48 protein-coding genes and 1 pseudogene (1 of these 49 running past the window's edge) are annotated in these 57,671 nt (G+C 39.6%); 19 read left to right on the top strand and 30 right to left on the bottom strand.

The window, feature by feature from the left end; all coding sequences use genetic code 11:
* The 3 genes in view from secA to D0T84_RS05285 are tightly spaced (at most 49 nt apart) and all read right to left on the bottom strand, a layout consistent with a single transcriptional unit that may run on beyond the window.
* Positions 1-1,792 carry the 5' portion of a preprotein translocase subunit SecA gene (gene secA / locus D0T84_RS05295; protein WP_163306729.1) on the bottom strand. The gene continues 1,526 nt to the left of window position 1, outside the view, so 1,792 of the gene's 3,318 nt are visible here — the first part of the coding sequence; the start codon lies at positions 1,790-1,792; its stop codon lies off the left edge, out of view.
* A 49-nt stretch (positions 1,793-1,841) separates the two neighbouring features.
* A complete protein-coding gene (locus tag D0T84_RS05290; RefSeq protein ID WP_163306727.1) occupies positions 1,842-3,437 on the bottom strand; it encodes an alkaline phosphatase family protein in 1,596 nt (531 codons plus the stop codon).
* Positions 3,434-4,675: a DUF4105 domain-containing protein gene (locus D0T84_RS05285; RefSeq protein ID WP_163306726.1), complete on the bottom strand. Its 1,242-nt coding sequence runs from the start codon at positions 4,673-4,675 to the stop codon at positions 3,434-3,436. The genes D0T84_RS05290 and D0T84_RS05285 overlap by 4 nt, the downstream gene beginning before the upstream one ends.
* Before the next feature lie 205 nt (positions 4,676-4,880).
* On the opposite strand from D0T84_RS05285, the gene D0T84_RS05280 reads away from it, so the two are divergent.
* Positions 4,881-5,483, top strand: a complete 603-nt coding sequence (locus D0T84_RS05280) for a SagB/ThcOx family dehydrogenase (RefSeq protein WP_163306724.1) — start codon at positions 4,881-4,883, stop codon at positions 5,481-5,483.
* A gap of 53 nt (positions 5,484-5,536) precedes the next feature.
* Here D0T84_RS05280 and mfd read toward each other — a convergent pair whose 3' ends face one another.
* The gene (gene mfd / locus D0T84_RS05275; RefSeq protein ID WP_163306722.1) at positions 5,537-8,869 is read right to left on the bottom strand and encodes a transcription-repair coupling factor; all 3,333 of its coding nucleotides are present in this window, start codon (positions 8,867-8,869) and stop codon (positions 5,537-5,539) included.
* 710 nt (positions 8,870-9,579) lie between these two features.
* On the opposite strand from mfd, the gene D0T84_RS05270 reads away from it, so the two are divergent.
* From D0T84_RS05270 to D0T84_RS05230, 9 genes are all read left to right on the top strand, one after another.
* Positions 9,580-10,545, top strand: a complete 966-nt coding sequence (locus tag D0T84_RS05270; RefSeq protein ID WP_163306720.1) for a WGR domain-containing protein — start codon at positions 9,580-9,582, stop codon at positions 10,543-10,545.
* A 184-nt stretch (positions 10,546-10,729) separates the two neighbouring features.
* Positions 10,730-12,517: a translation elongation factor 4 gene (gene lepA, locus D0T84_RS05265; RefSeq protein ID WP_163306718.1), complete on the top strand. Its 1,788-nt coding sequence runs from the start codon at positions 10,730-10,732 to the stop codon at positions 12,515-12,517.
* Between the two features lie 21 nt (positions 12,518-12,538).
* The gene (locus D0T84_RS05260) at positions 12,539-13,009 is read left to right on the top strand and encodes a hypothetical protein (RefSeq protein ID WP_163306716.1); all 471 of its coding nucleotides are present in this window, start codon (positions 12,539-12,541) and stop codon (positions 13,007-13,009) included.
* A gap of 11 nt (positions 13,010-13,020) precedes the next feature.
* Positions 13,021-13,527, top strand: a complete 507-nt coding sequence (locus D0T84_RS05255; protein WP_163306714.1) for a flavin reductase family protein — start codon at positions 13,021-13,023, stop codon at positions 13,525-13,527.
* Between the two features lie 2 nt (positions 13,528-13,529).
* Positions 13,530-14,003, top strand: a complete 474-nt coding sequence (locus tag D0T84_RS05250; protein ID WP_163306712.1) for a GyrI-like domain-containing protein — start codon at positions 13,530-13,532, stop codon at positions 14,001-14,003.
* 83 nt (positions 14,004-14,086) lie between these two features.
* On the top strand, positions 14,087-15,979 hold the full coding sequence (gene speA / locus D0T84_RS05245) for a biosynthetic arginine decarboxylase (protein WP_163306710.1): 1,893 nt from the start codon (positions 14,087-14,089) through the stop codon (positions 15,977-15,979).
* Positions 15,980-16,322: 343 nt separating this feature from the next.
* Entirely contained in the window at positions 16,323-16,760 is a 438-nt protein-coding gene (locus D0T84_RS05240; RefSeq protein WP_163306708.1) for a hypothetical protein, read from the top strand.
* A 159-nt stretch (positions 16,761-16,919) separates the two neighbouring features.
* On the top strand, positions 16,920-17,648 hold the full coding sequence (locus D0T84_RS05235) for a hypothetical protein (protein WP_163306706.1): 729 nt from the start codon (positions 16,920-16,922) through the stop codon (positions 17,646-17,648).
* A gap of 117 nt (positions 17,649-17,765) precedes the next feature.
* The gene (locus tag D0T84_RS05230) at positions 17,766-19,538 is read left to right on the top strand and encodes a L,D-transpeptidase family protein (protein ID WP_163306704.1); all 1,773 of its coding nucleotides are present in this window, start codon (positions 17,766-17,768) and stop codon (positions 19,536-19,538) included.
* A gap of 231 nt (positions 19,539-19,769) precedes the next feature.
* On the opposite strand, the gene D0T84_RS05225 is transcribed toward D0T84_RS05230, so the two are convergent.
* The 6 genes from D0T84_RS05225 to D0T84_RS05200 all read right to left on the bottom strand — a co-directional run bounded on the left by D0T84_RS05225 (position 19,770) and on the right by D0T84_RS05200 (position 26,137).
* The gene (locus tag D0T84_RS05225; RefSeq protein WP_163306702.1) at positions 19,770-21,062 is read right to left on the bottom strand and encodes a folylpolyglutamate synthase/dihydrofolate synthase family protein; all 1,293 of its coding nucleotides are present in this window, start codon (positions 21,060-21,062) and stop codon (positions 19,770-19,772) included.
* Between the two features lie 18 nt (positions 21,063-21,080).
* Positions 21,081-21,767, bottom strand: coding sequence for an HAD family hydrolase (locus D0T84_RS05220; RefSeq protein WP_163306700.1), 687 nt, complete (start codon positions 21,765-21,767; stop codon positions 21,081-21,083).
* A gap of 1 nt (position 21,768) precedes the next feature.
* Complete coding sequence (locus tag D0T84_RS05215; protein ID WP_163306698.1) at positions 21,769-22,392, bottom strand: chloramphenicol acetyltransferase; 624 nt, start codon at positions 22,390-22,392, stop codon at positions 21,769-21,771.
* Between the two features lie 5 nt (positions 22,393-22,397).
* A complete protein-coding gene (radA, locus tag D0T84_RS05210) occupies positions 22,398-23,762 on the bottom strand; it encodes a DNA repair protein RadA (protein WP_163306696.1) in 1,365 nt (454 codons plus the stop codon).
* Positions 23,763-24,002: 240 nt separating this feature from the next.
* Positions 24,003-25,619, bottom strand: a complete 1,617-nt coding sequence (locus tag D0T84_RS05205; RefSeq protein ID WP_163306694.1) for a serine protease — start codon at positions 25,617-25,619, stop codon at positions 24,003-24,005.
* Entirely contained in the window at positions 25,616-26,137 is a 522-nt protein-coding gene (locus D0T84_RS05200; RefSeq protein ID WP_163306692.1) for a shikimate kinase, read from the bottom strand. Before D0T84_RS05200 ends, D0T84_RS05205 begins: the two co-directional genes overlap by 4 nt.
* 154 nt (positions 26,138-26,291) lie before the next feature.
* On the opposite strand from D0T84_RS05200, the gene D0T84_RS05195 reads away from it, so the two are divergent.
* A complete protein-coding gene (locus tag D0T84_RS05195) occupies positions 26,292-26,930 on the top strand; it encodes an HAD family phosphatase (protein WP_163306690.1) in 639 nt (212 codons plus the stop codon).
* 45 nt (positions 26,931-26,975) lie between these two features.
* On the opposite strand, the gene D0T84_RS05190 is transcribed toward D0T84_RS05195, so the two are convergent.
* The 6 genes from D0T84_RS05190 to D0T84_RS05165 all read right to left on the bottom strand — a co-directional run bounded on the left by D0T84_RS05190 (position 26,976) and on the right by D0T84_RS05165 (position 32,691).
* On the bottom strand, positions 26,976-27,686 hold the full coding sequence (locus D0T84_RS05190; RefSeq protein WP_163306688.1) for a hypothetical protein: 711 nt from the start codon (positions 27,684-27,686) through the stop codon (positions 26,976-26,978).
* 51 nt (positions 27,687-27,737) lie between these two features.
* The gene (locus D0T84_RS05185; protein WP_163306686.1) at positions 27,738-28,247 is read right to left on the bottom strand and encodes an NUDIX domain-containing protein; all 510 of its coding nucleotides are present in this window, start codon (positions 28,245-28,247) and stop codon (positions 27,738-27,740) included.
* A gap of 109 nt (positions 28,248-28,356) precedes the next feature.
* Entirely contained in the window at positions 28,357-29,412 is a 1,056-nt protein-coding gene (locus tag D0T84_RS05180; RefSeq protein WP_163306685.1) for a rhodanese-related sulfurtransferase, read from the bottom strand.
* Positions 29,413-30,016: 604 nt separating this feature from the next.
* On the bottom strand, positions 30,017-30,973 hold the full coding sequence (locus tag D0T84_RS05175; RefSeq protein WP_163306683.1) for a hypothetical protein: 957 nt from the start codon (positions 30,971-30,973) through the stop codon (positions 30,017-30,019).
* A 36-nt stretch (positions 30,974-31,009) separates the two neighbouring features.
* A complete protein-coding gene (locus D0T84_RS05170; protein ID WP_163306681.1) occupies positions 31,010-31,921 on the bottom strand; it encodes a dihydroorotate dehydrogenase in 912 nt (303 codons plus the stop codon).
* Positions 31,909-32,691 (bottom strand): dihydroorotate dehydrogenase electron transfer subunit, encoded by a 783-nt coding sequence (locus D0T84_RS05165; protein WP_370525429.1) that lies wholly within the window; start codon positions 32,689-32,691, stop codon positions 31,909-31,911. The genes D0T84_RS05170 and D0T84_RS05165 overlap by 13 nt, the downstream gene beginning before the upstream one ends.
* Positions 32,692-33,037: 346 nt before the next feature.
* On the opposite strand from D0T84_RS05165, the gene D0T84_RS05160 reads away from it, so the two are divergent.
* Positions 33,038-34,414 (top strand): tryptophanase, encoded by a 1,377-nt coding sequence (locus D0T84_RS05160; RefSeq protein WP_163306679.1) that lies wholly within the window; start codon positions 33,038-33,040, stop codon positions 34,412-34,414.
* Between the two features lie 184 nt (positions 34,415-34,598).
* On the opposite strand, the gene D0T84_RS05155 is transcribed toward D0T84_RS05160, so the two are convergent.
* Complete coding sequence (locus D0T84_RS05155; protein ID WP_163306677.1) at positions 34,599-35,093, bottom strand: helix-turn-helix domain-containing protein; 495 nt, start codon at positions 35,091-35,093, stop codon at positions 34,599-34,601.
* Between the two features lie 600 nt (positions 35,094-35,693).
* On the opposite strand from D0T84_RS05155, the gene D0T84_RS05150 reads away from it, so the two are divergent.
* From D0T84_RS05150 to D0T84_RS05140, 3 genes are all read left to right on the top strand, one after another.
* Entirely contained in the window at positions 35,694-37,328 is a 1,635-nt protein-coding gene (locus D0T84_RS05150; RefSeq protein WP_163306675.1) for a C69 family dipeptidase, read from the top strand.
* 68 nt (positions 37,329-37,396) lie between these two features.
* Entirely contained in the window at positions 37,397-38,428 is a 1,032-nt protein-coding gene (locus D0T84_RS05145) for an iron ABC transporter permease (protein ID WP_163306673.1), read from the top strand.
* A gap of 8 nt (positions 38,429-38,436) precedes the next feature.
* Positions 38,437-39,456 carry an ABC transporter ATP-binding protein gene (locus D0T84_RS05140; RefSeq protein ID WP_163306671.1) on the top strand — a complete coding sequence of 340 codons (1,020 nt, stop codon included), beginning with the start codon at positions 38,437-38,439 and terminating at the stop codon, positions 39,454-39,456.
* Between the two features lie 5 nt (positions 39,457-39,461).
* On the opposite strand, the gene rodA is transcribed toward D0T84_RS05140, so the two are convergent.
* From rodA to rho, 8 genes are all read right to left on the bottom strand, one after another.
* The gene (gene rodA, locus D0T84_RS05135; RefSeq protein WP_163306669.1) at positions 39,462-40,919 is read right to left on the bottom strand and encodes a rod shape-determining protein RodA; all 1,458 of its coding nucleotides are present in this window, start codon (positions 40,917-40,919) and stop codon (positions 39,462-39,464) included.
* Positions 40,920-40,927: 8 nt separating this feature from the next.
* Complete coding sequence (locus D0T84_RS05130; RefSeq protein ID WP_163306667.1) at positions 40,928-42,901, bottom strand: penicillin-binding transpeptidase domain-containing protein; 1,974 nt, start codon at positions 42,899-42,901, stop codon at positions 40,928-40,930.
* Entirely contained in the window at positions 42,883-43,410 is a 528-nt protein-coding gene (gene mreD / locus D0T84_RS05125; RefSeq protein WP_163306665.1) for a rod shape-determining protein MreD, read from the bottom strand. The genes D0T84_RS05130 and mreD overlap by 19 nt, the downstream gene beginning before the upstream one ends.
* Complete coding sequence (mreC, locus tag D0T84_RS05120; RefSeq protein ID WP_163306663.1) at positions 43,397-44,251, bottom strand: rod shape-determining protein MreC; 855 nt, start codon at positions 44,249-44,251, stop codon at positions 43,397-43,399. The genes mreD and mreC overlap by 14 nt, the downstream gene beginning before the upstream one ends.
* Positions 44,252-44,524: 273 nt before the next feature.
* Entirely contained in the window at positions 44,525-45,550 is a 1,026-nt protein-coding gene (locus D0T84_RS05115; protein ID WP_163306661.1) for a rod shape-determining protein, read from the bottom strand.
* A 33-nt stretch (positions 45,551-45,583) separates the two neighbouring features.
* Positions 45,584-47,107, bottom strand: coding sequence for a bifunctional phosphoribosylaminoimidazolecarboxamide formyltransferase/IMP cyclohydrolase (gene purH, locus D0T84_RS05110; RefSeq protein ID WP_163306659.1), 1,524 nt, complete (start codon positions 47,105-47,107; stop codon positions 45,584-45,586).
* Between the two features lie 176 nt (positions 47,108-47,283).
* A complete protein-coding gene (locus D0T84_RS05105; RefSeq protein WP_255495215.1) occupies positions 47,284-48,237 on the bottom strand; it encodes a cation diffusion facilitator family transporter in 954 nt (317 codons plus the stop codon).
* 280 nt (positions 48,238-48,517) lie between these two features.
* The gene (gene rho / locus D0T84_RS05100) at positions 48,518-50,362 is read right to left on the bottom strand and encodes a transcription termination factor Rho (RefSeq protein WP_163306657.1); all 1,845 of its coding nucleotides are present in this window, start codon (positions 50,360-50,362) and stop codon (positions 48,518-48,520) included.
* Between the two features lie 540 nt (positions 50,363-50,902).
* Here rho and D0T84_RS22820 point away from each other — a divergent pair.
* The gene (locus D0T84_RS22820) at positions 50,903-51,031 is read left to right on the top strand and encodes a hypothetical protein (RefSeq protein ID WP_255495214.1); all 129 of its coding nucleotides are present in this window, start codon (positions 50,903-50,905) and stop codon (positions 51,029-51,031) included.
* A 763-nt stretch (positions 51,032-51,794) separates the two neighbouring features.
* Positions 51,795-53,462, top strand: a complete 1,668-nt coding sequence (locus D0T84_RS05095; protein WP_163306655.1) for a formate--tetrahydrofolate ligase — start codon at positions 51,795-51,797, stop codon at positions 53,460-53,462.
* Positions 53,463-53,719: 257 nt separating this feature from the next.
* Here the strand turns inward: D0T84_RS05095 and D0T84_RS05090 are convergent, their stop codons facing one another.
* From D0T84_RS05090 to D0T84_RS05080, 3 genes are all read right to left on the bottom strand, one after another.
* Complete coding sequence (locus tag D0T84_RS05090) at positions 53,720-54,466, bottom strand: DUF2695 domain-containing protein (protein WP_163306653.1); 747 nt, start codon at positions 54,464-54,466, stop codon at positions 53,720-53,722.
* A gap of 154 nt (positions 54,467-54,620) precedes the next feature.
* A complete protein-coding gene (locus tag D0T84_RS05085; protein WP_163306652.1) occupies positions 54,621-55,145 on the bottom strand; it encodes a hypothetical protein in 525 nt (174 codons plus the stop codon).
* A 102-nt stretch (positions 55,146-55,247) separates the two neighbouring features.
* Positions 55,248-55,484, bottom strand: a complete 237-nt coding sequence (locus D0T84_RS05080; RefSeq protein WP_255495213.1) for a hypothetical protein — start codon at positions 55,482-55,484, stop codon at positions 55,248-55,250.
* A 173-nt stretch (positions 55,485-55,657) separates the two neighbouring features.
* Here D0T84_RS05080 and tnpA point away from each other — a divergent pair, with 173 nt between their 5' ends.
* A complete protein-coding gene (gene tnpA, locus D0T84_RS05075; protein ID WP_163306650.1) occupies positions 55,658-56,089 on the top strand; it encodes an IS200/IS605 family transposase in 432 nt (143 codons plus the stop codon).
* 51 nt (positions 56,090-56,140) lie between these two features.
* Here the strand turns inward: tnpA and D0T84_RS05070 are convergent, their stop codons facing one another.
* Positions 56,141-56,461 (bottom strand): hypothetical protein, encoded by a 321-nt coding sequence (locus D0T84_RS05070; protein ID WP_255495211.1) that lies wholly within the window; start codon positions 56,459-56,461, stop codon positions 56,141-56,143.
* 151 nt (positions 56,462-56,612) lie between these two features.
* Complete coding sequence (locus tag D0T84_RS05065) at positions 56,613-57,206, bottom strand: hypothetical protein (RefSeq protein WP_163306648.1); 594 nt, start codon at positions 57,204-57,206, stop codon at positions 56,613-56,615.
* Positions 57,207-57,286: 80 nt separating this feature from the next.
* Here D0T84_RS05065 and D0T84_RS05060 point away from each other — a divergent pair.
* Positions 57,287-57,435, top strand: a pseudogene (locus D0T84_RS05060) (transposase); the annotation flags it as partial.
* Between the last annotated feature and the right edge of the window lie 236 nt (positions 57,436-57,671).

Below are 57,671 nucleotides of genomic sequence, written 5' to 3'. Positions count from 1 at the left end.
TATTTGTAGGGATAACAACTACATCTAGTTTGTAGATGTTCCACAACTCGCCTGCTTCTGTTTCTGCCGTACCTGTCATACCCGAAAGTTTGTGGTACATACGGAAATAGTTCTGTAAGGTAATCGTTGCGAATGTTTGCGTAGCTGCTTCTACTTTTACTCGCTCTTTCGCTTCAATAGCCTGATGCAATCCGTCTGAATAACGGCGGCCATCCATAATACGCCCTGTTTGCTCATCTACAATCATTACTTTATTATCAATAACGACATATTCATCGTCTTTTTCAAATAAAGCATAAGCCTTGAGCAACTGGTTTACGGTATGTACACGTTCCGATTTTATTGAATAATTCTGCATCAGCTCATCTTTCTTCTCAGCCTTTTGGCTATCTGTCAACGACTGATTTTCCAGATCGGAAAGCAGGGCGCCTATATCCGGCAATACAAAGAATAGCGGGTCGTCAGAATTACCTGTAAGCAAGTCTATACCCTTGTCTGTAAGCTCTATACTGTTGTTTTTTTCATCTATAGTGAAATATAGTTCGTCGGTTACAATATGCATGTTACGCATCTGTTCCGACATATAGTGCTCTTCGGTTTTCAACATCGAGGCTTTAATTCCCGGTTCGCTCAAGAACTTAATGAGCGGTTTATTCTTTGGTAATCCTTTGAATGAGCGGTATAATAACAGTGAACCTTCTTCCTGTTCCTTCTTATCGCCGGAAGCCATTTTTGCTTTGGCTTCTGCTAACAATTTAGTACAAAGGTCGCGCTGCGCTTTTACGATAATCTCTACACGCGGGCGGAACTCTTCGAATAATTGTTGTTCGCCCCTAGGTATAGGCCCCGATATAATCAATGGCGTACGGGCATCATCAATCAATACGGAGTCGACCTCGTCGACAATAGCATAATTATGCTTGCGTTGTACAAGATCGGACGGATTGATTGCCATATTGTCACGAAGGTAGTCGAAACCGAACTCATTGTTTGTACCAAAGGTAATATCTGCCTGATATGCTTTGCGGCGACCTTCCGAGTTTGGCTGATGCTTGTCGATACAGTCAACAGATAACCCGTTGAACATATAAATAGGCCCCATCCATTCCGAGTCACGTTTTGCCAGATAATCATTTACGGTAACCACATGTACGCCGTTACCTGTCAGTGCATTCAGGAATACAGGCAATGTACCAACCAATGTCTTACCTTCACCTGTCGCCATTTCAGCTATTTTTCCTTTATGGAGTACCACACCGCCGAATAGCTGCACATCATAATGAACCATATTCCATTGTATCTCTGTACCTCCGGCAACCCAATGATTCTTATAATAGGCTTTGTCTCCATCGATGTAGACAAAATCGTGTGTTTCAGCCAGCTCTTTATCAAATTCTGTAGCTGTAACCTCTATTTCTTCATTTTCGGTTAAACGACGTGCTGTTTCCTTTACAATAGAAAACGCCACAGGAAGGACTTCTTCCAATACCGTTTCGTATTTTTCGGTTATTTCTTTTTCCAGTTTATCTACTTCAGCCCATATTTCTTCACGCTGATCTATATCTAAAGTCTCCACACTGGCTTTCAGTTCAGCTATCTTTGCCTTTTCTGTAGCAACATAGTCCTGAACCTGTTGTCTGATTTCTACGGTCTTAGCCCGCAATTCGTCATGAGTCAGGCGTTCGATAGAAGGATATGCGGCCTTAATGCGCTCTACATACGGATTTATTTCTTTCAAGTCTCTCTGAGACTTATTTCCGAATAATGATGTTAAAATATCTGCGAATCCCATATATTAATTTTTTTTATTTCAAGATTTGATGTTTCAAAATTTCAAGATTTTACAATAATTCAGGCAATGGTTCATCTTTAGCTGCATTGGGCGACCTTATACGCATTATATATGCGACCGTAGGCGCTATTTCCGTAGCTTTTATAGTCCTTTTTATCCGGGCTGGCTTAATGTTATTGCCAAAGAATATTGCGGGGCTAACAACTGCGTTATTCCTTACCTGTTTTTCTTTAAAAGAAGCATCCTGTTCGTTTACAGCTTTATATCCGGGCTGCAATTCGACAAAAAGATCGCCTGATGTTTCCTTTGTGTACCCGTTTTTGTAATATTCCATTACAGGATTCCACTGCCCATGCTGCAACTGGAATGAAGTATATACTTCCTGAACTCCGGTAAACTCTGAAACAAACTCAGCAGCCTTATCCTGTATTTCCTGTAAAGAAATATTTTTACTCTTAATCAGTTCCCTGTTTAAATAAACCTGTCCGTTATAAAACTTATCTACCCACTGTACGTCCCTGCCATATATAGCCATCAGGTACATATTCAGAAGAGCTTCACAGCGGTTAATATAGAATTTGTTTTCGGGAATATTCGAATTTGACTGAGTGTCAGGTGCTGTCAGTTCAGACGATTTATAGTATCCGGTAGATGTGACAAAGATAAGCACATTTTTAAGCCCGACTGATCTATCCACTTCATCCAGAAGTTTCTCAATCTCTCTGTCGAGGCAGGCATACACATCCTGTATCTCGTAAGAATAATCGGATACACCGGGAAAATTGCCGGCATAAAATGTTAGGGATAAAAAATCAGGATTGGAGCGTTTGCCTAACTCTGCCTTTGATAGCAGTGTCATGGCGGAAGCCCTCACATTCTCATTTACGGCAGGAATCTGCTTGGCTAAGATATAAGTCTGCTTATCCCCTCCCAAAAAATGCTGGAAAGGAGTGCCGCTCTGTTCGTACGGAAAGGCTTTATAAGAACTTACATCCAAAGACGGACGCCAGTACATACTCCATACCTTAGTAGCGAAATCTGCACCGCTACGGTTATCCTGATCTACAGACCAATAGAAGTCTTTATAATATGTGGTTGAAGCCCATTTGCCTGTATAGTCATCTACCCAGAAGGCAGAATTCCCCCTTTTGCCCGCGGATATCAAGGCCTGCGCTATCTGAGGCGCAAAGGAATACACATCGGCGTTTCCCCGCGATGCGATTTTAAGTTCATCCGTTATTGTAGAGGATTTTAACGCTAATGGAGAAACTTTATCCTGAGTATAATTCCCCAGAAATGAAGGATCGGAAAATGCTGATACTTCCTGTTTCTGCGCGGCGATATATTTTTTATTACCTATAATGCCATGATAAAAAGGCGGTGCGCCTGTATATATAGTGGCTATGGCCGAAGCATCGTCCAGATTAGGAAAATCAAACTTTATATTCTGATAAACCAGGCCTTCATTCAGCAGCCGCTTGAAGCCTCTCTCGGTAAATGATCCCTGAAACAGTTCAAGATAATCCCCTCTCAGCTGGTCTATGGTAATGCCTATAACCAATTTCGGCGTCTCACGCACAGATGTCTGCGTCTGAACGGAAGAAATTGTTAATACAGCAACTAAAGAGGTTAATATTCTTATCATTTTGGCCTTGGTAAGCTGTAATCAGCTCTTTTATTTAACTTTTTAAGTTGTAAAATGTTCATTCCCGATCTTATGCATATAGATAAGATGTATGGGATGAATGCTATTTCTAATTGCTGTGGTATCAAACTCCATGCCAAAAGAAATCCCAAAAGCGCCACAAAGTTAATAAAATGATAACAATTTATGAATTTTGATAATGATTTTACAAAGAATAATAGAGCCAGAATAAGTTGAAGCGGGTTTAGCCATACTATATTCCAGTTTGGATTGACACATGGGTGGATAGAAAAGAACATCAGGAAGAAGATAACACATCCTCCCGCCCCTGCTACAATAAATAGCAATGTGTCGTACACTTTGCCTAAGGCAAACCATCTTTTTTTATAGACAACCAAAGACAATAGCAGGGTAAAGGCTAAAAGGATACAACCGGTGTATAATGGCATTTGGGGCATCGGAAGAGATAGCGCCTTATCTGGTATAAGTAGCTGGTTTTCGCTTAATATAAGATTGCGGCTAGTCTCGTCTGAGCCTTTGAGTGTACTGCCTCTGTAAGCTTCCATCAGATATGCAGGCAGGAAATCTTTTTGCCTGTCGGTTATTACCTTGTCGGCATCAGCGCCGATGATTATATCTATACCGAATTGAGCCCAGGGTTGTACACCAACACATTCGTGCACTAAATCCCTGTATGTTTGCACTTTATTTGTTGGTGTATATTCTATCTTACCATCCACATATTTCCCGATAATATCCCGGGGGCGTGTTGCGCAATTGTCGTAAAAGAAGTTATAGAGATACACACGGTTTTCAGGCAAAGAATTAACTGTTAGTGCGTCTAGTATATCCTGCTTTTCTTTCAGGTTCAAGTTGAATACCTGCTCTGTTACCCCTACTCCACGTTCTTTATATTCCTCAATATAATACTTATACTGTACGGCTCCTACCATATAGAAGGTTTCTCCTTTTACAAAACGGAATATAAAATTAGGGCTGTTAAAATCGAACAAGCCGTAATTGAATACAATATCCAAATGCTGCGTAGTATCGCAAACACGGATAGCTGTATGCCCGAACAAGGCGTATATCTCCTTATTCCAGGCCGAACTGGTCAAAAGGCTGACTTGTGCCGTATCAGTAAGTAATATCGATTCTTTAGCAATATCAGTACGTGAACTCAATCCCTGCGAAAAGGATATAGCTAGCAAGAAAAAGATTGAGAGTAAATTCCGCATCGTAGAATAGGTAGATTTTCTTTATAAATACAAATATAGGATAATAAGCAATAGAATTTATTTATAAGTTGATATATTTTCAATGAGTTGTGAATTTTTATTAAATAACAGTTAGCCTGTTAAAACTTAATACAACGTGCAGATGTTAATAACAGATATAATTGCATATTTTTGCTTTTGTTAAATCTCAAAACAAGTTTTAATTATGAAAAAAGGACTATTAGCTATTGCTTTATTTTGCTTAATTGGTTGTGTTTCGGCACAAGATATACAATTGGTGCCTCCTACGAAAACCGGAGGGAAACCATTAATGGAAGCTTTGAGTGAACGCCAGTCGCACCGCTCATTCGAACAGAAAGATTTACCTGCTCAGACATTATCCGATCTGCTCTGGGCTGCTTACGGATTCAACAGGGAAGGTCTGCGTACCGTGGCTTCGTCTCAAAACAAACAGGAGATCGATCTTTATGTAGTACTCAGCAACGGAGTCTATCTTTATGATGCCAAAGACAATGTGCTGAAACTGATGATAGAAGGGGATCAGAGAGCGGCATTAGGACAGCCTAATATATCGGAAAATGCGGCGCTATCATTGGTATATGTTGCCAATATAGATAAGGCTTCGAACCGTGAAGCGGGCTTTATAGATAGCGGGCTCATCGCTCAAAATGTATATCTCTACTGTGCTTCGGCCGGATTGGGAACTGTAGCACGGGGATCATTCAAGAGACCAGACCTGCACACTGCATTGAAACTGACCGACCAGCAAGAGATTACGTTTGTGCAGCCTGTAGGGTATATAAAGTAGTAAATATCAATACTGTACGATTAAAGGTAATAAGTGTTTGCTTATTACCTTTTTCATTTTAGCTTTATATTTTTTATTTTATCCAGAATCATATATGCTGTCTCAATATCCAGCACATCCTTGATACTCACCGACCGCTTCCCGTTCCTGTCTTTCAATTCGCAGTTTCGTGGATTTTTCTGTATATAGCTCAACAACTTATCGAAGGCTGCAGACTGGTAATAGGGCGAGTTGGTATTTGATACTAGATACAGGCTCATTCTCTCCCTTTTAAGTATAACCTTTTCTATCCCCAGCGTTTTAGCCAGAGTGCGCAACCGTACAACCTGAATCAGTTCCCTACCCTCCTTCGGTACTCTACCAAAGCGGTCTTCGAGCCGTTCTACGAAACTGGCTATATCCGACTCTTTTTCCATGTTATCCAGTTCACGGTAGAGTGTAATACGCTCCGAGTCGTTCGGTATGTAATATGCCGGGAAAAATAATTCCAGATCGCTCTCTATCTGTACATCATCAACAAAGTTGTCGCCGGAAATCTTCTCATCCCCCTCAGACTCGTGATAAAGGTCTGCAAATTCATTATTCTTCAGTTCATTTACCGCTTCCGACAGTATTTTCTGATAGACTTCGTATCCCAGGTCGGCAATAAATCCGCTTTGTTCGGCTCCCAATAAATTTCCGGCACCACGGATATCCAGGTCCTGCATGGCAATATGGAATCCATGCCCAAGTTCGGAAAAGTTCTCGATTGCCTGCAACCGCCTCCGGGCCTCAGGGGTCAATGTATGCAACGGTGGGCTCAACAGGTACGCGAAGGCTTTTTTATTACTACGCCCTACGCGCCCTCTCAACTGATGTAAGTCGCTCAGCCCGAAGTTTTGCGCGTTATTGATTATAATGGTATTGGCATTGGGGATATCTATACCCGATTCTATAATAGAAGTAGCCACAAGGACATCGTACTCATGGTTTACAAAATCAATGATAATAGATTCCAGTTCTCTAGGATCCATTTTTCCATGTCCTACGGCCACGCGCGCATCGGGAATCTCTCTTTTTATCAACTCTTCTAACTCGTATATGTTTTTAATCCGGTTATTAATAAAGAAAACCTGCCCGTTGCGGCTCATTTCAAACTCGATGGCTTCCCTTATTATCAGCGGGTCGAATGAATGAACCTCGGTCTGTATCGGGTAACGGTTTGGCGGAGGTGTTGTTATTGTAGATAAGTCGCGTGCACCCATCAGCGAGAATTGAAGCGTACGGGGGATTGGCGTAGCCGTCATTGTCAGCGTATCCACATTCGTTCTCATCTGTTTCAGCTTCTCTTTTACCGCCACCCCGAATTTCTGTTCTTCATCTATTATTAACAATCCCAGGTCCTTAAACTTCACATCTTTACCTACAATGCGGTGCGTGCCTATCAATATATCGACTTTTCCTTCCCTTAAATCTGCCAAAGTACTCCTTATCTGCGTGATTGTGCGCGCCCTGCTGATGTATTCCACACGGCAGGGGAAATCTTTTAACCGCTCCTTAAATGTCTGGTAATGCTGATAAGCCAAAACTGTAGTGGGCACTAAAACCGCTACTTGCTTATTATCCGTTACAGCCTTAAAGGCCGCACGTATAGATACTTCGGTCTTCCCAAAGCCCACATCTCCGCATATAAGCCTGTCCATAGGCTTGATGTTTTCCATATCGTGCTTTACATCCGTAGTAGCTTTTATCTGGTCGGGTGTATCCTCATATATAAAAGAAGCCTCTAACTCGTGTTGCAGGAATGAATCGGGCGAAAACCTATATCCTTCTTCTTCCCTGCGTTTGGCATACAACTGGATAAGGTCGCGGGCTATATCTTTTACCTTACTCTTGGTTTTCTCCTTTATCTTATTCCATGCTCCCGTACCCAGCTTGTTTATACGTGGCGGTTCGCCTTCTTTGCCCCTGTATTTCGATATTTTGTGCAGGGAATGGATCGAAACGAAGATGACATCATTATTCAGGTAAATGAGCTTGATCAGTTCCTGAATATTCCCGTTCATGTCAGACCGTACCAGTCCGCCAAACTGGCCCACCCCGTGGTCGATATGTACAATATAGTCGCCGATTTGGAATTGTTGCAACTCCTTCAGTGATAACGCGAATTTACCGGATCGTACCCTGTCCGATTTTAAATTATATTTATGGTAACGGTCAAATATCTGATGGTCTGTAAAGCAGCAAATCTTTAATGTCTCATCAAGGAATCCTTCCGACAACGTCCGTTCCACAGGTATGAATTCAATATGGTCTTTCCTGTCCTCAAATATAGATTTCAAGCGGTTGTGTTGCTTTTCGCTATCGCTCAGTATATAAATCTTATAATCCTTATCTATATACTTGTGAAAAGTCTCACTTATCAGGTCAAAGTTCTTATGGAATGAAGGTTGCACATCTATATTGAACTCAATGACCACATCTGCATCTACTTTATTTCTAAAATGGAGATGCTTAAAACCATCTATCAGGCTTTGATACTCATCCCTTGTAGTCAGTTTCCGCTGTAAATCTTTTTCATATTCGGGGTTATCCAATATGGCGGAATCGTTGTATATACCGTCCACTTTGTCTCCCGCCCACGCATAATCCTTAAATGCGACAATAGAGTCATTGGGTATCAATTTTAGCAATGATTCCCTGTCCAGATCAGATTTTTGCATATCCGGAATAATCTGTATCTGGGTAAGTTTTTCCTTCGATAGCTGGGTTTCTATGTCGAATGTCCTGATAGTGCTTACTTCATTGCCAAAGAAATCGATACGGTATGGATATTCGCTGGAGAATGAGAAAACGTCCAGGATACTTCCCCTGACAGCAAACTGTCCCGGCTCATAGACGTAATCAACATATTCGAAGCCAAACGAATCAAGCATATCCGAAACAAAGTTTCTGTCAGTGTCTTGATTCACCGACAACTGAATAGTATTCTTTTTCAGAATATCTTTTGCTACCGCCTTTTCTGCCAGGGCTTCCGGGTATGTAACTATTATCAGGTGCTTGGCGCCGACCTGCAATTGTCCCATTACCTCTGTCCTGAGAATCTCATTTGCGGCATCTATCTGGCCGTATTTTATAGCCCGCTTATATGCTGACGGGAAAAAGAAGACCTTTTCCGAATCCAGTATCTGGTTCAGGTCGTGGTAAAAATAACCGGCACTTTCCATGTCATTTAGTACAAACAGGCAACAACGATCTGTCTTATGAAACAGAGCTGCTGCAAGCATTGCCGAAGAAGATCCTTGCAAGCCTTTGATATAAAAACTCTTATGTTTGGGCAGGATATTTATTAATGCCGGTATATTCTTATGAGATTCAAAAATCTCCTGAAGTACTGATAATTTCAATTTCGTTGACTATTTATTAGGGATGCAAAATTAATAAAATTATTGTAGCCTTGTATCCCACATTTTATTTGAATTTAATACAAAAACTGAACCAATATATGCGAATCAAGGGTTAAATGTGCTATTTTTTGTCCCTTTAGGGACTGAATGTTGGTAGAAAGAAGCTTTAACCGGTTAATTGCGTGCCGTCAGGTACGCAATATCTACAGAACAATTCACATTTTGTACCTGACGGCACAAAAAACGAATTTCATTCATGTTTCTACCAATATGATGTGCCTAACGGCACATTTAACCCTTGATTCGTATAATATATTTTATCATAAAAAGTAACACATATTTAAATTCATAAATTAGTTATTATCAATCATATATATTCAAAAAGTGACAAAGGTAACACCTTTTTATTATTTTTATCTGTTACTTTCTTTTTCTTTTTCGAATTAAGGCAATGATCTATATATAAGATAATTTTGAAAACAAATCATACACCAAGGCTTGAATTAGCGAAGCGTATGTAAAAAGCGGGCTCTGCTGCCCGATAGACAGGACAAAAGTGTAAGAAACTGCTTAGTAACTGCTTAAATTTTATTCGTTCAAATTTTTAGAGATGTTTATTTCTCCCTCGAAACGATAAACCCGTGTCTGTTTTTTTTATAAATTGCACTTTATAAAATTCAGAAAAATTCACAAACTAAAAATAACAAACAATGAAACGTACATTCCTCTATAAAGATGAAAAATCCAACAAATTTTGGAGTATTGAAATTTCAGGCAACAGTTTTGATGTCAACTTTGGCAAAACAGGCACAAACGGACAAATGCAAACAAAAGAATTTCCGGATGAAACTACCTGCCTGAAAGAAGCAAACAAACTGATAGCAGAAAAAATAAAGAAAGGGTATATCGAAGAAGGGAGCATGCCCGTCAGTACCGCAGAATCATTGAAGACACATGAAATAGTTGTTGACTTATCTTCGGTTGATGATATAAGGCGTGTTTTAGAAACACTCTTGTGTGACATCAACCAGACAGGAAAAATAGTAAGTCAAAATAAAGGCCTTATCTATGGCAGGATTTCTGATGGTAAGTTCGAAGCCTACGGCAATGCTATAGAAAGCGAAGAACTTTTCTTCGAAAACGCCGTCATGCATCGGGAATTAATACCTCTGGTAGAAAAATATATAAAAACAGTTGACCCCAACCAGTTCTTCAACGATGAAGTACACATGGGGATGGCCGCAGCATATAAACTTGCTCTAAGCAATGATAATTATGTTCCGCTGTTTACTGAATACCACCGCAAAATACGTCCCGGAGGAGGGATGGCGCAATTAGATCAGGTATTGAGTGTAATAAGTGCTACTGACAATGGGTTGCGCCTGCTTGCAGCTTGTTGTGTCTATGCCATAGACTGCCCCGATCTGGAATATAACCTGGAAGAATCGATAGCTGAACATTTGGCCGACAACGACGACCAGAAAGAAATCCTGTTCAGATATATATTGGAAGAGGTATCTAAAATGAAAGACAAAGAATTTGCTACAGATTATGTTACCGAAGCTTTGGAAGTTATGGGTGTTGAATACGATCCTGACATTGTGGAGGAAACTATTGAGAAGCTAAGCCCAAGAACAAGGAAATACCCTACTTTAGAAGACCTGATAGAAGAATAATGGAACGGCATGCGCATATTAGTTAATTCACAGAAAAGCAAATAAAACCTTTCTCTGTAATTATATACAATTCTTATCAGTTCAGGCATTAAGCTTTTTATATCTTTTTTGTATATTTGCACCCTAATTTGGGGTAGTGTGTTCACTCCAAATTTACAGATTAAAACACAAGAGATTATAGCGAATGAATAAGATACGGAATTTTTGCATTATTGCGCATATCGACCACGGTAAAAGTACACTGGCAGACAGGCTTTTAGAGTATACAAAAACTGTAGAAGGCAAAGACTTGCAGGCTCAGGTACTTGACAATATGGATCTGGAACGCGAACGTGGCATCACTATCAAAAGCCATGCTATCCAGATGGAATACGCATATAAAGGCGAAAAATATATACTCAACCTTATCGACACTCCGGGACACGTAGACTTCTCTTACGAAGTATCACGTTCGATAGCTGCCTGCGAAGGCGCCTTGCTGATTGTGGATGCAGCGCAGGGAATACAGGCTCAGACTATCTCCAACCTGTATATGGCTATAGACAACGATCTGGAAATTATACCTATTCTGAACAAAATAGACCTTCCCAGCGCTAATCCGGACGAGGTAGAAGATCAGATAATCGAGCTTCTCGGTGTAAAAAGAGAGGAAATAATCCGTGCCAGCGGTAAAACAGGACAAGGGGTCTATGATATTCTGGACGCCATTATAGAACGTGTACCTGCACCGAAAGGCGATCCGGAAGCACCCCTGCAAGCTCTGATATTCGATTCTGTATTCAATTCATTCAGAGGCATAATCGCATACTTTAAAGTAGTAAACGGTACGATAAGAAAGGGCGACCTCGTTAAATTCTTTGCTACAGGTAAGGAATATGACGCAGACGAAGTCGGCGTGCTCAAACTGGATATGTCGCCACGGCAGGAAGTCACCTGCGGCGATGTAGGCTATATCATATCAGGAATCAAAACCTCTAAGGAGGTAAAGGTAGGTGATACTATCACGCATGTGAAAAACCCTTGCGATAAGGCTATTGAGGGCTTCGAAGAAGTGAAGCCGATGGTATTTGCCGGAGTTTACCCGATAGATAGCGAAGACTTTGAAGACCTGCGTTCATCCTTGGAAAAGTTACAGTTGAATGACGCGTCGCTCACATTCCAGCCCGAATCGTCCGTGGCCTTAGGATTCGGCTTCCGTTGCGGATTCTTAGGGCTTCTGCACATGGAGATCATTCAGGAACGTCTCGACCGTGAGTTCAATATGGATGTGATTACCACAGTGCCAAACGTATCCTATATAGTACACGATAAAAAAGGAAACACAAAAGAGGTGCATAATCCCGCGGGGCTTCCCGACCCTACCCTGATAGATTATATCGAAGAACCGTATATACGGGCATCGGTTATTACAAATACGACCTATATAGGGCCTATTATGACCCTGTGTCTTGGCAAACGTGGAATACTTATCAAACAAGAGTATATCTCAGGCGACCGTGTGGAAATTATCTATGACATTCCTTTAGGTGAAATAGTGATAGACTTTTATGACAAGTTGAAAAGTATCTCGAAAGGTTATGCTTCTTTCGATTACCACATGCACGATTATCGCGAGTCGAAGCTTGTTAAACTGGACATTCTGCTGAACGGTGAATCTGTGGATGCCCTTTCTACACTGACTCATGTGGACAATGCCGTTACATTCGGACGCCGTATGTGCGAGAAGCTAAGGGAACTGATACCTCGCCAGCAATTCGATATAGCCATACAGGCAGCTATCGGGGCAAAAATTATCGCCCGTGAGACAATCAAGGCTGTACGTAAAGATGTGACGGCCAAATGTTATGGCGGTGATATTTCGCGTAAACGTAAACTATTGGAAAAACAGAAAGAAGGTAAGAAGCGCATGAAACAGGTAGGCAATGTGGAAGTGCCTCAGAAAGCGTTTTTAGCTGTATTGAAGTTGGATTAATAATAGCAATAATAATAGAGAATGAAAAAACTATTCGTCATTATCGCTTTTATTATTTCAGGCATCAGCCTCAGTGCGCAAAATGCGGGGGTTGCTGCCGATATAGGATATACATTCAATAAAAGAAGTATGGGGTATTTCGGTGTATCCGGCTCATTTTACAATTCAAGACCTTATAATAGTTCCAACGACTTACTCCTGAACATCGGACTGGGAGCCGGAGCCTATGTAGGCCGCTTTGGAGGGGAGACGAAAGCTATCCCTGCCGGAAGTTTCAATGTTGGGATAGGAGGCGCTTTGGATGCTAAAGTAGTCGCTTCGCAGCATTTTATAAATCCATCGCTAGGCTTAAACTTGCTAAATGCTGTAAAACTTCATCTGGGTTATAGCATTCCCGGAAAATCTATTAGCGGCATACGGATGAAAGGTTTTACTGTAGGCATTACCCTTTCGTTCGGAACCAGAGGCTATTATCTCGATGTGTCTAATTAATTATACTAGCAATGTCTCATTTTAAAGAAGTAAACATAAAAGATTTTACACCCGATTCATTCGGGCTGAAAAACAAATGGATGCTGATAACCGCGGCAAAGGCTGACGGTACGGTAAATACAATGACTGCAAGCTGGGGCGGCTTCGGCGTAATGTGGAACAAAGAAGTAGCTTTTGTTGTTATACGTCCTCAAAGGTACACGAGGGAATTTGTAGAAAATGCCGAATCGTTTTCCCTTACTTTCTTCGATAAGGAATACCTCAAAGAACTGGGTTATCTGGGTAAAGTCTCGGGGCGTGATGAAGATAAGATTGCTAAAGCAGGATTCACAACAGCTTTAGAGAATGGAATCCCCTACTTTGAGGAAGCAGAAACTGCGATGTTCGTCAAAAAGCTTTTCGTACAGCGGATTGAAGAAGAAGCGTTTCTGGACAAAGATATTATAGGTAAATGGTACCCCGAAAAGGATTTCCATTACCTGTATATTGCAGAAGTAACAAACATATTGCAGAAATAAGAATGAATCACGAAGAAGTCATCCTTGATAAATTCACGGTTGTTGGCATTTCGGTGCGTACAACAAACCAAAATCACCAGTCGCAGGCAGATATAACCAAACTGTGGGAAGTATTCTTCCGCAATGCTTATATCCAGCAACTGATGCCTAACAAAGTTTCTACTGATATATATTGTATATATACTGATTATGAAAGTGACTATACAGGAGACTATACTACTGTACTGGGATATAAGGTTTCTACAACAGACGGGATACCTACAAATCTGGGATTAGCTTTTAAAGAAATACCGGAATCAAAATATTATAAGTATATTTCGGAAGGAGAACTGCCTTATGCCATAGGCAAAACATGGGCACATATTTGGCAATCAGACATAGACAGACGTTATTTAGCCGATTTTGATATTTACGGAGAAGAGTCGAAAGATCCTAAGAACGCTAAGATAACAACATTTTTATCAGTGAATAATTGATAGTTGACAGCTAATTATCTCCTGTCGACTTTCCATTGTCAACTCATAACTAATTATTAAAATTTTATCACTTTACACAAAGAATGAGAAAATGGCGCATCGAAGACTCGGCCGAGTTGTATAACATTGCAGGCTGGGGAATTAATTACTTTTCTGTGAACGAGAAAGGTAACGTTGTTGTAACTCCGCGAAAAAACGGGGTGGCTGTTGATTTAAAAGAACTGATGGACGAATTGCAACTTCGCGATGTGTCAGCTCCCGTACTGATACGTTTTCCGGATATTCTGGACAACCGTATCGAGAAGATATCGACGTGCTTTAAGCAGGCAGCGGAGGAATATGAATATAAAGGGCAAAACCATATCATATATCCCATCAAGGTAAACCAGATGCGACCTGTAGTAGAAGAGCTTATCAGTCATGGCAAGAAATTTAATATCGGGCTCGAAGCCGGTTCCAAACCTGAACTGCACGCAGTAATTGCCATCAATACAGATTCCGATTCGCTTATTATTTGCAACGGATACAAAGACGAAAGCTATATAGAATTGGCTCTGCTTGCGCAAAAAATGGGTAAGCATATATTCATCGTTGTAGAGAAACTGAATGAGATTCCCCTTATCGCAAAAATAGCCAAGAGGCTGAAAATAACCCCGAACATCGGTATCCGTATCAAACTGGCTAGTTCCGGCAGCGGAAAATGGGAAGAGTCGGGAGGTGACGGCAGCAAGTTCGGGCTCAATTCCAGTGAGTTGCTCGAAGCGTTGTCTTATCTCGAAAAAGCCAATATGCAGGAGTCATTACGTTTGATCCATTTTCATATCGGTAGCCAGATTACGAAGATACGCCGGATAAAAACAGCATTGCGCGAAGCCGCACAATTCTATGTGCAACTGCATGCGATGGGCTTCAAAGTAGAGTTTGTCGACATAGGCGGAGGTCTGGGAGTCGATTATGACGGCACCCGTTCTTCGTATAACGAAAGCAGCGTTAACTATTCGATACAGGAGTATGTAAACGACTCTATAGCTACAATGGTAGACGCAGCCGACAAAAATGACATTCCCCACCCTAACATTATTACAGAGTCGGGGCGTTCGCTGACTGCACACCATTCTATACTCGTATTTGAAGTGTTGGAAACAGCTACATTACCCGAATGGGACGAAAGTCTGGACATTTCGGAAGATGACCACGAGTTGGTAAAAGAACTTTACGAAATATGGGATAACCTGAGCCAGTCGCGCATGCTCGAAGCATGGCACGATGCGCAGCAGATACGAGAAGAAGGACTGGATTTGTTCAGTCTGGGGATGCTAAGCCTGAAAACGAGAGCCCAGGTAGAACGCTTATACTTCTCCATAGCACGCGAAATCTACCAGATCGCGGGCAGGGCAAAGCATGCTCCGGAAGAATTGAAACAGTTATCGAAACTTCTTCCTGATAAATATTTTTGTAACTTTTCATTGTTCCAGTCGTTACCTGACTCATGGGCTATCGACCAGATTTTCCCTATTATCCCTATCCACAGGCTAGACGAAAAACCGGACAGGACAGCTACATTGCAGGATGTTACCTGTGATTCGGACGGAAAGATTGATAATTTCATATCCAATGGAAACCAATCGGCATACCTGCCGGTACACAGTATGAAGAAAAACGAGTCATATTATCTCGGTGTATTCCTTGTAGGAGCCTATCAGGAGATATTGGGTGACCTGCACAACCTGTTCGGAGATACAAATGCTGTACATATTTCCGTTGATAAGGACGGTTATAAGATAGAACAGATGATTGACGGGGAAACTGTAGCCGAAGTATTAGACTATGCCCAATACAACGCTAAAAAGCTGGTTCGCACTGTAGAGACATGGGTAACATCGAGTGTGAAGCAAGGAACGATAACGGTAGAAGAAGGAAAAGAATTCCTTTCCAACTACCGTTCGGGGCTTTACGGATATACGTACCTGGAGTAAAATATAATAAAGAAACCTAAGTAACTGTTAGTAAATTTCACGAATTCTTTTTCATAAGAGAAAGGTTAAGAGTTCTTCGTTCATTTTTAGCTTGTTTTCGGCTAATTTTCTCTTTCACTCAGCTCAAGTAGCCCGCTACTATCGCTTCGTGGAAATAAAAATTATCTCAAAAACAATTCTAAAAATCAGAACGAGAAATTTCCTAACGGTTACCAAGAGGTAGATAATAATTTCTATTTCTTAGGTTTTTTATTTATAGCCTGACACAAGACCATTTCTCCATGCAAAAACTACTATTTATGAAAATCAGTTTCCGTCAACTTATTCAATAAGATTTGAGCCTATGCACTATCTTTCGATAAAAGGTTTTGTTGTAGATGGTAATAATAATCCAATTCCCTATACAATAGTTGGATATGAAACACATATACAAGGGAAAATCCAGTATTATGAATATGAAACCGATAAAACCGGACAATTTATTTTGTCTGTCATGGAAGGAGATAAACTTACTTTTGCAGGGGAAAACTACATTGAATCTTTAATTAAAATACAGAAATTCAATAAAAACAACTATAAAGACCCAAGAGAACCATATAATATAACCATAAGAGTAGACGGTAAAGAAGAAATCTACAGCCTTTATCTGGATGAAAAGGATGCAGGCAAGAATCGGGATTTAATTATCAGGCTTGCTCCATATATCGAAAAAGAAAAAGTTATTAACAACAAAAGCATTCATCCTACAGCAGATGATATGAGGGAAAAAATAAACCTCTAAATTTATAATCTGAAACATATAAAATTATCTTATATAAAAAGGCATGATGTAAAAAAAGATGAAGGAAAAGTAACAACGGAAAACAGAATAAAAGGTGTCACTTTTGTCACTTTTTGTCTTTAATAGATAGAATATCAAACGAATACAAAATACACATAAATGAGAATAATTTATAGTCTATTACTTACAGTACTCCTGCTTTCCAGCTGCTCGATTTACGAAGAAGTGTATTTTAACGAAGACATGTCTGTAAAATATCGCATGAAATATGATGCCAGCGAAATGATGAGCATGGTTTCAGCATCCAGCCTGTCAGATTATGGAAAGCTATTTCCGTCTGATTCTGTTTTTTCCTTTGCAGACATCATAGCAGAATACAGGGATTCAACTAAAACATTATCAGCGGAAGACCAACAGATGATGGAAGACCTTAAATCCTTCACTTGCCAGCTAAGCAATGATACTGTAGCTAAAACCTTCTTTGTCTTGGTATCCGGAAACTTTGATGACACTGCTACCCTAAACAGGATATTAAAAACGATATCGGAGCAAAAAAGCAAAACAGCGGAAGAATCAGGCAGAAGTATATCAGACCGGTTCGACAATATTTCAGAATATTTTTGGGATGGGAAAAATATGAAACGGATAATACAGCCTAAAGATCACATTGAGCAACAATTGGAAGAAGGCTCAATAGATAAAAATATGATGGATTTATTTTCGGCGGGGAAAATGGTCGTAAAATATCATTTTCCGAGGAGGGTGGTCAATGTAAGTAACCCGGACGCGTTGTTCTCCCAAGACGGAAAAACGGTAGTTGTTGAATATCCGGCTACAGACTTTATCGACTCGGCAGATAAAATTAATATAGAAATAACAACAGAATAGCCTGTGATGGAAGGCTGAAAAATATAAAATATTAACATTTTTTTGAGTTTTCACGGCTTTTAACTATTTTTGTCTTTCACTTAATAAGCTAAATAAAGTTATACAATATTACACAATATGAAAAATCTTTTGCTGGTTTCTTTACTGATTGTCTTGTTTTCTAACTTTACATATTGCAAACAAAAAGAAACAACAAAACTAAGCGAGTCGAGTAAAAAAGAAGTAGCCAAGTCTAAATTTGCCAAACTTTATCCTGATTATAACCCTCAGCACCTGAAGGATGTAATCCGTGACCTTATTCAAAATGATTCACAAATGCTTCCTCTTTATACAGAGAATGAGTATAACCCGGTTTGGGCGCATGACACATTGGATACAGAAAGGATAAAATCGTTCCTGTCTATCCTGAGCGACAGTAAAAGTCATGGGATACCGGAAAAATACTTTTCTACAGAGCAAATCGGATCCTTAACCGATTCCATTGATTCCGGTAAATATAATCTGGATGAGTTATATAAGAAAATGGCGGAACTGGATCTTATCTCCACTAAAACAGCCGTGAAATATATAACAGGGATGAGTTATGGATTTTTAAATCCTCAAAAACTCTATCAAAAGAATTATAATATATCCGTATCGTCTCCCGATTCTGTTTTTTATATCAACTTATATAAAGGGCTCAAGGATAACCCAATAACCGTTATATCCGAATCTCATCCGGCAGATCCGATATATCAGAAACTCATAGATGAATATAAAAGCTTAGAACAAAAGAAAGAGATGGAATTCAAGCCGATAACGAGTACGGCTACATATAAACTGGGCGATAAGAACAAACATATATCCGAAATAGCTAAAAGGCTGATGCTTACCGGCGAATATGTCCCTCAGTGTGATTCTATATATAACGACAGCCTGCATCTGGTCTTAGACAAAGGCTTAATGGAAGCAATCAATACTTTCCGCAGAAAGAATTCATATCCGGAAGAAGACGAGGTAGGCAAGTTAACTATCGATGCGTTGAACAGGCCGCTGGATTATTACCAGACCAAACTACGTGCCAATATGGAGCGTTACCGTTGGAGAAGAACGAAAGCAAAGCACAATAAACACATTGAAGTCAATGTAGCTTCTGCATCGCTTGTCGCCAGCCAGCCGGAGAGCCAGCCGCTCATAATGAGGGTATGCGTTGGTACGGTATATAACAAAACCCCTCTACTTCAAAGCGACATCAACTATCTGAACCTGAATCCTGTATGGAATGTTCCTACCAGTATTGCCCAGAAAGAGGTGGCCGTACTACAGAAAAAGGATCCGACATATATTAAGCGTCACAACATGAAGTTGTATAAAGGAGGTAAAGAGGTAGATGCATCAACTATAGACTGGGACGACGTAACGCCATCTAAGTTCTCATATACTATCCGCCAGAGCCCCGGTGGCGGCAATTCTCTCGGATTGGTCAAGTTCATGTTCGATAATGCGTTTTCGGTCTATCTGCATGATACACCGTCTAAAGCCGCCTTCGGAAGAAAGAACAGGTCTGTAAGTCATGGATGCGTAAGGGTTCAGAAACCATTCGAACTGGCTTTCTTCTGTTTGTCCGTCACATCGGACGATGTATATAAAGACAGGTTATATTATAGTATAAACAAACCGCCTGTATCTGAAGCCGGGAAGAAGCTGGCTAAGGAAAATAAATTGAAGAAACTTCCTGATATTCTGAATCCGGAAGAGAAGATTTCCTTATTTATCGATTATTATACAGCTTATACATATCCAAATGATGAAATGATATACTATGCTGATGACAACTACGGATACGATAACACAATACTGAACGCGTTAAACCCACAGGCTCAGAAATCAGATAAAAGCGGAACAAAATAAGGCGCAGGAATCTCAGTACATGACAAAAAATAGAAAATTAAGGTTCAACCCCTCGCTCTGTGGGCACTCCCGACCCCACCCCGGCTCTCCCCAAAAAGAGAGGGGGGAAGCGAAGACAGATGTCGTTTGATCCGTCAGGCACTCTTCCCTTTTGATAAAGGGAAGTACCCGAAGGGGGAAGGGTTAGAATGATAGCATGTATTTTTTGTCATGTACTTAGCGCAGGAATATTTATTTATATCCGAACTCAATCAGCGCATCGGCTACAACAAAGTTGCTACCTCCGATAAAAATAAAATCGGCGGATGTAGCCCAGTCTTTAGCGGCTTGTACAGCCTCTTTTACAGTTGGGTATGAATATCCGGTAAGCCCCTTATTCTTAGCCAGTTCCTGTAGCTTTCGTTCGTTCATCGAACGGGGTATAGCCGCTTTTGTAAAATAGTATATAGCTTTTTTAGGTAATAAGGCCAGAACGGACGATATATCCTTGTCATTTACCATTCCTAAGATGATATGAAGCGTATCGTAGCGTTCACTCTGCAATTGTTCGGAGATATATTTTATGCCGGCTTCATTATGCCCTGTATCGCATACTATTTTAGGATTGTTATCCTGTAATATCTGCCAGCGCCCCATCAGTCCGGTATATTCATTTACATAGGCAAAACTATTATATACTGCCTTCGATGGGATGGTATATCCCTGTTTTTGCAGTTCGCGGATGGCGCATAATACCGTTGCCGTGTTCTTTACCTGTGCATATCCTGACAGTTCCCCTTTCAGTTGCAGGTAGTATTTCGTGTCGTATAACCATCCGCTAGCGGTTTTCAAACTGGAGTATATCAGCTTTTCATCCTCTGCGAAGATTACAGGCGCGCCAACTCTGCTTGCCGTATCTTCGAATACTTTACGAACTCCCCCCTCTGCTTCGCCGATAATAACAGGGATATCCTTTTTTATTATTCCGGCCTTTTCGGCAGCGATCTTCTCCAGGGTATTTCCCAGAAACTGCATATGATCAAAGCTGATATTGGTAACAATACTTAAGACAGGGGTTATAATATTAGTACTGTCCAGCCTTCCTCCCAGCCCGACTTCTATCACGGCAATATCTACTTCTGCATCTGCAAAATACCGGAAAGCCATCGTCATCGTTAATTCGAAGAAAGAGGGCTGTATTGGCTCAAAGGCTTCACGATGTTTAGCTACAAAGTCGACAACATATTGCTCCGGTATCTTTTCTCCGTTTACACGGATGCGCTCCCTGAAATCGATCAGGTGTGGCGAAGTATATAATCCCACCTTGTATCCTGACTGCTGCAATATTGCCGCCAGAAGATGGGACGTAGAGCCTTTCCCGTTTGTTCCGGCTATATGTATCGTCTTATATTTTGTATGAGGATGGGAGAAGTATTTATCTAATGCCAAACTATTATCTAATCCTTCTTTATAAGCGCTCCCCCCTACCTTCTGATAGACAGGCAACTGGTTGTATAAATATTCTATTGTCTCCTGATAGGTCATTATTCTATATATTATCCATTATAAAAGATTGACTAACTGGCTGAAAGTCTCAACCTTAAAAAAACGCTCATTCTTTACATTTTCATCAGCCAGCTCATGCTTCCACATTGTATGATATGGTACATAAGCGACATACATGCCTACAGCCAGTGCCGGATAAATATCCGACTTTAGCGAATTTCCCGCCATTAGCACATTCTCTGGTAAAACATTCAGGGATGAAATAAGTTTCTGATATTCCTTTTCTGTCTTATCCGCCATTATTTCTACATGGTCGAAATAAGAACCCAGGCCGGAACGATCCAGTTTTCGTTGTTGGTCTAACAAGTCTCCTTTAGTAGCTACTACTAGCTTATAATTTCTATTCAATTGTTCCAACGTTTTTTCTACTCCATCCAACAATTGAATAGGCATATCCAGAAGAGATTTGCCCATGAGGATTATCCGTTCTATTTTTTCTGGAGATATTTTATGCCGGCTGACTTTTATAGCCGTTTCTATCAATGATAAGGTAAAAGCCTTAGCTCCATACCCGTAGCATTCCATATTTTGCATTTCCACATCAAACAGTGCGGAAGAAATCTCTGCCGTATCCCCATAATCGGCAAGTATATTACAAAATTCTTTCTCTACTTCCTTGAATAAAGGTTCATTATCCCATAATGTATCATCAGCATCAAATGCTATTATTTCTATGCCTTTCATATTATCTCAGATCATTAAGATTATCTAAAAAACGGGATACATGAAAGCCATCCATAACTGCATGATTAGCCGTGATAGACATCGGGAGCATCAACCGCCCGTTTTCTTCAAATAATTTTCCTGTAGATATTTTAGGGATTGAAAAACGACCGCCTAGTTTCGCAGGATGCTTCAAATCCGTAAAGCGTACCCAGGGCAAAGGGGAATAATGAATCACATTTATATTATCAGTCTGCTCTAAAAGAGTTATTCCGCTTAATTGCTTTATATGATTCATTACCTGAAGGGCGTTTTCAATAAATAGACTCCTGTCCTCAAAATACTCCATAAAAGAAAAGCCGAATGTACCATCTTCCCTGCCAATGGTAGAGGTTGCGTGGATGGTGTCATAACACACAACATCGTCGCCTTCTATCCTGTACCTGAATTCTTCCGTCCTGTTTACAGCCTGCATAATACGATGAAGGGAAGTAAGGAAAAAAGAGTTTCCCGATTCTTTTGCTGAATTATAAGTGGTCGTAAAATCGACATTTACAGTTACTCCGAAAAGAGGATCGTCAAAATCTTTGAAAAAATCGAAATGCTCTTTTCTATTCCACGTACTTTGGTCTATTATTCTTTTCATTATAATTATCCGAACAATTGTCTGAAAGCTTCTTCCACTTTCCTTACCTGAACTATTTCAATATTTACTTTTGATGTGAATCCTTTCAGATTATTCTGAGGTACCAGGATTTTGGTAAATCCCAGCTTTTCAGCTTCCAATACGCGCTGTTCTATACGGTTTACAGGGCGTATTTCACCCGACAAGCCTACCTCCCCGGTCATACATATATGCTTTTCGATAGATATATCCAGACTGGAAGACAGAACTGCACTGATGACCGATAAGTCCATTGCAGGATCATTGACCCGCAGGCCTCCGGCAATATTAAGGAACACATCTTTTTGTATTAACTTAAATCCGGCTCTTTTTTCCAACACTGCCAACAACATATTCATCCGGCGCAGGTCGAATCCCGTAGCCGAACGTTGCGGCGTACCATAAGCGGCCGTGCTTACCAATGCCTGCGTTTCTATCAGGAAAGGGCGTATACCTTCGATAGCCGCGGCAATGGATACTCCACTCAGGCCTTCGTGATTCTGTGTCAGTAATAGTTCCGAAGGATTACTCACTTCGCGCAGCCCGTTTTGGCGCATTTCATATATGCCCAGTTCGGCGGTACTCCCGAAACGGTTTTTTATGCTTCGCAAAATACGGTACATATAATGCTGGTCTCCTTCAAACTGGAGTACTGTATCTACAATATGTTCCAGTACTTTCGGGCCGGCAATGCTTCCTTCCTTATTTATATGTCCGATTAAAACAACAGGAGTACCCGTCTCTTTCGCGAATTTCAATATCGCCGCAGAGCATTCCCTTACCTGTGACACACTACCCGGAGACGATTCTACATTTTCAGTAAAAATGGTCTGGATAGAATCGATAATAACGAAATCTGGTTTTAGATTCTGTATATGAACAAATATATGTTCCAGATTCGTCTCGCATACGATAAAACAATTTTCACTGTTGGAGTTAATGCGGTCGGCTCGCAGTTTAAGCTGACGGGCACTTTCTTCGCCCGAAACATATAAGGTTTTTATATTATTCAAGCCCAATACAGTTTGCAGAATAAGGGTCGATTTCCCGATACCCGGCTCTCCACCTATCAACACAAGTGAACCGGGAACAAGCCCGCCGCCTAAAACGCGGTTGAATTCCCCATCCTGCAAATCTATACGCGGTTCTTCCCCTGTCTCCACATCTTTCAGCAGCAAGGGCTTTGCTTTTGACATTTCAAATATATGAAGATTGTTTTTAGAGGAATTATCCTTACTTACAACTTCTTCTACATAGGTATTCCACTCTCCACATACAGGGCATTTTCCCAGCCATTTAGGAGAATCATTGCCACAATTGTTACAGACATATACTGATTTAGTTTTAGCCATTCTCTATCTTTAGGTCTCAGACCTATTTATTATTTTTGAAAGCAAACAGTCGAGTAATGTAATACTAAATATTTATTGCCATATTTGATTCCGTAGATTTTTCAATTCTGGAATGTAGGGGCGAACCTATGTGTTCGCCAGCTTTTCGGGCAGACAAGTAAGTCTGCCCCTACATTATCTCTTCAAAATATGTCATTCATTATTATCATGTACTAAAATACCTGTATTACTCTCAGTTTCTTATTTCAAAACTTTTACAGATTTGGTTGATCTGCCTGTTATATCAACAGAAAGGATATAAACGCCTCCACGCCATGATGAAACCGGAATATCGAGCACAGAAGAATTAATGTCGGATGTTGCCGAATAAATAATTCGCCCGAAGAGGTCGGCAACTCTAACCTTTTTCAATATATCCTTAGCATACACGTGCAAAACATCGCTTTCTATATATGCTACAAGTTCCGGCTGCGTACCCGGTTCCGGTTCTTCTGTTTTTACCGCATTCAATCCTTTTAACCGGGTAACGCCGGTATTATTCGGATCCAGGTATTTCGACATGTGCAAATCTTCATCCGGATATTGATCCCAATGGTACCAGAACTTTCCATAATAATCCGTACCTGTCGGATTCGAACATTTATTGTCTCCTCCGGTCAATGTACCAACAATATATCCGTCTTGATTGAACAGCGGCGCACCTGAAGATCCTCCTTCTGTTGCACCCTTGAGATAGTCTATAATCCAATGGGTTCCATTGGGTGCTTCATCTTCCCATTTTCCGGATGTCAGAGGCTTATTGTACAAACTTATTTTCTTCACATCACCCAGTGGATGATGAATCACAGCCCCGCCGGTTACACTTGCGCCATCATTTGTCCTGTCCCATCCGTTGTAATAAACATCCCAGTCATCGGGAATAGGCTCGGAAAGTTTTATCAATGCTCCATCCGACCCATCGTCAACCGGATTCAAAACGAGTGGAATAGCTCCCTTATGGTATTTATAATTCGGCCTTACCGTATCCATCTCACATTCGGGTGTCTCATATTCAAAAAAGAACTCTGAACCTGAAATCGCTGTTTCTGACATATATTCGAAACAATGATAGGCCGTTAATATATATGGGGTTTTGTCTTCACTGGTGTTATTGACAAGTGTACCGGAACAAAGGTATGCGTTTGCACCCGGATTCCTTTTTACCCGGAAATGAACCACCCCTTTCTTTTGATTTTTCCAAAAATTATTTTCCGGACAATTTACATTGATCATACATGAATTAGCCGCAGAATTAAATCCTGAAATAGGGTTCCCCTGCTCATCCAGGTATTTATATCCCAAATCGGAAATGTGTAACTTTGGCTTTTCAACTCCTTCGGGAGCGACATATTCCAGCACTACATTATCTCCTTTCAGATTCTCGATCGAATATGGCCCACCTTTAGGGTTATCATCATGTTTGTAAACTATAGCACTTTTCAAATTGCTTTTCTCATACACATACAAGCAGGAACCTTCCGGGAGGTAAAATTGATCGAACCCGATAAAGAACCCCTTTGCATCGGGTATATTGAAAGAAAGTTTCCATACATTTTCTTTTGTAGGCAATACCGACCATACTCCTACGGTATCGGCTTCAATACCCAGTGTGTAGAGCTTTGCTTCACGTAGCGGGAGACCTCTCCCTTTAGTATTCACGGTGTTGACTACCAGCATTTTTGTGTTTTCCTTTTCTACGATAAGCGATAACTGGGACTTATCCTGATTGAAATTGTATTGTTTTTCCTGTGCAGAAAATGAAATAGTACAAGCGGCCAGAATAAGACCTGTAAGAATACGATATAAGCTCAAATTCATAATACTTTAATTAATTGCTGAACATAGTCTTTTACATCTTCGCGTGTAACTAAGACCTCCGTCTCAAATATAATTTTTGCTTTTGAATAAAAAGGCTCCCTTTTTTCCAGACTTTCCACAACAAACAAGAACAATTCTTCTTCGTTTTTATCCTTTATCAGCGGACGTTTCTCTTTGCATAAGTTAAGCCTTGAAGACAGGGCTTCGGGCGATGCTTTCAAATAAACTGTAGTACCGGTCTGGTTCATATAATCCATGTTGTCAAAAAAGCATGGCGTTCCACCACCTGTAGATATTACTATATTCTCAAACTCTCCTACTTCTTTCAAAATATTCATTTCAATATTGCGAAATTCACTTTCTCCTACATCCGCGAATATCTGACCCACCGACTTCTGATAACGGGCTTGTATGAAATGATCCAAATCAACGAATTCAAGCCCTAATTCTTTTGCTAATTCACGCCCCGCCGTTGTTTTTCCGGCTCCCATATATCCAATAAGGAAAATCCTTTTCATTTCTTAATTAATCAAATATACAAAAATAGAAATAAAATAAAGAAAGTAGGGGTTTTTACCAAACGATTTAAGAAAGGAATAATAACTCGTTTCGGGGCTTCATTGCCTATCCTGATTTAAAACCTTATCTTTGCAGCCAAAAAGAATTAATTATATGACTAAAATTACGACAGTACTTTTTGATTTTGATGGAGTTATTGCCGATACCGAGCCTCAATACGACATTTATATAGACGCTTTAGGCGAAAGGTATAATCTGGGGATTAAGAACTTTGCCCTTCAGGTAAAAGGAACAACATCTCCTGACATTCTGAAGAAGTATTTCAGCCATTTTTCGGAAGAAGAGCAAGCTAAAATAGCTAAAGAGTTGGGCGATTTTGAGCTACAAATGGACTTTCCGTTAGTATCTGGTGTAATAGACTTCATCAACTATCTGAAAGACAATAACTACAAGATAGGATTAGTGACCAGTTCGCAGGACTTCAAGATGAAGCGCGCTTTAGATATACTGGGATTAACCGATACGTTCGATACTGAAGTTACAGCTGTCCGCATTACGGAAGGTAAACCCAATCCGATGTGTTATCTATTGGCTGCGAAAGACCTGGATGTTTCGCCTTCGGAATGTGTTGTATTCGAAGATTCCTTTCATGGTATAAGAGCCGGAAAAGACGCCGGAATGCGCGTGGTAGGGGTATCGACAACTATACCTGCCGAGGAATTGGAAGGCAAAGCGGATTGTGTAATCCCCGATTTCTCTGATTTACAAAAGGTTATCAGCTATATTCAATAATCGTAACGGAATAAAGAAGTTTAGGTGTTCTCTAAGCTTCTTTATTCATTCTTTACGGAATACTACTCCCGTCACTCTAAAATATTCGTAACCTATATCTTCTCCTCCAAACATATTCACATAGTCAAAAGCAGCCCCATAACAGGAAAAATCGTTTACTTCGTTGTTTATCAGTAAAATATTACCGAAATCATATTCAAGGACTGCATAAGCTGTAGATGGTTCAAGGTTTTCATCATAACACTCCCTTCCTCCTTTTTCGAAAAAGCCTTTCCCTCCATATAAAGAATATTGGGGAGTGGTTCTTAAATCTACATTATATTTAGATTTAAAGTTACTCAGGCTAATTGTATCGTTACGTAAATAAGTACTTACATCTATCTTCCTGAAATCCTTTTTGTAGGTTATGGCATACTCCACCGAACTAAGTTGTTCCGCATCATAAGGACTGTTATATACTGATTCCCAGTAATTATACTGCGCTTCCCTTTCGGCATCAGATGGAAAACCTTCCTGCATCAGGATATTCATCCGGCTATATATAATAGTATCCGCAGTAAGGACACATACACCATACTCTATGTCCTGATAATAGTGGCCTCCCATAGGATTCTGTATAAACCGCGTACGGCACAAGACTTCCCCCTTATCGTTGATAGCGATAGGCCTTATTCCGGCATGAGTGTAGGATGGCCCGGTTGCCATTATATTTATGGCTAAAGATAGAAGTAAATACAGGCTAAACAGAATCTTCATAGGCTTGCTTTGTGTTTTGTATAAGGAAATTATATCAATATAGGATACTTATTACAAGTAATTTACTCCTTTACTTAGGAATCGTTTGAAATCCAGTTCAAAGTTTGTCGTAAATACACCTTTATCCAACTGTTCCTGAATGTCACTAATCGACCAGAATCGTCCATCGGCCAGTTCTTCTTTATTAAGGATGAAATCTCCGTCATATACAGTATAGAAACAATAGCTTAACTCCCGCTCCCTATCTGTTTCGATAATATATTTCGTTATATAACGGGGACTTATACCGGATAAACCCAGTTCTTCACCAGCTTCACGCAGAGCGGCAATTTCCGGGGTTTCATCCAAATCGATGTGTCCGGCCACGGATGAATCCCATTTATTGGGTTGTACATCCTTTGTCGCGGAACGTTTCTGCAAATACAACTCGCCTTTTGAGTTGAATATATGAAGATGAATAACAGGGTGCAATAATTTCGAACCATCATGACAGACACTGCGCAGCGCCTGTCCTATTACATTTCCAATTTCATCCACAAGGGGGAATATTTCTTCTTGCATTCTTTATGTTAACTTTTGAGCTTTTTTACTTTCTGCCAGCATTTATTATATATTGTAAAAACACCTAACTTAGCTCCACCAAAGCGGTTTCAGTTCATCCCAAAAGTTTTTAAAATTCTTGTTGTGCATTGGTAGTCTCTTTGTGCAAAAGACTTTCCGATCTACCTTTCTTAAAAATCATCGAGTCATTTTTAATTCCCTTTCGCAAAGACTTTTGCTGTTCTTCAGGCAAAGATACTATTTCCACACAAGTATCGCTACAGCACCCTTTCATTTTTTTTGAACAATCATCGCATTGTATAAATAGCAGATGACAGCCGTCATTCGCACAATTGGTATGAGTATCGCAAGGCTTGCCGCACTGATGGCAATGCGCTATTACATCGCTGGTTATACGTTCTCCCAGACGGTTGTCGAATACGAAATTCTTCCCTATAAATTTAGACTCTAATCCTTCCGCCTTTATTTGGCGCGTATATTCAATGATACCGCCTTCCAGTTGATATACATTCTTAAAACCCTGATGCTTGAAATATGCGCTTGCCTTCTCACAACGTATGCCTCCTGTACAATACATCAGCAGGTTCTTACTATCTTTATATTCCTTCAATTGCTCATTAATTATAGGCAGCGAATCCCTGAATGTGTCTACATCCGGTGTAATGGCTCCTACAAAATGCCCTATCTCGCTTTCATAATGGTTGCGCATATCTATAACTATCGTATCCGGGTCATCCATCATGTCGTTAAACTCCTTTGCTTTCAGGTGAATACCTATATCAGTAACATCAAAGGTCTTATCATTAAGCCCGTCTGCAACAATCTTATCCCGCACCTTTATCTTCAGTTTCAGGAAAGACTTGTTATCATGCTCCACTGCTATATTCAGCCTTATATCCTTCATAAAGGGATATGTATCGAGGAAGTCTTTAAACTCCTGAAAATTAACAGCAGGCAGAGACAATTGGGCGTTAATGCCTTCATATGCGACATAAATACGACCTAATACATCAAGTTGCGACCATCTGATAAACAATTCATCTCTAAACCTCTTAGGTTCATCTATATGGGCATACGTATAGAAAGACAGGGTCAAACGTTGAAGCCCGGCTTCGTCTATCAATTTGGTTCTCTCTTCTGAGCTTAAAGTATTATATAGTTGCATTTTATAAATATTAAGTTAGAATGCTTATAAATAAAATGCAAAGATATTATAGATAACGCTTCGATATAGTTAATTTATTATTGATAGAATCTATGGGTTATAGACTTTATTTTTTTACACTGTTGTCCGGTAAAATTGAGGATCAGTATATTTTTATCATATCTTATTGATTTTGAAAATCAACTTTTTATTTTTTCAAAAATAAGCTCCCTGCATTTCAGGGAATAGAGAATTTTGATATTTCATTTTTTGTTTGTTGATTATGCCTCTCCAACTTCCTTCGGGGTTCTTCCAAGAAGCTGTAAATGTTGATATAACCTATCAGCTGTTGACGGATTACGGACACCATGTTCGAAAATGCCTATGGTCGTTTTACTTTGCTTCCACCCTTCTTTTTACCTTCCTTGGGCTGACGACCGCAACCCTATGGTGCTGGAATCCATCGCATAAAGTCGTTTTATATCTATCTCTCTCAATCGGCTGTCCTATAAAATTTGTACTTTTGCTCATGCTTACTTTGCTTGTGTAGTGACTACAAAGTTAAGCGATGGAGCGGATTTCTTCGAATAGAGGTTCGCTCTGTTTTTTTACCGGACAGTAGTGGTTATTTTTTATTCCCAGCCTCTCCTAATTCATTCAATGCATCTATAAATACATCAGGGGGAGCAATAACGCGCTTTTCATTTTCAATTCTGTGAGGTATATTTATAAAAGCCCCGTCGTTGTACCAATACACCCTGTCTGTAATCGACCCCGGTCCATCTTCATACATCCGCGAAGTCAGATAGAGCATATTGTTTAAAGCGCCTACAACTTCCAGATCATGTATAGGATAGATGAGCGCTATATGCCTGTTTGGGACAGATATCAAAGATCCTTTTTTACCAACTACCTGAGGGTAATCCTGAATATCCATTACAAAATTAGTTGCATAGAAATGGTCAGCTTCGGCAAACCAGAATTTATGATCTCCGACTTTCTCTTCAAAAAGATTTACAGCACAGTTTTGTTTTATATTCCGTTTCCCTATTTCATATAGCTCATCAATGGTTTTACCCCAAGGCTCAATCTGTTCCGGTTTTATATTCATCACACTTTCCGGCAAATCAAAAACCAGCATGGCTACAACACCTTCGGCGAATTCCCGAACTATCATATTCTCCTTTTTCAGATTTGCAGCATATTCAACATCATGAAGCCGTACACCAATATATTTCTCAACTTTCTCAAAATCGGAAACAATCTCTTCAAACTCCTTGCCAAACTTATGAATACGGATCATTGTTTCGAAATGGTCTGTCACAACGGATTCATAATCCTTTATATCATTCTGCTTACACTTCTGGCTCAGATTTTGAAGCCCTAATTTGTTGAATCCTAAATCATTCTCTTTGTCAACGATAACAACTCCGTCATCGATAGTATATCGCAAATTAAGTTTGTCGAAATAACTTCGAACTGCTTTTATAAAAACTGAATATTCGTCTGATGTAAAAAATGACGCCCATTCCGGAACCTCAATAGAAGAATCCTCCTTATTCTTTTTAAAAAATGAAAACATAGTAGTTGTGTGTTTAGTTGTATATTGGTATTCTCATTAACAATTCAAAGCGCCCACAAGCTCTTTTACATGATTAATATTATTCTTATCCAGATACTCCTTAATCCCCTCGACAACCTTGACCGATATGGCCGGGTCGATAAAATTATGTGTTCCTATCTGTATAGCCGAAGATCCCGCCAGAATAAACTCGACAGCATCCTGCCATGATGAAATGCCCCCCATACCAATTACAGGTATCTTTACGGCATTGTAGGTCTGCCACACCATTCTCAGAGCTACAGGCTTTACGCAGGGGCCGGACAGGCCTCCGGTAACGGTAGAGAGCACAGGACGTCTCTTGTTAATGTCTATAGCCATTCCGAGCAGCGTATTGATAAGTGAAACAGCATCAGCCCCTTCTCCTTCCACAGCTTTCGCTATTTCTGTTATATCTGTTACGTTAGGAGACAGTTTAACAATCAGGGTCTTACCCCATACAGCCCTGACAGCTCTCGTTACATCCGAAGCCGAACAGGCAGATGTGCCGAAGGCCATACCGCCTTCTTTTACATTCGGGCACGAAATATTCAGTTCAATAGCCGGAATTTTATCTAACTCTGCCAGTTTTTGCGTACACTCTACGTAATCTTCTATGGTTGAACCCGATACATTCACTATAACATTTGTATCAACGTCTTTTATCTCAGGATATATATTCGAGATGAAATAATCGACACCCTTATTTTGCAGTCCCACAGCGTTTAACATACCCGAAGGAGTCTCCGCCATACGTGGATAATCATTTCCTTGACGCTCGCGAATAGTAGTTCCTTTTACAAAAATACCACCAATTCGCGATAGATCTATAAAGTCTGCATACTCTTTTCCATAGCCGAAAGTACCCGATGCAGTCATTACAGGGTTCTTCAAATGTAAATTACCTATGTTTACAGTTAATTTGTCCATGTCAACTTTTCTATATTAAATACGGGGCCTTCTGTGCATACACATATATTCCCTTCGCGCGTCTTTTCTACACAGCAAAGGCATACTCCAAACCCGCATGCCATAACGTTTTCGAGGGATACTTCGCATTCTGTATCGCTCTCTTTTGCATATCTGGCTACAGCCATCATCATAGGCTTCGGGCCACAGGTATAAATCATCGAAAACGGAGTATTTTTTAACACTGAATGGTCTGTCACATACCCTTTTTCTCCAAAACTACCATCTTCGGTAGTACAAAATAATTCTCCGTACTTCCTGAAATCATCCAACTGGAGCAAGTCTGCTTTTGATCTGGCTCCTAAAAGGAATTTTGGCTTATAGCCTTTTTCTTTGAGACATGCTCCCAGAAAAAGCATTGGTGCCGTACCCACGCCTCCGCCTATCAAAAGTAATTCCTGCCCTGTATTCTCTGAAGGAATAGTAAAAGAATTTCCTAACGGAAGCAATAGGTTTACAATCTCTCCTTGTTTATATTCGCTCATTCGCCTCGTACCGTCTCCAATAACCTGAACAAGTAGCCACAATTCATTATTTTGCTTATCAACAAAATTTACTGAAATAGGACGCCTGAGGTAAGTTGCAGGAGAACCGTCAACTCTTACTTCAACAAATTGTCCGGGATACATTTCGGGTAATGGAGTATTGTCTGTGGTAGTGAGCTTAATGAGGCAATAGTTTTGGTTTAATTGCTCATTGCGAGTAACAACCAAATCCATCATTTTTTTCATCAGCCTTAATTTTTTTTTGAAGATAAATACTTTCTGATTTATTCAGATACAAAGTTAATAAAGTTTAGCCTTATAATAAAATAGGGGAAGTGTTTAATTTATCCGGAAGAATCACTATCTTTATGTCAGCATAAAATAGCTTTTACAGTTAAATATTACTGTGTTTTATTTCAAAAATTTAGAATATTCAGTGTTTTTCTATCATTTTTCAATAAATAAAATTATTATTGGTATTTTTTTGAGCCATTCTAACTAAGAAAATCAAACAAAAGCTTGCTATAAAATTTAAACAGTTTCGAAGTAACAGTTACAAATAACATTTCAAAATACTTAAATGGAATAAATTATGGAATTACCTTTTGCTGAATCCTGGAAAATCAAAATGGTTGAGCCTATTCGTAAGAGTACACGCGAGGAGCGCGAACAATGGCTGAAAGAAGCCAAGTACAATATGTTTAAATTAAGGGCTGAACAAGTATATATCGACCTGATTACCGATTCTGGAACAGGTGCCATGAGCGACAGGCAATGGGCGGGTATGATGCTTGGCGACGAAAGCTACGCAGGCGCGGCCTCATACTACAAAATGAAAGATACCATAACGCGTATTACGGGATTCGAATACGTGCTGCCTACTCATCAGGGACGTGCTGCCGAAAACGTACTTTTTTCTTGCCTCGTAAAAGAAGGCGACGTATGTCCGGGCAATTCACACTTCGATACCACGAAAGGGCATATTGAGTCCCGAAAGGCGGTTGCTCTGGATTGCACTATCGATGAAGCGAAAGATACCCAACTGGAGATACCGTTTAAGGGAAATGTAGATATAAAGAAACTGGAGGAGGCTCTGAAGAAATATGGAGAGCATATACCTTTTATTATTATAACTATTACAAATAATACGGCCGGAGGGCAACCTGTTTCGATGCAAAACCTACAGGAGACGCGTATGCTAGCCAATAAATATGCCAAGAAGGTAATTTTCGATTCAGCCAGATTCGCAGAGAACGCCTATTTTATAAAAACACGTGAAAAAGGGTATGAAAACAAAACGATAAAGGAAATTTGCGACGAAATGTTTTCTTATGCCGACGCCATGACGATGAGCGCAAAAAAGGATGCGATAGTGAATATGGGCGGCTTTTTTGCGACAAACCTTAAGGAGTGGTACGATGCTGCGAAAGTAAAGGGAATTGTTTATGAAGGATATATCACTTATGGCGGAATGAGCGGGCGCGATATGAATGCTTTAGCCATAGGTTTAGAAGAAAATACTGAATTCGACAATCTGCAAAGCCGCATCAAACAAGTGGAATATCTGGGGAAGAAGCTGGATGAATATGGCATACCATATCAACGGCCGGCCGGAGGACATGCAATATTTGTAGATGCCCTGCAGGTACTTACACACGTGCCTAAAGAACAGTTTCCGGCGCAGACTCTGGCGGCAGAACTATATCTGGAAGCAGGTATCAGAGGATGCGAAATCGGCTATTTATTGGCTGACCGCGACCCTGTGACCCGCAAGAACCGTTTCGATGGATTGGATCTGCTCCGTCTGGCAATTCCCCGGCGTGTGTATACCGACAATCATATGAATGTAATAGCTGTGGCTTTAAAAAACATTTTCGACCGCAGGGAATCGATAACCAAAGGCTTTACGATAACATGGGAAGCTGAATTGTTAAGGCATTTTACAGTAGAATTGAAAAAGGCTGAATAGAATAGGTAATAGATAGAAAGCAAAACCTCCCGGAATTAATTTTCGGGAGGTTTTATTTTTTTATTCTAAAATTATCTCTTATAGGAGGTCTTTGAAATATTTGTGTGAACAGGCAAAAAAGTAACATCGCAAACTTAATCAAAAGGCGTCACTTTTGTCACTTTTTATAGTTTGACAGACTCCTTTATAATGGTTTATTATCTGTATTAAAGGTTTCGAATGTATTATCGGAATAATATATGATTATTTTTGTCACTTTTCGTTCAGGCACTTTTTGATATACAATTGTTTGATTTATAACATCTTCGGATACATTTGTAGCCTTCTCAACTACAATTTCTTTGCGATACTCGGGGTCAGGCTTATCCGCAGGCTTAGATATTTCATTCTGTGAGAATAAATCAGGTTGATTTACATTTGTATACACAGAAACAGGAGCAGTTGTATTTATTTTTTCCTGACGAGCCTCGGATTTATACATGCTACCATCTCCGGTTAGCAACCAGTCCGGATTAATATAATCCATCTTAGATAAGATACGGGTAACGACATCCAGACTTGGATTGTTACGTCCGTTTAAAATATGGGATATTACAGCACGGCCAAGTTGCAGTTTATCGGCAAAAGCAGATGGCGTCAACTGTTCGTTATCCATTATAAGCTTAATCCTGTCCTTCATATTATTGTATATTACTATTACAAATGTAAATCATATATTTCACAAATGGAAATTATATTAGTTTATATTTGTAAATAACAAATGTTGCGTAAAACAATACAATTGTATAGTATCATAGTGTTTACATTTGCATACACATTAAATACTTACTTTATATAATTGGATTAATATACTGATTTATAAACTAGTAATCATCAAATAGAATAGGATCATAAGCTGTATTAACGGTAAAAGGATTGGATAGTGATAAGATTTAAATTAAAACTTCCTTTTTATAACATATATAACTGATTATTAGTATATAAAAAGCAATAATTATTGAAAATTAAGCTGTTTACATTTGTTTGTATAGAACGTGATAAGCAGTAAGTATACGATTGTATTTTGATTGAGATTTGTACTATTTACAATTCGTTCAGTGCATATATGTATACAATCTGCCGTGATTCCGATTGTTTACATTTGTAAAACAGCCTTATGTTATACAAATGTAACTTTTATGATAGATTCTGATAGTTAAACTATAAATAGATAAAACACATGTATCGCAGAATGAATTAATTGAAGTATCTTTACAACCATAACGAAAATATTAAAACTATGAGGAAGATATCATTATTTGTGCTATTTTGTTTTCTCTGCGAGATTCACATATTTGCCTGTACAAATTTTTTAGTCGGTAAATATGCGTCTGTTGACGGATCTACTATGATAACATATTCAGCAGACTCCTATGCCTTATTTGGCGAATTATACCATTGGCCTGCTAAAAAATATGCTAAAGGAGAAATGCTGAAAGTTTATGAATGGGATTCTGGTAAATATCTGGGAGAAATAGCCCAGGCTTCGCAGACCTATAATGTGGTAGGCAATATGAATGAATTTCAGGTAACTATCGGAGAAACTACTTTTGGCGGACGAGAAGAACTTACCGACCCTGACGGTATCATCGACTATGGCAGCCTTATCTATATCACTTTGCAACGGGCAAAGACGGCGAGAGAAGCAATCGGTATAATGACTGACCTTGTAGCCGAATACGGATACTATAGTGGTGGCGAATCGTTCTCGATAGGCGATCCGAATGAAATATGGGTATTGGAAATGATTGGTAAAGGCAAAGGGAACAAGGGTGCCGTATGGGTAGCCGTGCGCATACCTGACGACTGTATATCAGCCCATGCCAACCAAGCCAGAATACAACAATTCCCGTTGAATGACCCTCAGAACTGCATATATTCCAAAGATGTGATTTCTTTTGCAAAGGAAAAAGGATACTATACTGGTAAAGATGAAGATTTTAGCTTTGCCAAGGTATATAATCCGCTCGATTTTGGAGGACAACGTTTCTGTGAAGCCCGTGTCTGGAGCTTCTTCAACAGATACAATAAAGATATGGCGAAGTTTGTAACTTATGCGCAAGGTAAAACACAAGATCCTATGCCACTGTATATTAAACCGGACAAGAAACTATCCCTTGCCGATATACAGGATATGATGAGAGACCATTATGAGGGTACAGAACTGGACTGGACAAATGATATTGGTGCAGGACCGTTCAAGTCTCCATACCGTTGGGCTCCGTTAACATGGAAATCTGATTCGGTTGAATATTGTAATGAACGTCCTATAGCAACTCAGCAAACAGGATTCGTATTTACGGCACAGATGCGCTCAAGGCTACCTAATCCGGTAGGAGGAGTACTTTGGTTCGGTACGGATGACGCGGCCCAGACGGTATTCACACCAATATATTGTTCTATAACCGAAGTACCTGAATGCTATAGAGAAGGCAATGGCGATTTGTATACATTCTCATGGACTTCAAGCTTTTGGATTCAAAACTGGGTATCGAACATGGTATATAACAAATACGACTATATGCATCCAGACTTAGCAAAAGTACAAAAGGAACTGGAAAGTAAATTCTTTGAAAACCAGGAATCTACGGAAAAAGAAGCTATGGAGTTATATAAAAAATCGCCGGAACAGGCTGTTCAATTCCTGACTAAATACAGTGAAACCCAGGCGCAATACGCTTTCGACAGATGGAAAAAGCTGGGAGAATTCTTGGTTATCAAATATATGGATGGTGTTGTCCGTAAAGAAAAAGACGGGGAATTTACCCGAAACGAGTACGGAAAACCTTCTTCACCACAGCGTGTCGGATATCCAAAAGATTTCTATCAACGTGTAGTAAAAGAAACCGGAGACAAATATAAGGTTTTGTACTAAAAACTATAAACTAAAAGCCCCTCCCGAAATGAGGGGCTTCTCGTAAAATCAAAATTTGATAAGATTATATGCCCAAAGGACTAACATATAGTTTCCTTTTCCTGATAAGCATAGTTATACTATTTGTATTAAGCTTATTTCTTGGCTCTGTACCAATACCGGCCAAGGCTGTTTTTCAAATATTGCAAGGAAATGAAGTTGAAAAACAGGCATGGACATATATAATACTCGAATCGCGCCTTCCACAGGCTATCACAGCCCTGTTTTCGGGTGGTGCAATAGCTGTTTCCGGTTTATTACTACAGACTGCGTTCAGGAATCCTTTGGCCGATGCCGGTATATTAGGTATCAGTTCGGGTGCAAATCTGGGAGTTGCTCTCGTTATTCTTTTAATCGGCAATAGCATTGGTTCGGTAGGCGGGTTTGATTTTTCCTATTCGATGAGCATAGTCCTCGGTGCTTTTGTAGGAGCCGCCGCCATCCTCTTTGTTATTATGGGATTTGCCTCTATTATAAGGAATAACGTTATGTTACTCATTATCGGTATTATGGTAGGCTATCTGACGTCTTCCATCATATCCATCCTTAAATTCTGGAGTACCACCGAAGATGCCTATTCGTTTATGATATGGGGAATGGGCGATTTTTCCGGAGTATCTATGGAGCAGCTGCCATTCTATTGTATAGTAGTTAGTATAGGGTTAGCATTATCTTTGCTCTTAATTAAACCACTGAATGCTTTGCTTTTAGGAGAAAGATACGCAGCAAATTTAGGAGTCAGTATAAAAACAATCCGGTTTCTGCTTTTGCTTTGTGCAGGACTAATTACAGCTATAACATGTGCTTTTTGCGGGCCTATAGCATTCATCGGATTGGCTGTCCCGCATATCGCAAGGCTGTTATTGGGGACGTCGAACCATAAGTCATTGCTTCCCATTACCATATTAGCCGGTTCTGCGATGGCATTACTATGCAATCTGATTTGCATATTGCCGGGGGCAAGCGGAGCACTGCCTTTAAACGCCGTTACACCTATTTTCGGAGCGCCGGTAATTATATATGTAATTCTAAATCAGAAGAGAATCCAATATTTTAATTAAGGCAAGTAATGAATGAAGTAGTAATAAAAGCTCAGAATATAAGTATCGGCTATGCCAAGTCGAAGCAGATCAATGTACTTTATGAAAATCTTTCATTCAATTTATATAAAGGAGAACTTGTCTGCTTAATTGGTGCTAACGGAGCCGGAAAATCGACACTATTACGTACGATAAGCGCTTCGCAACCAGCGCTGAAAGGAAATATACTCTTTGATAATCAGAATATTACCTCTTTGTCAGAAAAAGAATTATCGCGACAATTAGGGCTTGTATTAACAGATAAGACATCTACGGGAGGGCTGCTGGTCAGGGAATTGGTTGAACTGGGACGTTATCCGTATACAGGATTCTTCGGTCAGCTAACTGATAAAGACAGAGATATTGTCCGGAAAGCCATGCAGGATGTAGGTATCTCGCATAAGGCACAATCATATATGGCCGAACTATCGGATGGAGAAAGACAAAAAGCAATGATAGCCAAAGCATTGGCACAAGAATGTCCTGTCGTATTATTAGATGAACCGACAGCTTTCTTAGATATAGAAAGCCGCATTGAGATAATGAACCTACTACACAATCTGGCTATGTATCAGGATAAAACGATATTGCTTTCGACACACGACATCGATATGGCCTTGCTCCTAGCCGACCGATTATGGCTGTTATCCAAGGATAAAGGACTAGCTTCGGGAGTAACTGAAGACATTATATTTTCTGGAAAAATGGATGGCTTCTTTAAAGGCGAAAACATTGTATTCGACAGATATACAGGGAATTTCTTACCCAAAAGAGCCAATGATAAGAAAGTACATCTGAAAGCTCATGGCATATTGTATCATTGGACAAAGAATATACTGGAAAGGAACGGCTTTTCTTTAGCGAAAACCGGAGATGAAAACGTCCTATTTACAGTTTTATCACAAGAAACACCCCCTTCTTTTTCTATTGTTAAGAATAATAATACGATAGAACTATATAGTTTTGAGCAACTTGCAGCTTTCCTAAAGGATATGGTAGCCGAAAGTTAGATATCTTATCTACGTTTCCTTGCCATATCTATACGAAGGAAGATAAACAACAAAATGGTAAAGCCCCACAAGGATGACCCCCCATAGCTAAAGAAAGGAAGAGGGATACCTATTACAGGCGTTAAGCCGATTACCATCCCTATATTTATAATCACATGGAACAAGAAAATACAGGCAACGCAATAGCCATAGACCCGCCCAAATGTACTTTTCTGTCTTTCAGCCAAATAGAACAGCCGTAATATCAGCGATAAAAACAACAACAGCACAAATATCGAGCCCACAAAGCCCTGCTCTTCGCCTACTGTACAAAATATGAAGTCTGTATCCTGTTCGGGTACATATTTCAGTTTGGTCTGGGTTCCATTCAGATAACCCTTGCCTAAAAGCCCTCCTGAACCGATTGCTATCTTAGATTGATTCACATTATAACCAGCTCCCATCAGGTCGTCCTCCATGCCAAGAGTGACCTTTATACGCATCTGTTGATGGGGTTGCATCACATCGGTAAAGATATAATCAATGGAACTGACAAAAATAAGGCTTCCTATTGCAAAAGCAGCAGTCAACAGGTACACTTTAGACCAATGTTTCTTAGCCAAGAACAGAAGATAAATAACCAAGATTCCTAAAGCGGCCAAAGATATGATCCCAAAATCGATATTTACGCCTGATAAAGAAATGAGATATGGGATACCAAATAGCGTGCCCAATCCCAGTATAATATTCCGGGCGGCTGGCTTGTCTTGCCTATAACTGAGTAATAATGCCGCGCATATCAGTATGACAAGTATAATCGTGATAAATTCGCCTGTCGAGATTATACCTACATGCGTTTCAGAGTATTTTAGGCCTACAACAAAGAAGACAACCGCGGATATCCCCAAAAATAAGATAATTCCGGGCAATCCTTCCCTATACAACATCAGGATGAAAACAGTATAAACAAGAGCGGATCCTGTCTCCTTCTGCATAATAATCAGAAGCATAGGCACTATAATGATACCAGCTACTGTAAACAGGTTCTTAGTTGTAAGCAATTTGAAATTATAACTACTGAGAAGCTTTGCCAGAGCCAAGGCCACGGCAAATTTGGCAAATTCGGCGGGCTGTATTTGTATCGAATCCGTTATTTTGAGCCACGAACGGGATCCCCGGATATCTGTAGACAGAAAGATAGTGGCTATAAGAAGTAAAATGAACACTATATAGATGTAATATCCAAGTATGTCGTATAAGTTACTGTCTAGCTTTAATATAATAAAACCAAGCACGATAGATGTACCAATCCAAACCAATTGCATCCCTGCCCTTCCCGAGATATCAAACATACTGGTAGTACTGCCATACTGATAACTTGCACCATATATGCTGAACCAACCGCAAAATACCATTATGAGGTACAATGCAATTGTAAACCAGTCTATACTACTCTTTATATGCTCTTCTTCCCTTCTGTACATCGTTCTCCTTAATTATCTTCGGGGGTTAATGAAAATGGTTGTATAGACGCACTCCCCTGTATTTCTCCGCCTGATTGCATTGTAGATGAGCGGCTAGCATCATTTACCCTGTTGTTCCTGTTCCAATTCAGGAATGTTTGAGGTAATATGGTTGTATTTACAATCCTGTCTTCTATATACTTATCTCTGGCCGGAACCTCTCCTTTCAGGTATTTCTGCAACATCAACCGGCCAATAGGCACACCGAATGTGGCTCCAAATCCGGCATTTTCGACAATCACGAATATAGCGACCTGCGGATTATCCTTCGGTGCAAATCCCATAAAGATAGAGTGGTCTTTTCCATGAGGGTTTTCGGATGTACCCGTTTTACCACAAACTTCTATCTCAGGCAACAGGTTTGCTCCACGGCATGTACCTCCTGTGACAGCACGAGCCATACCTTCAACTATCGACTCGTAATGTTCTTTCTTGATGCCGGTATAATGCGGATTGGTATAGGTTTTATCCAATGGCGTATCTTGTATCTCGCGAACGACATGCGGAACAATATAGTGCCCCCTATTCGCTATTGTAGCAGCTAAATTGGCTACCTGAAGAGGAGTTGCGGTAATTTCACCTTGCCCTATTGCTATTGAAATAATGTTAGCAGGACTCCAGTTCTCCCGTTTAAAAGCTTTTGTATAAAACTTGCTATTAGGGATAAAGCCCCTTTTCTCTGAAGGTAAATCGATGCCTAACGGATAACCGAAACCCATATCTACCATATGATCTTTCCACACATCGAAGGCATTCTGTATATTACCGTATTTTTTATTATTCAGCATAGCTGTAAGGCCATAGCAGAAGTAAGAGTTGCAAGAAGTCGCAATTGCAGGTATCAATGGTAAAGGTGAACCATGCGCATGGCACTTTGGGCGTCCGCCTAGTGGTGGATAACCGCCTGCACACGAATACATCGTATTAGCAGTAATAATATCCTCCTGTAAAAACATTAGACCCTGAGTTGTTTTAAAAGTGGAACCCGGAGGATACATGCCCTGAATCGCTCTATTGTAAAGCGGCTTTAAGGTGTTATTTTCCAATTCTTTATAACTCTTTATAAAGTTACGTCCCAATAGCATAGACGGGTCGTAGGTGGGAGATGTTACCAGACATAATACCTCACCTGTGGATGGCTCAATCATGACAATACTGCCAACCTTATTTTGCATCAGGTGTTCGCCGTATGCCTGTAGATCAATATCGATAGATAAAGTCAGATTCTTCCCTGATACAGGCGATTTGTCATATTTTCCGTCCTCATACCGTCCTTGTATGCGCCCATGAGCATCGCGCAGTAATACTTCAATACCTTTTTCGCCTCTCAGATATGTTTCGTATGAAGATTCAATGCCCGATTTTCCACCATAATCTCCCCTTACATAGTAGTCATCACTTTCCATCTGCCCTTTGCTGACTTCGGCTACATAACCTAACAGCAATCCGGCATTGTGATAATTATATTGGCGAAGCGCTCTGTTCTGAATAAAAAATCCGGGGAATTTATATAGTTTTTCCTGTAACAACCCGCTTTCCTGAATCGTTAATTGCGTCATGAATGTTTGCATCGTATATGACGAATAACCGGGATTTAAGCGTCTGTCTTTTATTTCTTCTATGCGCTTATCAAACTGTTCCCTTGTAATATTCAAAGACCTGCAAAAATCAAGTGTATCGAAAGGCTGGACTTCCCGTGGAATATATACAATATCGTATGTCGGTTGATTGTACACCAATATGCGGTCTTTCCGATCTGAAATAACGCCTCTGGCTGGATACAACGTCCTGTTAAAGAACGCATTGCCATCAGCCGAATCTTTATATTCGGTATTCAGTATCTGCAAATTAAATAACTGGGCTGCATAGATAAGGATTATCAGGCAAGCTATCCCTCCCAGAATATATTTTCTTTTCGAGAAATCTAGATTGTCTTTTGCCATGAGTTTTTCTTCTTAAAAGAGAAACCTTCGAATGCAAATATCAACAAAGATGTGAGTATAGTCGACAACCCTATTCGCAGCAGAAGTATTTCGAGGTTGAAATATGAAAAAGATTCGATGGAAATGAGTACAATGTGATGAACCAGCGTCAGAAAAACAGCATACTTGATAAAAGCACCTCTTAATAAAGAGAGGCTCGGCGTCTGTTCGGTATAGTCATCAACCATAAAGAAAAGTCCTTGTATAGGCCTGCGGACAAGGCCCGCCAAAGTTGCGGCAGCAGCGTTTATACCCGGAGTATTGCAAAATATATCGATAAGCAATCCCATCAGGAAACTGAATAAGAGTACGAGATTCTTATTACTGCCGATAGGTAATTTTATAATAAAGTAAACATACACAAAGGGAACACCATAACCAAGAAATGAAATCCGGTTAAGGACTAATACTTGTAATAAAACAAGTAAAACAAACATGATAACATACTTGATATTACTACTTTTGAACATTCTTTATTTTTTGTTCTAATTCCTTATGCTCTTCGTCTTTACCTCCTAACAGGAGAACACTCTTTAACGCGCCAAAATCGGTAGATAATTTGACCTTTAAAGAATAAAAATTATCATTCGTTTCGCTCTTAAAATCCTCAATTATCCCCACAAATATGCCTTCGGGAAAAATATCGGAGAAACCACTGGTAACAATCGTGTCTCCTTTTTCAACCTTCTCATATTTAGGGTATTCAGTCAGGTTGGCATACCGGGGATCTCCTCCCTCCCATACCAATGTACCGGCTGTATTGGAATTCAATATCTTGCAACTAAACCGGCTATGGGGATTAAGTACCGGCTGTATGACCGCATAGTTAGGCGTTACATCCCTTACTACCCCCACTATACCCTGCTGGGAAACAACACCCATATCTATTTGCACTCCGTCGTTTTTACCCTTATTGATAATAATGAAGTTATATATCTGGGAAATGGTATTATTCTCTACGCGTGCAATGATATTCTGTTGTTTTAGTACGCCCAACGAGTCGGAGATAAAGGCATTAGTCTTTAATGAATCATTTTCCAGATCATATATATAATTCTTAAGCCCGGCTATTTGCGCCTGTAACTCCGCGTTCTTTATCAATAACTCCTGATTCTCTGTTCTCAGCCCAAAATAGGATAAAAAGCCTCCCGATATAGCATACACTCTTCCGGTAACTTCATTGGAAGAATTAAAGAACACACTCTTCTGAAAAGAGTTTGTACTGAATATAAAATAAAAACAGATTATTTCAAGAAAAATAAAAGTAAACCAATGGCTGTTTTTTCTTAAAAAATTAATCAGGTTATGCATTATCTGTAATTATCTAGAATAATTGCTTTGTCTTCCGGTTAACCTACTGTTACCTGCTTATAATAAACAAGATACGAGGCAACCTGTTATTAATTGGTTATTTGCAAAATGTTAAAAAGTGACAAAAGTGACACTTATTTTATACATTCTCCGTGTTACTTTTCTACTTTTCTAAAAATAGTGTACCTATACATTTACATACCTGTACCTACTTCTTATATTAGATAATTCTATTCTTAAATAATACAAGAAAATGCTGTACAGTTTGTCGTATTATCGCATCAGGAAGTTAAATTTCTCAATATTCTTTAAAGCGATACCTGTACCTTTGGCCACAGCATGAAGCGGATCTTCGGCCACATGGAATTCGATACCGATTCTATCCGAAAAACGCTTGCTCAGGCCTCTTAACAGAGCGCCACCGCCTGTAAGATAGATACCGTTACGTACAATATCGGCATACAATTCAGGAGGAGTTTGCTCCAACGCGCTCAGAATAGCAGAGTCCATTTTAGATATTGATTTATCGAGGCAGTGAGCCATTTCCTGGTACGAAACAGGAATATCCATCGGCAAAGATGTCATTCTGTTAGGCCCATGTACGATAAAATCCTCAGGTACATCTTCTTCCGGTAATTCGGTCAATGCTGCACCAACAGCTATCTTGATATTTTCGGCAGTACGTTCCCCCACTTTGATATTATGCTGGCGTCCCATATATTCCTGAATATCTTCGGTAAGGTCGTCTCCTGCAATCTTTATCGATTTATTAGAGACAATACCACCCAGAGAAATTACGGCAATCTCGGTAGTACCACCGCCTATATCTACGATCATGTTCCCTTCGGGCGCTTCCACATCAAGGCCAATACCCAGAGCTGCTGCCATCGGTTCGTAAATCATATACACATCGCGCCCTCCGGCATGCTCGGCGGAGTCTCTGATCGCACGCGTTTCCACCTCGGTACTACCTGATGGGATACAGATTACGATCCGTAAAGACGGGGAGAAAAGACGGCCTTTATTGTTAAACATCTTTATCAGCCCGCGAATCATTTGTTCGGCCGCCGTAAAATCAGCAATAACACCGTCTTTCAACGGACGTATGGTACGTATATCTTCATGGGTTTTACCATGCATTTGCCTGGCCTGTTCCCCTACTGCTATTACCTTTCCGGTCTTTCGCTCTAAAGCCACTACTGATGGCTGGTCTACAACAATTTTGTCGTTATGGATGATAATGGTATTGGCGGTGCCAAGGTCCATTGCAATTTCTTGTGTAAAAGAGAATAATCCCATATCTGTTTATATTACCGATTTTAATAAATACTCTTAATGTTTAAAATGACGGATGCCTGTCATAACCATAGAGATATTGTGTTCGTTACAATATTCGACTGACAGGTTATCTTTTACTGACCCTCCGGGTTGTACCACTGCTGTAACGCCTACATTTCCCGCTATTTCCACACAATCGGGGAAAGGGAAGAATGCATCTGACGCCATCACTGCCCCTTCCAGGCTGAATCCGAACGAATTAGCTTTTTCAATTGCTTGCTTCAAAGCATCTACACGCGATGTCTGTCCTGTACCGCCTGCACAGAGTTGCTTGTTTTTTACCAGAATAATGGCATTGGATTTAGTATGTTTTACTAATTTATTTGCAAAAAGCAGATCTTCTTCTTCCGTTCCCTGCAAAGCCCTGTTGGTCACAAGTTTTAAATCGGAGGAAGACTGTATGCTTAAATCCTTATCCTGAACCAGAACGCCATTCAGTAATGAACGGAATTGCTTATCTCCCTTCAATGGCTCTTTCTGAACAAGAATAATACGGTTTTTCTTTTGTTCCAATACCTCTAACGCATCTTTATCATATTCCGGGGCGATGATGATTTCGAAGAAAATCGTATTGATTTCTTCTGCCGCAACTTTGTCTATCTTTTTGTTGCTGACAATAATACCACCAAATGCCGAAACCGGATCGCCTGCTAAGGCATCTTTCCATGCTTCAACGACTGTAGGCCGCGAGGCGATGCCGCACGCGTTGTTGTGTTTCAAAATAGCTACGGTTGTCTCGTCAAACTCACTGATAAGGCTCACGGCAGCTTCTATATCCAACAGGTTGTTATATGATATTTCGCGCCCATGCAATTGCTCAAATAAAGCATTGAAGTCGCCATAGAAAAGCCCTTTCTGGTGAGGATTCTCGCCATATCGCAAATGCATGGCGTTATCTTCGGCATAACGGAAGGCTGTTCCTTCGTTGTTATCCATATAGTTGAAAATAGCCGTATCGTAAGACGATGAGACGGCAAATGCTTCTTTCGCAAAGAATTTACGGTCTGCAATATCCGACTTGCCATCTTTAGACTCCAATAAGTCCGCTAGTGGCTGGTATTGACGTTTCGATGCAACAATAAGTACATCTTTGAAATTCTTAGCCGCAGCGCGGATTAGTGAAATTCCGCCTATATCAATTTTCTCTATTATATCTTGTTCGTTTGCGCCTGATGCAACAGTTTCTTCGAAAGGATATAAATCTACGATAACCAAGTCTATTTCGTGTATATCGTATGCTTTAATCTGTTTCATATCTTCAGGCAGTTCCCTCCTGCATAATATCCCGCCAAAGATTTTCGGATGTAATGTCTTTACACGTCCACCTAAAATAGAAGGATAACCGGTCATATCTTCTACCGCGTCACAAGGAAAACCCAGTGATTCAATAAAATTCCGGGTTCCTCCTGTCGATATAAAGCGAACTCCTAATTCATTTAACTTTTTTAAAATTTCATCCAATCCATCTTTATGATAAACTGATACTAGCGCTGTTTTAATTTTTTTTTCTGAAGACATGGTGTGTTAATAACGTATTTTTAGGGGTACAAAGTTATAAAAACTATTGTTATTACTAGCCGTTTTTAATATAATTTTTGATGAATAAATTATATATTGAAAACATCTTTGAAATTCACATTTTTTCGCATCAAAAGCTCTTATTTAGAGCCCAGAAAAAAAATCTAAATATGCAATCAGTTACACGTTTCTTCGTACGGACATATATCGCGACCTTCGAGTTGAATCGTCACATGTTTTATCCCGAATTCTTTATTTATCAGCTGCTTTGATTTTTCCAGAATTAAATCGCGATCGGAGTCCGGTCCAACCTTCAAATGTACTGTCATCACCGAAAAATCGGATGTAATCATCCAGATATGCAAATCGTGTATATCCACTACCCCGTCTACCGATTTCAGGAGGTTTATAACTTTTTCATAATCAACATCCGACGGCTTAGCCTCCATCAGTATATTGACGGATTCCTTCAATACATGCCATCCACTATAAAGGACTAACAAAGAAACAATCATACTGGCTATCGGATCTGCTATATACCAGCCAAACAACATGATGAGTATGGCGGCAACAATAGCCCCTACAGAGCCTAACAAATCTCCTATAACATGCAGAAAAGCGCTTCTGACATTCAGGTTTTCTTTCGTTGAGCCTTGCGAATGGAGTATATATGCCACAATAACATTAATGACAAGCCCGATAATAGAAATTGCCATCATCCCCTGCCCTATTACATGAGGCGGTTCTGAGAGCCGGTCGATAGCTTCCTTGAAAATAAAGATGGCCAACAGCACCAGAACAATGCCATTTAATAATGCTGCTAATATTTCGAAACGTTTATAGCCGTACGTTTTGGAGGGTGTCGCAGCCCTTGCGCCAAAGATAAGGGCGCTTAAACTAAGGCCGAGAGCAACGGCATCGCTTAACATATGGCCGGCGTCGGAAATCAGCGCCAGGCTGTTTGTCAGGTATCCTCCTATAAATTCAACAAACATGAATCCGGCAATCAGGAAGAAACTGATGGTTAAGGCCTTTTTATTGGCATTATGGGTATGATTGTGTCCTCTATGTGAATGAGAATGCCCATGACCGTGGTTCTGTTCTTCGTTGTCATGATTATGTTTCATCATTTATTGTTATTTAGAATTATTAAAAATAAAAAAGCAAGGGTAAAGTTACATCTTTTTCCCTTGCTTTAAATATTTTAAAGTATAAATTTACTTACTTAGAAACTGTTTAAATTTTATACGAATATTTTATTATACCTTTTTCTTCGTTCATTTTTAGTCTGTTTTTGGCTGTTTTTTCCTTTCTCTCAACTCAAATAGCCCGCTATTATCGTTTCGAGAAAAAAAAAATCAGCTCTAAAACAGCTCTAAAAATTTGAACGAATAAAATTTAAACAGGTTCTTAGTCATTCATTGAAATGAGGAACTCTTCGTTATTTATTGTTTTCCTGAGCCTTCCTTCGAGGAACTGCATCGCTTCTACCGAATTCATATCCGACAAGAAGTTGCGAAGCACCCACATCCTACTAAGTGTATCATTATCAAGCAACAAATCATCCCTACGCGTACTGGATGCAATGATATCCACTGCCGGGAATATACGTTTGTTTGATAACTTACGGTCAAGCTGAAGCTCCATATTACCTGTACCTTTAAATTCTTCAAAGATAACGTCATCCATTTTAGAACCTGTTTCTGTCAGGGCTGTAGCTATAATGGTCAACGAACCGCCGTTTTCGATATTACGAGCCGCACCAAAGAAACGCTTAGGTTTATGTAACGCATTGGCGTCAACCCCCCCGGTAAGGACTTTGCCCGAAGCCGGCTGCACAGTATTGTAGGCACGAGCCAAACGCGTAATAGAGTCAAGTAAGATAACAACATCGTGCCCGCATTCTACCATACGTTTTGCCTTATTCAATACTATTTCGGCAATTTTCACATGGCGGTCTGCCGGTTCGTCAAATGTAGAAGCAATCACTTCCGCATTCACACTACGCTCCATATCGGTTACTTCTTCCGGACGTTCATCTATCAGAAGCACAATCATATACACTTCAGGATGATTGCTTGCGATAGCATTTGCAATGTCTTTCAACAGTGTGGTCTTACCCGTTTTAGGCTGGGCTACGATGAGCCCACGTTGTCCTTTCCCTATTGGTGAGAATAGATCAACTACCCTGCATGACAAATTATCGTTTCTTCCCTTCGTCAATTTGAATTTCTCATCCGGGAAAAGAGGTTTCAGATGGTCGAAAGGCACACGGTCGCGCACTTCATCGGGTGTACGTCCATTTATCCTGTCCACTTTTACAAGAGGAAAGAATTTTTCGGATTCTTTCGGAGGACGAATTGGCCCTTCTACGATATCTCCTGTTTTTAACCCAAAGAGACGTATCTGAGATTGGGATATATATATATCATCGGGCGACGACATATAATTATAATCGGATGAACGAAGAAAGCCATATCCTTCAGGCATTATTTCGAGCACTCCTGTAGCAGATAGAATACCTTCAAAGTCGAAAGATTTTTCCTGTGGCTGGTTATTTTGCTTTTGGTTTTGATTACTTTGTTGAGCCTGCTTTGTTTTTACAGGGCTTTCCGGAATTATTTCTACGGCAGCAGCTTCCGCATCTACTTCTAAAGGGGATAACAAAGGTAGCCCTGGAACGGGCTCCTCAACCTGAGGTTCTCTCACTTTATTTGAGCGGAATACCAGTTGAGTAGGTTTCACTACTGTAGGTTGTGGCTTAGCCTCGGCTACAGGTTTTGCTTCTTTTTCTTCTGTTTTTTTAACAATTTCTTTCTGGGGGGCTTTTTCCTTTTCAACAGGAACTTCTTTCCTCTCTGCTACTACCGGAACTTCTTTTTTTACTTCCTGAACCTTCGGCTGCGGCTCAGGTTTTGGTTGTTCTTTTTTTGTTGGAGTGGCGGTAGGTGCAGATTGTTGTTGTGCAGTTGAAGGTTGTGCTGTTTGTTTTGTTTGAGGCTTGCTCTTAGCCTTTTCTTGTTTATTCTTAGCGGCAGATTGAGATTTTTTTTGTTGTTGCTCTATTCTTTCTTCGCTTTGATAACTTTCAGAATTTTTGTTTTTAGCTTCTAAAATAGCCTGCTCATCAAGGATTTTGTAAATCAACTCATCTTTTTTATATGCATCGGGACGTCTTATCCCAAGCTCTTTCGCGATGGTTCTTAATTCGATAGTGAGCTTTTCATTAAGCTCAAGAATGTTGTATATACGCATGTATATCTATGTTAAAATAATAAATTTATAATAAATTTTTATGAATTTAGGGGCAATGCCTTTGTATAAAACTTGTAATATTTATGGAACTTTTAATTAAAGAAGATAATAATTTAAGGTTATTATCTAAGGTCAAAATAGTTTGCTGATGGCTTTTTTATGGCATCTATCCAATATTGCCCACTGATTTTATAGGGGATAACCCTCTCCTATTTATTCAAATATAAAAACAATCCGGAATAAACTCGTGCAAAGATAATAAAAGAAATTAATTTGAGACATACCTTTTCTATTAAATTATTTGTTTGATCCAAATATTTTCTTTTTCCTTAGGTCTATGAATACCGCAATATAATATAGATGTATCAGAGTTAATAATGCGAATCAGTATTTGCTTTTGTTTAAATTATATGTTCAATTACATTAGTCGTTTTGCGAGACTCGGCATAACATGAATTTTTAATTCAGTTCTGCCCTCGCTACTTAAAACGTTCTTTTATTTTTTATCCTGCGCGCAATCACAGATTGCTTACCTTACTTTTGGCCAAAGCTCCAAAAGTAAGCAAAAAAGCATTGCGCCCCGCTTCGCCGTACGACCCACCATCGGTTTGCCGGCTGAATGAAGTGATGAAAGATTCATCATTCTACAGATTGGGAAATCTTGCTTAAGAGCGCCCGCACTTCATTCTACGCCGCCTGCACCGGGTGGGTACCCCGTACGCTTGCTAACGGCGCTTGCTGACGCCTGATTTGCAGGGTCTATCCTCTGTCTTGACGTTGCGTTGCGACTCCGTGCATCTGTTCCGCAGGCGGGGTACCCACCCGGTGCAGACGGCGTGAAACTGGATGTTGTCCGAGCCGCAGGCGAGTTTCGTCCCGTTTAGCCGGCCAGCCGTTGGTGGGTCGCCGAGGGACAAAGCACTAGCCTTTTGCTTCCTTTTGGGCAATGCCAAAAGGAAGCAAAAGCCCGGGAGGGCGTGGCAGTAGGGAGCTTCGGCCAAAAGTAAGGAAAGCAATCTGTGATTGCGCGCAGGATAATTGAACTATTATATTATTCATATTTTCAACTACTGATTGACATGAATAATAAATGCGAATAAAAGCATGTCTTCGCAGGAGGTAAATAATAAAATCAATGTCATTCGCCTCTTACGGAGGCGTTTTTTCCTTGCTGTTCATTTCACGTTTTTTACCCGTGGTTATCCATATTAGCCCACTTCGTGGGCATGGAACGCTGAACAAGTTCTGGTTATAAAACAGGAAACAGCTTTGAATATCAGACTGGATATAATTTAAATAGTTTACGGAATATTTAAACATTTGATTATCAACATATATCAACACAACTTATAAAAAGGTATATTGATTCTTTAAATTAAAGGTTTATCTTTGTGCCCCATAATAATAAACTTCATAAATCTCAAAAAATAACATGATAACCGATATTGAAATAGCAAGAAGTATAGCTCTCGAAAATATAAATAATATTGCCGGAAAGATTGGAATATCATCTGAAGATATACATAATTATGGGAAGTATATAGCCAAAATACCGGTTTCCCTTATAAACGAACAAAAAATAGTAAAGAGCAACCTTATTTTGGTAACTGCTATTACCCCAACTAAGGCCGGCATAGGTAAGACGACAACGTCTATTGGGTTAGCTTTGGGATTAAGCAAGATAGGGAAAAACGCTATTGTAGCTTTGCGCGAACCTTCTTTAGGGCCATGCTTTGGTATGAAAGGCGGTGCAGCAGGAGGCGGGCATGCACAGGTTTTACCAATGGAGGATATTAACTTGCACTTTACAGGTGATTTTCATGCTATAACATCGGCTCATAATATGATTACGGCCTTATTGGATAATCATCTGTACCGGAACAGAGGAACGGATAGATTCCTGAAAGAAATAGTATGGAAAAGGGTTTTGGATGTGAATGACAGAAACCTGAGATATATCGTTTCCGGACTGAATGGCGCTGCAAATGGCGTACCTACCGAAACGGGTTTCGAGATTACTCCTGCATCTGAAATTATGGCGATCTTATGCCTGTCAAAAGATATTGACGATTTGAAACGAAGAATCGGCAATATTATACTTGGCTATACTGCCGATAATAGTCCGTTCACAGTAAATGACCTTGGTGTTACCGGGGCCATTACCGTGTTGCTAAAAGATGCAATAAATCCAAATCTGGTGCAAACTACAGAACATTCGCCTGCTATAATACATGGTGGACCTTTTGCGAATATTGCTCATGGATGCAACTCTATTGTAGCTACTAAGATGGCGATGTCGCATGCGGATTATGTAATTACAGAGGCAGGGTTCGGGGCAGACCTGGGTGCTGAAAAGTTCTTTAATATCAAATGCCGTAAAGCGGGAATATCGCCAAAACTTACCATAATAGTAGCTACAACACAAGCTTTGAAAATGCATGGCAATGTACCATTGGAGGATATAAAGAAAAAGAATACAAATGGCTTAATTAAAGGCTTTGAGAACTTAGACAAACACATTGAGAACATAAAGTCTTTCGGGCAAACAGTTGTTGTTGCATTAAATAAATATGATTTTGATTCGGATGAAGAAATCCTGTTAATAAAGAATCATTGTATGAAACTGGGTGTAGGTTTTGCCCTGAATGAATCTTTTGCTAAAGGAGGCGATGGCGCCATCGCTTTAGCTGAAAAGGTCATGGAACATATAGATTTAAAACCCTCGCAAAGATTGTCTTACACATACGATGATACAGATTCGATAGAAATTAAGATAAAGAAGGTAGTTACAAAGATATATGGTGCGGCGTCTGTTTCCTTTAGCAGCAAAGCAAAGAAAAAAATGGAACAAATAAACAGGATGAAAATAAACCACTACCCTGTTTGTATTGCCAAGACCCAGTATTCTTTTTCAGACAATGCCAATATGTATGGCGCCACAAAAGGTTTTGAGTTTACTATAAACGATATTGTCATAAATAACGGCGCTGAATTTATCGTCGCTATTGCGGGGGATATTATGCGTATGCCCGGTCTGCCAGCAGAACCGCAAGCGAAGCATATAGATATTATAAATGGAAATATTGAAGGCCTTAGTTGAGCCTTTAATATGAGATTTTATATAACGAAAGAGGCTGTGTAAAAAGTCAAAAAAAAGAATAATTGCGATTGCGGGCTTTACGCACAATACACTTACAATGCACACTATATCCTTGTAGATTTCGTATCAGGTACGGAATGGCAGGCTTTTGACACACCCTCTTAAGTATTTGTGAGATTCTGCGAATTGGAGCCTAGTTGTTGATTGTTGACAATCAGAAATTTATACTTTGGAGATCTGTTATCATAGGCCGGCGTTTATATTTCTTTCAACAGCCTTTCCAATTCTTTTATATCGTTTTTCACTCTTGCTGTTTCTGTTTTCATTATCAAGCACCATTTTAATCCTTGTTTATATACAAATACAAAACTCGGCGCCCATCTTCTTGTCCGAATTTGTATAATTTCAAAATCGTTAAAATGCTGTCTGTCTATCACAAATTCAAGCTCATAATCTAATTCTGTTCGATTAGTCCAATAATCGTGTAGGAATTTGTCTTCTGCAAGTTTTTCAATTACAAAATCTCTTTCCAATGTTGCAGAAAAATACGATTTTTTACCGATTTGAAATTGATAATTTGTTACATTGTCTCTTGAAATCGCAGTCAATATCCATGGCGAAGGAACTTTTTTAATCGAAAATCCAAAATCCGTTGTTAACTCATTAAGTTTTATTCGCTGTTCTGCCTGTGATTTCTTGGGTTGTATTTTCGATATTTCAGGCTTTTCCAAATAGTAAAACTGTTCTTCAACATTTCCAAGAATTTCGCAATCACAATATCCACCATATTTCCTAAACCACTCTTTAAGAGAAATAAAATCAAGTTTTTCCTTTGCACAATATTTTTCAAGTAACGATAAATTGCCTGCACACTCGGTTTGGGTTAATTCATTGTCAAGAAAATCAAAAAGCGGAAGAAAGTCCGTTTCCTTCATGGGTAACGATTCTCTAAACTCTCTCATCTCTTTTTCTTTAAATGCCTTCTTCATTGCTTTCTTGTCCATATATTTTGTTTTAGTTCGTTGTTACTACGTCTGCCAAGCTTGCACCCAATATCACACACGCAACTTGGCGTTTGGGCAGGATTTTCCGCACAAAGTTTCAAATTACCCGCTGTCCCCCGTCTGACGCCAAACCGCTTGTTGTGTGTTGGCATTTTTATTTGTCTGACTCTTTACTGTTCTTTATACTATCTAAATCTATTTGCCGATACCTTCCACCAACAAACACAGAGATAGAGACATAAGGATTATTCCATTCATTTGGTAAATTAATATTACAGGAAATGCTGTCATTTGTTTTATCATTTCTTGCTTCAAAATGATAACGGTCTAGGTCTTTTTCATTATTTCTCCACCGCTCTATCTTTAAATCATAATTATTTGAAAATTGCTCAAATAAACTCCAAATTTTCTCTACATTTTCTTTCTGTAATACCACTTCTGCAAAATATCCGTATCCGCTTCCTCCTCTTTTTTTAAACCCATTCTCATCTGTTTGATATACATTTATGCACATTTTTCTCTTTTCCCATTCGACGTTATTAAATGGGATTTCAGGCGATATTGTCTTTATAAAGTCAGAAATATCCTCTTCCCATATTTTTTTTGCAGATTCAAATGAGATATTTTCAAATGCAGGTATAGATTTATAGTGTCCGTTCATTTCCTCGTTGTCATTCATTTTCTACTATTTTTTATCATAGACTTTTTTCGCTATCTGTTTTGTGTCCGTCAAATTTTCTGTCTTTTCTTGTATTCTAAGTTCGCTAAGATTCATTTCCAATTATCTATTTACTCGTTCATTGTTTTCATTTATTCCAAAATATTCTAACCTATATTTGTTTCGTGCATCTTTGTCAAGTAACAGAACTGTTTTGGGGCGTTCAATCCCTTTGAGCAACATTTCATCATAATATGTATCTTTGTACAGCACATTCCACGGTTTCAGTCCGTAATAAGCATTACATAAATCTAGTAATGTAGAATCTCCTGAGAATACTTCACTCTTTAATTCTTTCATACTCGCGAGAAGCTCTGCATTTAATAAAACTTTGAATGTTTTATTGCTTAAATATTCGTTATCTGTATTTTCAACAGCAATTACTCTACTTGCTTTTAATTTATAATTCTGGGATGGGTGAAATCCCCCGCCTTTAGGCGGAGAAATTATATATTTGTAAAAATATAATTTTTATGCAAACATATAAAAGTGGTTCACACACCCGCTATGACATCAAATATCATATAGTTTGGATAACTAAATATCGGCGTCCGGTTCTCGAAGGTTCGGTTGCCGAACGAACCCGCGATTTGATACGTCAAATATGTATACAAAATGAAGTAACTATCATCAAAGGTCATGTTTCAAAAGACCATATACATATCTTAGTATCCTCTAACCCAAGTTTGTCCATCAGCCGTTTGGTTCAAAAGCTCAAAGGAGCCAGTTCTCATAAGTTGTTTCAAGAATATGCTCATCTTCGTAAGCAATATTGGGGACAACACTTATGGTCACGAGGTTACTTTGTAGCCACTACTGGAACCGTAACCGATGAAATCATAAAAGAGTACATTGCCAATCAGGACAATGAATTACCTGACGATGATTTTCGGATAGGTTCTTAAGAAGACTTAAAGTCTTTCTCTGTTAGATGGCTTTAGCCTTAATCAGGACTTTTAGTCCGTTATATAACCCACCGCCTCTTTAGGCGTGTGGTAATTTAGTTCCTTTTTTGTCAGATTGTCAATTATCTCTGCTACTTTAAAAATAGTATCTGCACTTCGACTGTCAATATGCGTATTGTCCGCTTCGTAATCAATGTTCGGCTTTGGGTTCAAATCTGAACACTTTTTCAGTTCATTTTTCAGTATAAAAACTGCTTCGGATTGGCATTCTACTCCAAAAAGACTTGTCAAATCTTGGAAAATTGAAAAATATCCAATCGTTTCGTTTGGAAGTTCAATTTCAACATTTCCGTATTTTATGAATTCATTCATTTTGTTTCATTTTTTGCTGTCGCCCAATGGCAGGTAACGTCTGGCGTATTGGCGTAGTGCGGGGGTACACGAATGTTCGCGCCCGCATTACAGCAAACCGCTTGTTTGTGGCTGGTGTTCATGCTTTTATCGTTTGAATATAACATGTAAGCTATCCTGATATTGTTGATTTTTCAATGTATAAACATGTAAAATTCATTTCTTCAAGTTTTTTGGCTGTTTCTTCGTTACACATCAGCCAAGTATTTTGATAACTTTTTTTTCCTGTCCCGTTTATGCGAAAGACATTGAAGAAATCTGTTTTTGAAGTTATAGGATTCCGCACATCAATATATTGGTCTGAATATAAGTGTACCAAATCTACTTCTTTTTCAGGCAACCATTTTGCCTTTTTTAATCTTGGTTTTCCTGTGGACAATGTTTTCTCAAGCGGATTTTCAACCCACATTACTTCGTTAAATTTCAATCCTGTAAATTTCTCAGTAAGTAATTCTGCAATGTGTCTGTGTGTAAAAATTCCTTCTTGAAGTGAAGCGTCTTCACCATAGCAACCGATAAAGGCTCCAACTTTTGAGCCGACTACACCATAAGCACTTTCGTGCGACCACATTACTTGTGTTTTTTTACATTGGGTTGGTATCTCCAAATGTTTTTTCCCTTTCCAAGTTACCGCAACAGTAACATAAGAAAAATCGTCATCAACCACTGATTTTACATCTAATTTATAGGCTGTTATTGAACTCATAATTTCCTTTTCACGATTTTATTTGTTTCTTGTTTTACGCACTTTGGCGAGCTTGCCACTAACGGACGGCGGCTGTTATTTACCTGAATATCATTAACTTTTTCGATCGCAGATCTACCAATGCTGCCAGGAATCTTTCAATGCTAAAATCAAGGCTTTCAGAACGCAATTCAGAGGGGTAAGAGATAAAGCTTTTTTCTTGTTCAGATTAACAAAATTATATGCATAAATTTAAAATCCCTCAACTTTTTTCATTGATCCTGAAATTTATACTTTTAGTCCTTCCACCACAGAGGACGTAAGTCTTTGGACATTGAAGGAATAGACATTTTCTTTCAATAGCGTCCTAAATAAAAAGTGAGAGGTTTTCGTTTTCTGTTCCTTAAAGTTACCTTTGAGGTGCAACACAAAAAACGAACCTCTCATGGCAAAAATAACATTATTCGCTCAAATTCTTAGCAAACT

The sequence above is a fragment of the Dysgonomonas sp. 521 genome, assembly GCF_010501055.1.
Classification (GTDB): Bacteria; Bacteroidota; Bacteroidia; order Bacteroidales; family Dysgonomonadaceae; genus Dysgonomonas.
Note: the sequence above shows the minus strand (reverse complement) of the source record. Positions and strands in the feature narration are given on the sequence as shown.

Coding starts and splice junctions, on each gene's coding strand:
- D0T84_RS05290 (WP_163306727.1), bottom strand. CDS start 3,437: ATGATAAGAATATTAACCTCTTTAGTTGCTGTATTAACAATTTCTTCC.
- D0T84_RS05285 (WP_163306726.1), bottom strand. CDS start 4,675: ATGCGGAATTTACTCTCAATCTTTTTCTTGCTAGCTATATCCTTTTCG.
- D0T84_RS05280 (WP_163306724.1), top strand. CDS start 4,881: ATGAAAAAAGGACTATTAGCTATTGCTTTATTTTGCTTAATTGGTTGT.
- D0T84_RS05270 (WP_163306720.1), top strand. CDS start 9,580: ATGAAACGTACATTCCTCTATAAAGATGAAAAATCCAACAAATTTTGG.
- lepA (WP_163306718.1), top strand. CDS start 10,730: ATGAATAAGATACGGAATTTTTGCATTATTGCGCATATCGACCACGGT.
- D0T84_RS05260 (WP_163306716.1), top strand. CDS start 12,539: ATGAAAAAACTATTCGTCATTATCGCTTTTATTATTTCAGGCATCAGC.
- D0T84_RS05255 (WP_163306714.1), top strand. CDS start 13,021: ATGTCTCATTTTAAAGAAGTAAACATAAAAGATTTTACACCCGATTCA.
- D0T84_RS05250 (WP_163306712.1), top strand. CDS start 13,530: ATGAATCACGAAGAAGTCATCCTTGATAAATTCACGGTTGTTGGCATT.
- speA (WP_163306710.1), top strand. CDS start 14,087: ATGAGAAAATGGCGCATCGAAGACTCGGCCGAGTTGTATAACATTGCA.
- D0T84_RS05240 (WP_163306708.1), top strand. CDS start 16,323: ATGCACTATCTTTCGATAAAAGGTTTTGTTGTAGATGGTAATAATAAT.
- D0T84_RS05235 (WP_163306706.1), top strand. CDS start 16,920: ATGAGAATAATTTATAGTCTATTACTTACAGTACTCCTGCTTTCCAGC.
- D0T84_RS05230 (WP_163306704.1), top strand. CDS start 17,766: ATGAAAAATCTTTTGCTGGTTTCTTTACTGATTGTCTTGTTTTCTAAC.
- D0T84_RS05225 (WP_163306702.1), bottom strand. CDS start 21,062: ATGACCTATCAGGAGACAATAGAATATTTATACAACCAGTTGCCTGTC.
- D0T84_RS05220 (WP_163306700.1), bottom strand. CDS start 21,767: ATGAAAGGCATAGAAATAATAGCATTTGATGCTGATGATACATTATGG.
- D0T84_RS05215 (WP_163306698.1), bottom strand. CDS start 22,392: ATGAAAAGAATAATAGACCAAAGTACGTGGAATAGAAAAGAGCATTTC.
- radA (WP_163306696.1), bottom strand. CDS start 23,762: ATGGCTAAAACTAAATCAGTATATGTCTGTAACAATTGTGGCAATGAT.
- D0T84_RS05205 (WP_163306694.1), bottom strand. CDS start 25,619: ATGAATTTGAGCTTATATCGTATTCTTACAGGTCTTATTCTGGCCGCT.
- D0T84_RS05200 (WP_163306692.1), bottom strand. CDS start 26,137: ATGAAAAGGATTTTCCTTATTGGATATATGGGAGCCGGAAAAACAACG.
- D0T84_RS05195 (WP_163306690.1), top strand. CDS start 26,292: ATGACTAAAATTACGACAGTACTTTTTGATTTTGATGGAGTTATTGCC.
- D0T84_RS05190 (WP_163306688.1), bottom strand. CDS start 27,686: ATGAAGATTCTGTTTAGCCTGTATTTACTTCTATCTTTAGCCATAAAT.
- D0T84_RS05185 (WP_163306686.1), bottom strand. CDS start 28,247: ATGCAAGAAGAAATATTCCCCCTTGTGGATGAAATTGGAAATGTAATA.
- D0T84_RS05180 (WP_163306685.1), bottom strand. CDS start 29,412: ATGCAACTATATAATACTTTAAGCTCAGAAGAGAGAACCAAATTGATA.
- D0T84_RS05175 (WP_163306683.1), bottom strand. CDS start 30,973: ATGTTTTCATTTTTTAAAAAGAATAAGGAGGATTCTTCTATTGAGGTT.
- D0T84_RS05170 (WP_163306681.1), bottom strand. CDS start 31,921: ATGGACAAATTAACTGTAAACATAGGTAATTTACATTTGAAGAACCCT.
- D0T84_RS05165 (WP_370525429.1), bottom strand. CDS start 32,691: ATGAAAAAAATGATGGATTTGGTTGTTACTCGCAATGAGCAATTAAAC.
- D0T84_RS05160 (WP_163306679.1), top strand. CDS start 33,038: ATGGAATTACCTTTTGCTGAATCCTGGAAAATCAAAATGGTTGAGCCT.
- D0T84_RS05155 (WP_163306677.1), bottom strand. CDS start 35,093: ATGAAGGACAGGATTAAGCTTATAATGGATAACGAACAGTTGACGCCA.
- D0T84_RS05150 (WP_163306675.1), top strand. CDS start 35,694: ATGAGGAAGATATCATTATTTGTGCTATTTTGTTTTCTCTGCGAGATT.
- D0T84_RS05145 (WP_163306673.1), top strand. CDS start 37,397: ATGCCCAAAGGACTAACATATAGTTTCCTTTTCCTGATAAGCATAGTT.
- D0T84_RS05140 (WP_163306671.1), top strand. CDS start 38,437: ATGAATGAAGTAGTAATAAAAGCTCAGAATATAAGTATCGGCTATGCC.
- rodA (WP_163306669.1), bottom strand. CDS start 40,919: ATGTACAGAAGGGAAGAAGAGCATATAAAGAGTAGTATAGACTGGTTT.
- D0T84_RS05130 (WP_163306667.1), bottom strand. CDS start 42,901: ATGGCAAAAGACAATCTAGATTTCTCGAAAAGAAAATATATTCTGGGA.
- mreD (WP_163306665.1), bottom strand. CDS start 43,410: ATGTTCAAAAGTAGTAATATCAAGTATGTTATCATGTTTGTTTTACTT.
- mreC (WP_163306663.1), bottom strand. CDS start 44,251: ATGCATAACCTGATTAATTTTTTAAGAAAAAACAGCCATTGGTTTACT.
- D0T84_RS05115 (WP_163306661.1), bottom strand. CDS start 45,550: ATGGGATTATTCTCTTTTACACAAGAAATTGCAATGGACCTTGGCACC.
- purH (WP_163306659.1), bottom strand. CDS start 47,107: ATGTCTTCAGAAAAAAAAATTAAAACAGCGCTAGTATCAGTTTATCAT.
- D0T84_RS05105 (WP_255495215.1), bottom strand. CDS start 48,237: ATGATGAAACATAATCATGACAACGAAGAACAGAACCACGGTCATGGG.
- rho (WP_163306657.1), bottom strand. CDS start 50,362: ATGCGTATATACAACATTCTTGAGCTTAATGAAAAGCTCACTATCGAA.
- D0T84_RS05095 (WP_163306655.1), top strand. CDS start 51,795: ATGATAACCGATATTGAAATAGCAAGAAGTATAGCTCTCGAAAATATA.
- D0T84_RS05090 (WP_163306653.1), bottom strand. CDS start 54,466: ATGGACAAGAAAGCAATGAAGAAGGCATTTAAAGAAAAAGAGATGAGA.
- D0T84_RS05085 (WP_163306652.1), bottom strand. CDS start 55,145: ATGAATGACAACGAGGAAATGAACGGACACTATAAATCTATACCTGCA.
- D0T84_RS05080 (WP_255495213.1), bottom strand. CDS start 55,484: ATGAAAGAATTAAAGAGTGAAGTATTCTCAGGAGATTCTACATTACTA.
- tnpA (WP_163306650.1), top strand. CDS start 55,658: ATGCAAACATATAAAAGTGGTTCACACACCCGCTATGACATCAAATAT.
- D0T84_RS05070 (WP_255495211.1), bottom strand. CDS start 56,461: ATGAATGAATTCATAAAATACGGAAATGTTGAAATTGAACTTCCAAAC.
- D0T84_RS05065 (WP_163306648.1), bottom strand. CDS start 57,206: ATGAGTTCAATAACAGCCTATAAATTAGATGTAAAATCAGTGGTTGAT.